This window comes from Vibrio penaeicida, from assembly GCF_002933855.1.
Classification (GTDB): domain Bacteria; phylum Pseudomonadota; class Gammaproteobacteria; order Enterobacterales; family Vibrionaceae; genus Vibrio; species Vibrio penaeicida_A.
In genome coordinates, this window is sequence record NZ_BFAQ01000041.1 from 1 (window position 1) to 57,671 (window position 57,671).

The 57,671-nt window shown below is 44.8% G+C and carries 54 protein-coding genes (1 of these 54 running past the window's edge); 51 read left to right on the forward strand and 3 right to left on the reverse strand.

From position 1 onward, the window contains the following. The 49 genes from VPNCDNU1_RS21505 to VPNCDNU1_RS21745 all read left to right on the forward strand — a co-directional run. The coding region (locus tag VPNCDNU1_RS21505) for a flagellin (protein WP_104402246.1) at positions 1-942 on the forward strand (942 nt) is incomplete at its 5' end. Between the two features lie 1,088 nt (positions 943-2,030). Then, positions 2,031-3,164: a flagellin gene (locus tag VPNCDNU1_RS21510; RefSeq protein WP_104402247.1), complete on the forward strand. Its 1,134-nt coding sequence runs from the start codon at positions 2,031-2,033 to the stop codon at positions 3,162-3,164. A gap of 171 nt (positions 3,165-3,335) precedes the next feature. Continuing rightward, positions 3,336-4,466: a flagellin gene (locus tag VPNCDNU1_RS21515; RefSeq protein ID WP_104402248.1), complete on the forward strand. Its 1,131-nt coding sequence runs from the start codon at positions 3,336-3,338 to the stop codon at positions 4,464-4,466. Positions 4,467-5,044: 578 nt separating this feature from the next. Then, the gene (locus VPNCDNU1_RS21520; RefSeq protein WP_104402249.1) at positions 5,045-6,178 is read left to right on the forward strand and encodes a flagellin; all 1,134 of its coding nucleotides are present in this window, start codon (positions 5,045-5,047) and stop codon (positions 6,176-6,178) included. A gap of 76 nt (positions 6,179-6,254) precedes the next feature. Continuing rightward, positions 6,255-6,659 carry a flagellar protein FlaG gene (locus tag VPNCDNU1_RS21525; RefSeq protein WP_104402250.1) on the forward strand — a complete coding sequence of 135 codons (405 nt, stop codon included), beginning with the start codon at positions 6,255-6,257 and terminating at the stop codon, positions 6,657-6,659. A gap of 19 nt (positions 6,660-6,678) precedes the next feature. After that, entirely contained in the window at positions 6,679-8,553 is a 1,875-nt protein-coding gene (fliD, locus tag VPNCDNU1_RS21530) for a flagellar filament capping protein FliD (protein ID WP_104402251.1), read from the forward strand. A gap of 3 nt (positions 8,554-8,556) precedes the next feature. Next, positions 8,557-8,862, forward strand: a complete 306-nt coding sequence (locus VPNCDNU1_RS21535; RefSeq protein ID WP_104402252.1) for a flagellar protein FliT — start codon at positions 8,557-8,559, stop codon at positions 8,860-8,862. A gap of 12 nt (positions 8,863-8,874) precedes the next feature. Beyond that, the gene (fliS, locus tag VPNCDNU1_RS21540; RefSeq protein ID WP_104402253.1) at positions 8,875-9,285 is read left to right on the forward strand and encodes a flagellar export chaperone FliS; all 411 of its coding nucleotides are present in this window, start codon (positions 8,875-8,877) and stop codon (positions 9,283-9,285) included. Positions 9,286-9,521: 236 nt separating this feature from the next. Continuing rightward, positions 9,522-10,994 (forward strand): sigma-54 dependent transcriptional regulator, encoded by a 1,473-nt coding sequence (locus tag VPNCDNU1_RS21545; RefSeq protein WP_104402254.1) that lies wholly within the window; start codon positions 9,522-9,524, stop codon positions 10,992-10,994. 121 nt (positions 10,995-11,115) lie between these two features. Further along, positions 11,116-12,156, forward strand: coding sequence for a sensor histidine kinase (locus VPNCDNU1_RS21550; RefSeq protein ID WP_104402255.1), 1,041 nt, complete (start codon positions 11,116-11,118; stop codon positions 12,154-12,156). Continuing rightward, positions 12,156-13,571, forward strand: a complete 1,416-nt coding sequence (locus VPNCDNU1_RS21555; protein ID WP_104402256.1) for a sigma-54-dependent transcriptional regulator — start codon at positions 12,156-12,158, stop codon at positions 13,569-13,571. The genes VPNCDNU1_RS21550 and VPNCDNU1_RS21555 overlap by 1 nt, the downstream gene beginning before the upstream one ends. Positions 13,572-13,671: 100 nt before the next feature. Further along, positions 13,672-13,983 carry a flagellar hook-basal body complex protein FliE gene (gene fliE / locus VPNCDNU1_RS21560; RefSeq protein ID WP_101112839.1) on the forward strand — a complete coding sequence of 104 codons (312 nt, stop codon included), beginning with the start codon at positions 13,672-13,674 and terminating at the stop codon, positions 13,981-13,983. 15 nt (positions 13,984-13,998) lie between these two features. Beyond that, the gene (fliF, locus tag VPNCDNU1_RS21565; protein WP_104402257.1) at positions 13,999-15,738 is read left to right on the forward strand and encodes a flagellar basal-body MS-ring/collar protein FliF; all 1,740 of its coding nucleotides are present in this window, start codon (positions 13,999-14,001) and stop codon (positions 15,736-15,738) included. Then, positions 15,731-16,783: a flagellar motor switch protein FliG gene (fliG, locus tag VPNCDNU1_RS21570; protein ID WP_104402258.1), complete on the forward strand. Its 1,053-nt coding sequence runs from the start codon at positions 15,731-15,733 to the stop codon at positions 16,781-16,783. The genes fliF and fliG overlap by 8 nt, the downstream gene beginning before the upstream one ends. Positions 16,784-16,837: 54 nt before the next feature. Then, a complete protein-coding gene (fliH, locus tag VPNCDNU1_RS21575; protein ID WP_104402259.1) occupies positions 16,838-17,638 on the forward strand; it encodes a flagellar assembly protein FliH in 801 nt (266 codons plus the stop codon). After that, a complete protein-coding gene (fliI, locus tag VPNCDNU1_RS21580) occupies positions 17,638-18,960 on the forward strand; it encodes a flagellar protein export ATPase FliI (protein ID WP_104402260.1) in 1,323 nt (440 codons plus the stop codon). Before fliH ends, fliI begins: the two co-directional genes overlap by 1 nt. 11 nt (positions 18,961-18,971) lie before the next feature. After that, positions 18,972-19,415 carry a flagellar export protein FliJ gene (gene fliJ / locus VPNCDNU1_RS21585; RefSeq protein WP_104402261.1) on the forward strand — a complete coding sequence of 148 codons (444 nt, stop codon included), beginning with the start codon at positions 18,972-18,974 and terminating at the stop codon, positions 19,413-19,415. Positions 19,416-19,606: 191 nt separating this feature from the next. Then, positions 19,607-21,742, forward strand: a complete 2,136-nt coding sequence (locus tag VPNCDNU1_RS21590) for a flagellar hook-length control protein FliK (protein ID WP_104402262.1) — start codon at positions 19,607-19,609, stop codon at positions 21,740-21,742. 36 nt (positions 21,743-21,778) lie between these two features. Then, the gene (fliL, locus tag VPNCDNU1_RS21595) at positions 21,779-22,273 is read left to right on the forward strand and encodes a flagellar basal body-associated protein FliL (RefSeq protein WP_104402263.1); all 495 of its coding nucleotides are present in this window, start codon (positions 21,779-21,781) and stop codon (positions 22,271-22,273) included. A gap of 7 nt (positions 22,274-22,280) precedes the next feature. Then, on the forward strand, positions 22,281-23,360 hold the full coding sequence (fliM, locus tag VPNCDNU1_RS21600) for a flagellar motor switch protein FliM (protein ID WP_101112824.1): 1,080 nt from the start codon (positions 22,281-22,283) through the stop codon (positions 23,358-23,360). 10 nt (positions 23,361-23,370) lie between these two features. Further along, a complete protein-coding gene (gene fliN / locus VPNCDNU1_RS21605) occupies positions 23,371-23,778 on the forward strand; it encodes a flagellar motor switch protein FliN (RefSeq protein ID WP_101112822.1) in 408 nt (135 codons plus the stop codon). Between the two features lie 2 nt (positions 23,779-23,780). Beyond that, entirely contained in the window at positions 23,781-24,164 is a 384-nt protein-coding gene (gene fliO / locus VPNCDNU1_RS21610; RefSeq protein WP_104402264.1) for a flagellar biosynthetic protein FliO, read from the forward strand. Further along, on the forward strand, positions 24,151-25,020 hold the full coding sequence (gene fliP, locus VPNCDNU1_RS21615) for a flagellar type III secretion system pore protein FliP (protein WP_104402265.1): 870 nt from the start codon (positions 24,151-24,153) through the stop codon (positions 25,018-25,020). The genes fliO and fliP overlap by 14 nt, the downstream gene beginning before the upstream one ends. A gap of 12 nt (positions 25,021-25,032) precedes the next feature. Further along, entirely contained in the window at positions 25,033-25,302 is a 270-nt protein-coding gene (fliQ, locus tag VPNCDNU1_RS21620) for a flagellar biosynthesis protein FliQ (RefSeq protein ID WP_101112817.1), read from the forward strand. 8 nt (positions 25,303-25,310) lie between these two features. Continuing rightward, the gene (gene fliR / locus VPNCDNU1_RS21625) at positions 25,311-26,093 is read left to right on the forward strand and encodes a flagellar biosynthetic protein FliR (RefSeq protein ID WP_101112815.1); all 783 of its coding nucleotides are present in this window, start codon (positions 25,311-25,313) and stop codon (positions 26,091-26,093) included. Positions 26,094-26,115: 22 nt separating this feature from the next. Further along, positions 26,116-27,246 (forward strand): flagellar biosynthesis protein FlhB, encoded by a 1,131-nt coding sequence (gene flhB, locus VPNCDNU1_RS21630; RefSeq protein ID WP_104402266.1) that lies wholly within the window; start codon positions 26,116-26,118, stop codon positions 27,244-27,246. A 119-nt stretch (positions 27,247-27,365) separates the two neighbouring features. Further along, positions 27,366-29,459: a flagellar biosynthesis protein FlhA gene (gene flhA / locus VPNCDNU1_RS21635; RefSeq protein WP_104402267.1), complete on the forward strand. Its 2,094-nt coding sequence runs from the start codon at positions 27,366-27,368 to the stop codon at positions 29,457-29,459. Between the two features lie 25 nt (positions 29,460-29,484). Next, entirely contained in the window at positions 29,485-30,981 is a 1,497-nt protein-coding gene (gene flhF, locus VPNCDNU1_RS21640) for a flagellar biosynthesis protein FlhF (protein WP_104402268.1), read from the forward strand. Positions 30,982-30,994: 13 nt separating this feature from the next. Beyond that, a complete protein-coding gene (locus tag VPNCDNU1_RS21645; protein ID WP_101112794.1) occupies positions 30,995-31,882 on the forward strand; it encodes a MinD/ParA family protein in 888 nt (295 codons plus the stop codon). Continuing rightward, the gene (locus VPNCDNU1_RS21650) at positions 31,875-32,609 is read left to right on the forward strand and encodes an RNA polymerase sigma factor FliA (RefSeq protein ID WP_104402269.1); all 735 of its coding nucleotides are present in this window, start codon (positions 31,875-31,877) and stop codon (positions 32,607-32,609) included. Before VPNCDNU1_RS21645 ends, VPNCDNU1_RS21650 begins: the two co-directional genes overlap by 8 nt. 44 nt (positions 32,610-32,653) lie before the next feature. After that, positions 32,654-33,022, forward strand: a complete 369-nt coding sequence (cheY, locus tag VPNCDNU1_RS21655) for a chemotaxis response regulator CheY (protein WP_000697871.1) — start codon at positions 32,654-32,656, stop codon at positions 33,020-33,022. 59 nt (positions 33,023-33,081) lie between these two features. Then, positions 33,082-33,804 (forward strand): protein phosphatase CheZ, encoded by a 723-nt coding sequence (locus VPNCDNU1_RS21660; protein ID WP_104402270.1) that lies wholly within the window; start codon positions 33,082-33,084, stop codon positions 33,802-33,804. A 9-nt stretch (positions 33,805-33,813) separates the two neighbouring features. Further along, the gene (locus tag VPNCDNU1_RS21665; RefSeq protein ID WP_104402271.1) at positions 33,814-36,045 is read left to right on the forward strand and encodes a chemotaxis protein CheA; all 2,232 of its coding nucleotides are present in this window, start codon (positions 33,814-33,816) and stop codon (positions 36,043-36,045) included. 13 nt (positions 36,046-36,058) lie between these two features. After that, entirely contained in the window at positions 36,059-37,201 is a 1,143-nt protein-coding gene (locus VPNCDNU1_RS21670) for a protein-glutamate methylesterase/protein-glutamine glutaminase (RefSeq protein ID WP_104402272.1), read from the forward strand. A gap of 9 nt (positions 37,202-37,210) precedes the next feature. After that, entirely contained in the window at positions 37,211-37,987 is a 777-nt protein-coding gene (locus VPNCDNU1_RS21675) for a ParA family protein (RefSeq protein WP_104402273.1), read from the forward strand. Then, a complete protein-coding gene (locus VPNCDNU1_RS21680; RefSeq protein WP_104402274.1) occupies positions 37,980-39,275 on the forward strand; it encodes a chemotaxis protein CheW in 1,296 nt (431 codons plus the stop codon). Before VPNCDNU1_RS21675 ends, VPNCDNU1_RS21680 begins: the two co-directional genes overlap by 8 nt. 39 nt (positions 39,276-39,314) lie before the next feature. Next, the gene (locus VPNCDNU1_RS21685; RefSeq protein WP_101112766.1) at positions 39,315-39,809 is read left to right on the forward strand and encodes a chemotaxis protein CheW; all 495 of its coding nucleotides are present in this window, start codon (positions 39,315-39,317) and stop codon (positions 39,807-39,809) included. Further along, positions 39,809-40,309: a DUF2802 domain-containing protein gene (locus tag VPNCDNU1_RS21690; RefSeq protein ID WP_104402275.1), complete on the forward strand. Its 501-nt coding sequence runs from the start codon at positions 39,809-39,811 to the stop codon at positions 40,307-40,309. The genes VPNCDNU1_RS21685 and VPNCDNU1_RS21690 overlap by 1 nt, the downstream gene beginning before the upstream one ends. 258 nt (positions 40,310-40,567) lie before the next feature. Next, entirely contained in the window at positions 40,568-41,185 is a 618-nt protein-coding gene (ccmA, locus tag VPNCDNU1_RS21695; protein ID WP_104402276.1) for a cytochrome c biogenesis heme-transporting ATPase CcmA, read from the forward strand. Positions 41,186-41,188: 3 nt separating this feature from the next. Beyond that, the gene (gene ccmB / locus VPNCDNU1_RS21700) at positions 41,189-41,857 is read left to right on the forward strand and encodes a heme exporter protein CcmB (RefSeq protein ID WP_104402277.1); all 669 of its coding nucleotides are present in this window, start codon (positions 41,189-41,191) and stop codon (positions 41,855-41,857) included. Between the two features lie 154 nt (positions 41,858-42,011). Then, positions 42,012-42,764 carry a heme ABC transporter permease gene (locus VPNCDNU1_RS21705; RefSeq protein ID WP_104402278.1) on the forward strand — a complete coding sequence of 251 codons (753 nt, stop codon included), beginning with the start codon at positions 42,012-42,014 and terminating at the stop codon, positions 42,762-42,764. A 3-nt stretch (positions 42,765-42,767) separates the two neighbouring features. Further along, positions 42,768-42,974 (forward strand): heme exporter protein CcmD, encoded by a 207-nt coding sequence (ccmD, locus tag VPNCDNU1_RS21710; protein WP_104402279.1) that lies wholly within the window; start codon positions 42,768-42,770, stop codon positions 42,972-42,974. Next, the gene (gene ccmE, locus VPNCDNU1_RS21715; protein WP_104402280.1) at positions 42,971-43,456 is read left to right on the forward strand and encodes a cytochrome c maturation protein CcmE; all 486 of its coding nucleotides are present in this window, start codon (positions 42,971-42,973) and stop codon (positions 43,454-43,456) included. Before ccmD ends, ccmE begins: the two co-directional genes overlap by 4 nt. Next, complete coding sequence (locus VPNCDNU1_RS21720) at positions 43,453-45,429, forward strand: heme lyase CcmF/NrfE family subunit (RefSeq protein ID WP_104402281.1); 1,977 nt, start codon at positions 43,453-43,455, stop codon at positions 45,427-45,429. The genes ccmE and VPNCDNU1_RS21720 overlap by 4 nt, the downstream gene beginning before the upstream one ends. Further along, positions 45,430-45,984, forward strand: a complete 555-nt coding sequence (locus tag VPNCDNU1_RS21725) for a DsbE family thiol:disulfide interchange protein (protein WP_104402282.1) — start codon at positions 45,430-45,432, stop codon at positions 45,982-45,984. After that, positions 45,981-46,475 carry a cytochrome c-type biogenesis protein gene (locus VPNCDNU1_RS21730; RefSeq protein ID WP_104402283.1) on the forward strand — a complete coding sequence of 165 codons (495 nt, stop codon included), beginning with the start codon at positions 45,981-45,983 and terminating at the stop codon, positions 46,473-46,475. The genes VPNCDNU1_RS21725 and VPNCDNU1_RS21730 overlap by 4 nt, the downstream gene beginning before the upstream one ends. Continuing rightward, positions 46,472-47,692 carry a c-type cytochrome biogenesis protein CcmI gene (ccmI, locus tag VPNCDNU1_RS21735; RefSeq protein ID WP_104402284.1) on the forward strand — a complete coding sequence of 407 codons (1,221 nt, stop codon included), beginning with the start codon at positions 46,472-46,474 and terminating at the stop codon, positions 47,690-47,692. The genes VPNCDNU1_RS21730 and ccmI overlap by 4 nt, the downstream gene beginning before the upstream one ends. Before the next feature lie 406 nt (positions 47,693-48,098). Further along, a complete protein-coding gene (locus tag VPNCDNU1_RS21740) occupies positions 48,099-48,857 on the forward strand; it encodes an MlaA family lipoprotein (protein WP_104402285.1) in 759 nt (252 codons plus the stop codon). 235 nt (positions 48,858-49,092) lie between these two features. After that, positions 49,093-50,937, forward strand: a complete 1,845-nt coding sequence (locus tag VPNCDNU1_RS21745) for an ABCB family ABC transporter ATP-binding protein/permease (RefSeq protein ID WP_104402286.1) — start codon at positions 49,093-49,095, stop codon at positions 50,935-50,937. Between the two features lie 84 nt (positions 50,938-51,021). Here VPNCDNU1_RS21745 and VPNCDNU1_RS21750 read toward each other — a convergent pair whose 3' ends face one another. The 3 genes from VPNCDNU1_RS21750 to VPNCDNU1_RS21760 form a co-directional block, all read right to left on the reverse strand. Then, entirely contained in the window at positions 51,022-52,245 is a 1,224-nt protein-coding gene (locus VPNCDNU1_RS21750) for an OmpP1/FadL family transporter (RefSeq protein ID WP_104402287.1), read from the reverse strand. A gap of 308 nt (positions 52,246-52,553) precedes the next feature. Then, complete coding sequence (locus VPNCDNU1_RS21755; protein WP_104402288.1) at positions 52,554-53,270, reverse strand: DUF3379 domain-containing protein; 717 nt, start codon at positions 53,268-53,270, stop codon at positions 52,554-52,556. After that, entirely contained in the window at positions 53,263-53,826 is a 564-nt protein-coding gene (locus VPNCDNU1_RS21760) for a sigma-70 family RNA polymerase sigma factor (protein ID WP_101112731.1), read from the reverse strand. Before VPNCDNU1_RS21760 ends, VPNCDNU1_RS21755 begins: the two co-directional genes overlap by 8 nt. Before the next feature lie 606 nt (positions 53,827-54,432). Between VPNCDNU1_RS21760 and fadI the strand changes: the two genes are divergently transcribed. Together fadI and fadJ are read left to right on the forward strand one after the other, a co-directional pair. After that, complete coding sequence (gene fadI, locus VPNCDNU1_RS21765; protein WP_104402289.1) at positions 54,433-55,740, forward strand: acetyl-CoA C-acyltransferase FadI; 1,308 nt, start codon at positions 54,433-54,435, stop codon at positions 55,738-55,740. Continuing rightward, positions 55,740-57,671: the 5' portion of a fatty acid oxidation complex subunit alpha FadJ gene (fadJ, locus tag VPNCDNU1_RS21770; protein WP_104402290.1), read on the forward strand. Its footprint extends 186 nt past the window's final position; the window shows 1,932 of its 2,118 coding nt (coding positions 1-1,932); it begins with the start codon at positions 55,740-55,742; its stop codon lies beyond the right edge, outside the window. The genes fadI and fadJ overlap by 1 nt, the downstream gene beginning before the upstream one ends.

Genomic DNA, 57,671 nt, shown 5'->3' on the forward strand with positions numbered 1-57,671 from the left:
GTGCGAAATGCCAACGACGGTATTTCCATCGCTCAAACCGCCGAAGGTGCGATGAATGAAACCACCAACATCCTTCAACGTATGCGTGACTTATCCCTGCAATCTGCCAATGGCTCGAACTCAAAATCTGAGCGCGTGGCGATCCAAGAGGAAGTTACCGCATTGAATGATGAGTTGAACCGTATCGCAGAAACCACCTCGTTCGGTGGTAACCGCCTACTTAACGGAACGTACGGCACAGCCGCATTCCAGATAGGTGCCGATAACGGTGAAGCGGTCATGCTTACCCTAAAAGACATGCGAAGCGACAACGCCCTAATGGGGGGTAACAGCTACCAGGCAGCGAATGGCAAAGACAAAGATTGGACGGTGCCAGACGCCGCGACGGATCTGACCATTTCATTGACCGACAGTTTTGGCGACGCTCAGGTGCTGAACATCAATGCCAAAGGTGGCGATGATATTGAAGAGCTGGCGACGTACATCAACGGTCAAACTGACTTAGTGAAAGCGTCGGTGGGTGAAGGTGGAACACTGCAAGTCTTCGCAGGGAACAACAAAGTGGTTGGCGATGTAACCTTCGGCGGTGCCCTAGCAGGGGAGCTGGCGATGGGAGCGGCAAACAGCGTAACAGTCGACACCATAGACGTGACATCGGTAGCGGGCGCACAAGAATCGGTCGCGATAGTGGATGCGGCATTGAAATACGTAGACAGCCACCGAGCAGAGCTGGGTGCCTTCCAGAACCGATTTGGTCATGCAATCAGCAACTTAGACAACATCAATGAGAACGTGAATGCCTCGAAGAGCCGTATCAAAGATACCGACTTCGCTTCAGAAACGACCTCAATGACGAAAGCTCAGATCTTACAACAAGCTTCAACATCGATATTGGCACAAGCGAAACAAGCGCCGAATGCAGCGATGAGCTTGCTGGGTTAATCGACTCTCTCGCGGGGAGGAGCGCCTGCCCATGACGTTCCTTCCCGCCTCTCTCTTTCTAGAGAGGTGGTGAGACAGACCACGAGAAGCATTGAGAAAAAATGGGTAGAAGAGCAACACAATCGGTTCCAAACCAATTGAAAACGACCACCTAAAGGCACATGAGATCCCACGATAGAGATCTCGCGCGGCATAGACCAGTTTGCTGTTCTGATTGAACAGTCGTAACAGCAAAAAGGTTTAAAGCGATATTAAGGTTTTAAACGATATCGCTCTGAAAGTTCAAGCAATTCAATAAGGTGCTTGAAATCATTAACCAGAAACTAAGGAGACAGATACGATTAGCTAAACAATGCTCAGGTTGATTTGCTTTTTAATATAACAGGAAAGTGGGATGGATCTATCTAGACGCGATAAGCGAATCTAGATCGGTGCAATCACGATATCTGGATGATTACACGGCGCTCTATCAACCTAAAACGCAATAACTAGGTCACGAGGGAAAATATTGGCAGAGTGAAATGTACTGAAGAAACCTTATAGTTCATGCATTTATTCAACACTTACCTATATCGAATTCGTTTCATTAGAAGTGATCTATCCAAGAGTTGGGTGGTGATTCAGAATTGTAGAGTACGGGTGCCTCGTCAGTAATTTACTGGACGCTAGAGCATCGATGTATTCTCTGAATTCCTACATTTATTCTCGGTGTTAGTTCTTCTAATTTCTGTTTGTTTAGGCGTATCTAAAACGTTAGTTTTCTGAATAGGTATTATGTAATACCTGTGTATCCCCATATCTTCATACTGCCGTTCTGGTAGGGGTTAATTGTATCTAGGTTAAATGGAATTATAATGTATTTTATAACATTATAACTTGTTGTATTTAAAACAAAATAACTTTTAAATATATTTAAATATGAATTTCAATGACTTAATAATATTAAATTGCCATTAATTAAATTTTTAATCAAAAATAGCTAAAGAAAATAAATAGTAAGTCGATACAGTTTATGACTTTGAGAGAACTAATTGGTTTTCCGAGACGTCGGAAACCGCCCTTAACGGAAAATCAATGGGAGAAACACCATGAGTATGACAGTAAACACTAACGTATCAGCGATGACAGCACAGCGTCACTTAGGCAACGCAGCTAGTGACATTAATACATCAATGGAACGTCTATCATCTGGTTACAAAATCAATAGCGCTAAAGATGATGCAGCGGGTCTGCAAATCTCTAACCGCTTAAACGTTCAAAGCCGCGGTTTGGATGTTGCAGTACGAAATGCCAACGACGGTATCTCTATTGCACAGACAGCCGAAGGTGCGATGAAAGAAACCACTAACATCCTGCAGCGTATGCGTGACCTATCTTTGCAATCTGCCAACGGTTCGAACAGTAAGGACGACCGAGTAGCGATTCAGGAAGAGATCACAGCATTGGACGACGAACTTAACCGTATTGCTGAAACCACATCATTCGGTGGTAACAAGCTTCTAAACGGTACGTTTGGTAACGCTTCGTTCCAAATCGGTGCAGACAGTGGTGAAGCAGTAATGCTGGGTCTTAAGAGCATGCGTTCTGACACAACCAGCATGGGTGGTCAAAGCTACCAAGCAGCAAATGCTAAAGCAGCTGATTGGACAGTAGATGCTACCGCTGCAGACTTAACCATCGCATTTACCGACAAAGATGGTGCGGCTCAGAACCTAACCATTACCGCGAAAACAGGTGATGACATTGAAGAAGTAGCGACGTTCATCAACGGTCAGACTGATGCAGTTAAAGCGTCGGTAGGTGATGACGGTGTGCTTCAAGTCTTTGCAGACAACAACAAAGTAGACGGTGCAGTAACGTTTGGTGGTGCGCTTGGTGGTGAATTAGCCATGGGAGCTGCTCAGGCAACAACGGTTAGCGATATCGACGTAACCACTGTATCTGGTTCTCAGCAATCAGTAGCGGTAGTGGATGCTGCGCTTCAATATGTTGATAGCCACCGAGCTGAACTGGGTGCATTCCAGAACCGATTCGACCATGCAATCAGTAACTTGGACAACATCAACGAGAACGTTAACGCGTCTCAAAGCCGAATCAAAGACACAGACTTTGCGAAAGAAACAACAGCAATGACTAAGTCTCAGATTCTGCAACAAGCATCAACCTCGGTACTCGCTCAAGCAAAGCAATCTCCAAATTCAGCGTTAATGCTGTTGGGCTAGTACTCGAAGTTTAAGGGCGGACTAGGTGGTTGATTGTGTTGCAACCACCTGGCACTCCACAGGGATAACGACGGTTTACCGTTACTGATTTAAATCGTCAATCCCGTGCCCAAGCAAGAACATTGCTTGAAGTGGATATTCTACGGACTCAAAGATTTTCAGGAGCTTTCAGTGGCATTAACGGTTAACACCAACGTATCGGCAATGGCAACCAGACACCAATTAAAAGGTGTTATGAGCGATGCAAATACATCACTGGAACGCTTATCTTCAGGTACGAGAATCAACACAGCAAAAGATGACGCAGCTGGTCTGCAGATCTCAAATAGACTCCATGTACAAACTCGCGGGATAGATGTAGCAATTCGAAATGCAAATGATGGGTTGTCCATTGTTGAAACGGCTGAAGGGTCGTTAGACGAAGCAACCAATATTATGTTGAGAATGCGAGATTTATCCATTCAATCTGCCAACGGAAACTACAGCGATGACGATCGTCAGGCACTGCAATACGAAGTGTCCTCTCTCAATGACGAACTAAATCGAATTGCTGAAACAACCAGCTTTGGTGGTGAGAAACTGATTAACGGTACGTATGGAACCAAATCGTTTCATATAGGACCTAATACTGACGCCATTATGGTATCACTGACGGACATGCGCACAGATAGTGAGCGTATGGGAGGAGACAGCTACGAAGCACAGAATGGAAAAGACAGCGACTGGATAGTTACCGACTCAAGCAATGAATTAAATATCCAGTTTCAGGATGTCGCAAACCAACCCGTTAATTTGCAAATTGTGGCTAAATCCGGTGACAACATCGAAGAGTTAGCGACATACATTAACGGACAAACGAACGAGATCAGTGCTTCAGTGAATGAAAATGGGCAATTGCAACTGTTTGCTCCAAATCATGATGTAAAATCTGATCTTACGTTTAGTGGCAGTCTTGCCTCAGAACTTGCACTATCGAAACAGGGTCAACTTACCGTCGATTCTCTCAACATCAGTACGGTAGGCGGCGCACAGCAAGCAATAGCGGTGCTTGATGCGTCATTGACCTATGTCGATAGCCAGCGTGGCCAGCTGGGAGCAATTCATAATCGATTCGAAAGTGGTATCTCTAACCTAGGAAACATGAGCATTAATGTAAATGATTCCAAGGGGCAACTTAGAGATGCCGATTTCGCAAAAGAAGCTACTAGCCTAACAAAATCGAAAATTTTGCAACAAGCTTCAAACGCGATCATCGCACAAGCCAATCAAATGCCTTCTGCAGCAACAAATCTACTGCATTAATTTTTTAAATTGCTCACCCCATCCAGAGAAATTCTTCTGAGTTTATCCCCTTTAGATTCAATACCTTTCAATATTAGGTAATACCCAATCCAAGCAACCTTAATTTTGGATAACAAAAGCTTTGGATAACAAAAGTTTTGGATAACAAAACGTCTTTCTAGTCGCTGATTTCTACTAATCGTATGGAATTCAAATATACAAGCTCTCTAGGTGCTCTTATTGATGTGAAGTTACTTTAAGTCGGGATTGCATAATAGATTGTGGATTACACGCTCTGACGTGCTCTTCAGGAGCTTTAGAGTAAATAAATAGAACGTTAACACTCGGTACTATAAGCGCTAACTTGTATTCTTTTTGGATCCGTTGAGCTTTTAAAAAAACAACACTCCTATCTAACTTACTGATCGTCATGCGGTTATTCAAAACCCTCGCTTTACCTATTAAAAAATAATAAAAAAAATGCGTTTTTCCCCTAAAGAACTTAATGGTTCGGCCGTTAAAAGGAATGCGAGAAATGAGATGGTTTAGCGAGGTGAGAGACGCGACGCCATCATCCTTAATGTCAAAGGAGATCTAATATGACAATATCAGTAAACACTAATGTGTCTGCTATGACGGCTCAGCGTAACCTGAATAACGCTGCTTCCGACATGAACAGATCAATGGAGCGTTTATCATCGGGATACCGTGTAAATAGCGCGAGAGATGATGCCGCTGGGTTACAAATATCGAATCGATTGGATTCACAAAGTCGCGGTTTAGACGTGGCAGTGCGAAATGCAAACGACGGGATATCGATAGCTCAAACGGCGGAAGGGGCGATGAAGGAAAGTACTAACATCCTTCAACGCATGAGAGACCTTGCACTTCAATCGTCTAACGGTTCTAACAGCCGCTCAGAGCGGATTGCGATTCAGGAAGAAGTGGGTGCTCTAAACGATGAGTTAAATCGTATTGCAGAAACGACTTCATTTGGTGGCAATAAGCTGCTGAACGGTACATATGGTACTCAATCTTTTCAGATAGGTGCCAGTTCCGGTGAAGCTGTATTGTTGAAAATGGGTAACGTCCGTTCCGACCATGAAAGTATGGCTGGAAAAAACTACACAGCTGTGAATGCGAAAGACGGCAACTGGGTAGTGGACAGCGGAGCTACTGACATGACCTTTGCGTTTACGGACACAGAGGGTAACGCGCAAAACATCACTATCAACGCTTTGACCGGCGACGATATTGAAGAAGTTGCAACTTACATCAATGGTCAGCAGGATTACCTAAAAGCTTACGTAGGCGACAATGGTGAGTTGGGTGTGTTTGCCCACAACCAAAAAATAGATGGCGATGTGACGTTCAGCGGCGGGTTAGCTGGAGAACTGAGCATGGGAGCAAGTGCTGATGTTGCGGTTAATGATATTGACGTAACAACGGTTGCTGGTTCTCAACAAGCCGTAGCCGTCATAGACGGTGCATTAACAAGTGTCGACAGTAAGCGCGCAGAGCTTGGTGCATTCCAAAGCCGATTTGACCACGCTATCAGTAACTTGGATAGCATTAACGAAAACGTGAACGCATCGATGAGTCGCATACGCGACACTGATTTTGCTAAAGAGACGACTCAATTGACGAAGTCTCAGATCCTTGAGCAGGCGAGTACATCTATCCTCGCTCAAGCAAAACAGTCACCATCCGCGGCACTGAGTTTGTTGGGTTAAATCTGGTATACTTCTGTGTAAGAAGCGTGCATAAGGGCAACCTTTTGTAAGCTATCAAGGTGGAGGTGAGATCGTTATGGACATATCATCCTACACATCGATTTCCCAGCCTTCTTATGGTAGTGGCACAAAGATTGCTTCTACAGCTGAGGATGTATCCAGTGCTAATGCGCTAAAAAGAGCAGAGAATGAGGATCCTAAAGAAGCGATTCAAAACGATTCCGCACAATCATTCGCTGAAGAGCGTACTAAGATTAATGCAGATGAGTTAGAAAAGCGGATTGATGAAGTCAATGATTTTATCTCTTCACTCAATAAAGGATTGTCGTTCAAATTCGATGACGAGTCTGGGAGACGAGTTGTCACAGTATTCGATGTGGATACTGGCGATATCATCAAACAGATACCGAGCGAAGAAATGCTCGAAATATTAAGGCGCCTAGCCGCCAATTCCTCCGGGTTAATCGTGGAAAAGGTGTAATAGGTTTGAAGGTGAGAGAATGAGTGTAAACCCAATGGGTGGAATGTCTGGTATGGACATCAACTCTATGGTGAGCAAAATTGTGGATTCGGAGCGGCTTCCAAAGCAGCAACGGATCGATAATGAGCGCACCAAAGTTGAGACCAATATCAGCGCCTATGGTCGACTCAGGGAATCACTGGATTCTATGAAAGCACTGATGGCTCAGTTTCGTCAGGATAAGGCTTTCGCCGTACGTTCGGTGGAGTCATCCGATGAAGAAGTAGTTTCAGCTACAGCCACAACGGACGCAATCGCAGGCAAATATGCTGTCGATGTGGTGCAGCTTGCTCAGAACCATAAGTTGGGTTCTAACATTGTGGGTGAGAAAACTCGCTATGGGGCTGGTGAGCTGCAGATCCGTTTAGGAAACAGGGATTTTACTGTTGAAGTAAAGCAAAATGCCAAGCTCATTGATGTTGTTAAAGGCATCAATGCAGCTCCCGGCAATCCTGGTGTTCGCGCTGCCATCATCAACGATGTTGATGGTCAGCGCATTATTTTAGCTTCAGAAAAAACGGGTGTAGAAAACCAAGTCTACGTTTCAGCAAACTCTGCTGACCCAAACAACCCCTTGGAAGCGCTTGAATATAAAACGCTAGAAGACAGGATGAAAGACCTGGAAGAAGCGCAAGCGGCACTCCTCAAATTACAAACTTCGCCAGTTTTAACTGCAGATGGGCAAGATGTTGCCGTTCTGGAGAATAAATATTCACCAAAGGAAATCGAAGAAGCCCTCGAAGGCAAACCGATCAATCCTGACGGTGCACTGCCTGTATACGTTGTCAATTTACCGGGAATTGAAGAGCCCGTCATTATTGATGGCGTAGAGCAAAAGCCGCCTAAACCGGAAGACACCATTCCCGGTTTCTCTGAAGCGGCGTCAGGTACACTACTTAGCTCTTACGAGCCCGGAACCGACGGGCTTGATGACAAAGCACGCGAGAAGTCGTCTGATATTCCTGGTTGGTCGCCAACGGCATCAGGGACACTGACAGATTCTTATGTCACGGTGAAAGAACGTGACGCCATGTTGATGGAAAATGCGAAAGCTCAGCACGATCAAGACATTAAAGATGCGTTAGCAAGAATTGAAGCTGCCCAAAAAGCATTTGATGGTTACGGCGGTATGAATGAATTGCAAGAAGGTCAAGATTCTCTCGTAATCTTGGATGGCATTGCGCAGGTCAGTAGTGATAACAATGTTATTGAGAACGCGATAGATGGCGTCGACTTGACGTTAAAAGGCGTATCAGACTCCAAGAAACAAACTGAAATCGGAATAGACTACGATAGAGAGCGCGTAAGAAATGACATCCTGACATTTGTCGATTCATACAACCAGTTCTATAAGCTCAGCAAGGAACTCTCTGGGGCAGATCCTGCCTCTGGTGTTGCAGGTCCCCTTTCTGGCGACAGTATTGTCCGTGGTGCAGAGTCGCGTTTAAAAACGGTATTTACCACCGCGATCAAAGACGCACCAGAAGATATACGAACGCTGACGGAGTTTGGCATTACGACGACGCGTCAAGGTACACTTGAAGTGAACTATGACATGCTTGACCGCCAACTCAATAAAAACTTCACCAAGCTTGGTGAGTTCTTTGGTGGGAATGATGGATTTGCAAAAAAAGTAGAAGATGCCATACATTCAATGACAGGTGTCACCGGTTCTATTAGTACGCGAGAGAAGAGCCTGTATGAGCAGAACTACCGTTTAAACGATCAGCAGGTTAACTTAGATCGCCGAATGGACAGCCTCGAACAAAGAACACATGATAAGTTTTCTGCTATGCAGGAAGCCACCAGTAAGATGCAAGCGCAACTTTCTGGCATGATGAATGCATTTGGTTAATGTATGTCCAATATATTGACAGACCTAAGCGATCTGGATCAGCAGCTTGTATCTTTTTTGGAAAAAGATGAAATAATTGCTGAAGAAATTGTTGCTGCGGTCGATAAAAGAGAACAGTTGTTGCAAAGTGCTTTGCAAGAGTTTGAAAAATCGCCTGACCTCGTCAATAAAGAAGAGTGGCAACAAGCAGTGGAAAGAACACAGAAAATTGTGTTACTGATGCAGGCGAATACCAATAAAATTGCTGATCACTTGAAAAAGTACCGACACGGAAACAAGTCTGTTCAGCTTTATAAGAAGTTTCTATAAGAGAGGATTACCATGCGAGGTTCTTTACAGGCTTACAAAAAGGTTTCAGTAGACAGTCAACTGTCTGCGGCCTCTCCGCATAAGATTATTCAAATGCTGATGGCTGGTGCAATTGAGCGCCTGATTCAAGGTAAGGCTGCAATGCAGCAGGGAAATATAGCAACAAAAGGTGAGCGTTTAGGTAAAGCGTTAGACATTGTTATCGCACTCAGATCTTGCTTGTCTATGGATGACGGTGGTGATATTGCTAAAAACCTAGATCAGCTATATGAATTTATGATTACGCAAATCACTGTAGCGAATCAAAGTAATGAACCAAAGCCGATCGACGACGTGGTTGATATCATTCGTGAGATCAAATCGGCGTGGGATCAGATTCCAGCAGAGTTTCATAACTTAACCTCTGCAGAAATAGGTCAGTAATCACGGATTTAAGATGTTTTAGAACAAAACTCACATCCGCAAAGTGCTTGGTTGCCTTATTTTTTTTATCGCATAGAATAGAGTCATTATTAGAGCCTACTCTTTTAATGGCTTTTTTGTTTTTGCTGCTCTCTTAATGCCCATGAATTTGCACACTTAATTCGTAAATGAAACAAAGTTGCAGGGCTTAGGTATGTACGATAATGATTAGAATCTAAAGGCAAACACTTATTTCTATGCAAGGCTTGGCACAATTGTTGGTTATTGAAGATGATCAGCAGGTTAAACATAATTTAAGCATAATTCTTGAGTTTATCGGTGAGCACTGTGAAGTCATCAGTACCGATGAAATCGACAGCATTGATTGGACCGCGACATGGGCTGGATGCATTTTAGGCTCCATAAACCATAAATCGCAGACAGCGCCTCTTACTAAGATACTGAAACAATCCAACCATATCCCACTTCTTATATTAAGCACTAACACCATTTCTGTGGACGACTTTCCACATTATGTTGGCGAGCTTGAACAGCCTTTGAATTACCCTCAGCTCAGTGACGCGTTGCGACACTGCCAAGAATTTCTTGGGCGTAAAGGGGGACCACTGCCGTCTGCAAGCCGTAAAAACACGCTTTTCAGAAGTTTGGTAGGTCAAAGTCAAGGCATACGAGATGTTCGCCACTTGATCGAACAAGTATCCGCAACCGAGGCCAATGTACTTATTCTTGGCGAGTCTGGTACGGGTAAAGAAGTGGTGGCGAGAAACATCCACTATCACTCCCCGCGTCGAAATGGTCCATTTGTTCCAATTAACTGTGGCGCAATTCCACCTGAGTTGTTGGAAAGTGAATTGTTTGGCCATGAGAAAGGTGCGTTTACGGGGGCAATTACTGCACGTAAAGGGCGTTTCGAGCTAGCTGAAGGCGGTACACTTTTCCTTGATGAAATTGGCGACATGCCAATGCCAATGCAGGTGAAATTGCTTCGAGTGCTTCAAGAGCGTAATTTTGAGCGTGTTGGTGGCAACAATACAATCAAAGCGGATGTTCGAGTTGTTGCTGCAACGCACCGCAACCTTGAAAAAATGATTGAAGCTGAAAAATTCCGTGAAGACTTATTCTATCGATTGAATGTTTTTCCTATCGATATGCCTGCTCTAAAGGATCGCAAAGAAGACATTCCACTACTGTTAAAAGAATTGCTAACTCGAATGGAAGCGGAAGGTGGCATGCCGATATGCTTCACTCCACGAGCGATCAACTCCATGATGGAACATGATTGGCCCGGTAATGTCCGTGAGCTTGCCAATTTAGTTGAGCGCATGGTTATTCTGTTTCCAAACAGCTTGGTGGATGTCAATCATCTTCCCACCAAATATCGCTACAGTGACATTCCAGAGTTTCAACCGGAGAATCTTGGTTCAAGCCAATCCATTGAAGAACAAGAGCGTGATGCACTTTCTGACATCTTTTCGGAAGATTTCAATTTTGAAGAAAGCGCGCTCGATATGGAAGACAACGCCAACAGTCCTCAGGAATTACCCCCAGAAGGTGTTAACTTGAAAGAGCTTTTGGCAGACGTTGAAGTGAATATGATCAGCCAAGCATTAGAGGCTCAAGGTGGTGTCGTTGCGCGAGCTGCGGATATGCTAGGAATGCGTCGTACGACCCTAGTCGAGAAAATGCGTAAGTATAATCTCAACCGCTGAGCGCATTTTTGTCAATCAATTGACACTAATGCGACGACGTAACATTTTGATTTTTAATGATAAATAGCCTGGCATGCATTGTGCATTACAGGCTATTGTTGTTTTTAGTCGGAAACCTGTCATGACACCATCAGAAATTCAAGAAAGTACCTCAGCGCTAGGAACCTTAGAAGATCAGGTTGCGCGTTACAAACAAGTTTTGGATGTGATGCCAGCTGGGGTGATTTTGCTTGATACTCAAGGCAGTGTTTACGAAGCAAACCCTGAAGCAGAAAAATTGCTTGAAGTCCCTCTAGTGGGTCAGAAGTGGTTTGAAGTTATTCAGGCTGCGTTCGCTCCTCGAGAAGATGATGGGCATGAAATATCGCTTCGAAATGGTCGTAAGGTACGTCTTGCCATTTCAGCGTCTCAAACAGGGCAGCTAATATTGATTACCGACTTAACCGAAACTCGGCTTTTACAAGCGCGTGTTGGTGATTTGCAGCGGTTGTCCTCTTTAGGAAGAATGGTTGCATCTTTAGCACACCAAGTACGCACGCCACTTTCTAGCGCTATGCTTTATGCTTCCAACTTAGGCGCCCCCAATTTACCAGCTCCCACACGAGAACGTTTTCAAACCAAACTGGTTGATCGATTACACGATCTCGAAAAGCAAGTGAACGACATGCTTTTGTTTGCCAAAGGGGGAGACAACAAAGTTGTCAAGCCATTTACCGCTGAAGACTTGCGCACCGAATTTCAACCCATGGTGGAAACCGCAATTAAAACCAGTTCGATTGATTACCATCTCGAATTGGAAAACCCTGATGCGATGTTGATGGGCAACGCCAATGCAGTGGCTTCGGCATTAAGCAACCTTGTAATCAATGCAATACAAATTTCAGGAAAAGGGGCACAAATAGATGTCTATTTCCGCGCAGTAAATAACGAATTAAAAATTTCGATTCAGGATAGCGGCCCTGGTGTCCCACCTGAGTTACAGCAAAAAATTATGGAACCTTTCTTTACCACGCGTTCTCAAGGAACGGGTTTAGGGCTCGCCGTTGTTCAAATGGTATGTCGTGCCCATGAAGGAAGGTTAGAACTGATTTCAGAGCCGGGAGACGGTGCTTGTTTCACTGTCTGTCTGCCCCTTGCAACGACAAACTCTGGAGAAGAATGATGGCTCAAAGCAAAGTATTAATAGTTGAAGATGATGAAGGTCTACGTGAAGCTCTTGTCGACACCCTTGCTTTAGCAGGTTACGAATGGGTTGAGGCGGATTGCGCAGAACAAGCTTTGATCATTCTGAAGTCAGAAGAAGTCGATATCGTTATTTCAGATGTTCAAATGGCTGGAATGGGTGGGCTTGCACTACTGAGGAGCATTAAACAGCATTGGCCGAACCTACCAGTATTGTTGATGACGGCGTACGCCAATATTGAAGATGCAGTTGCTGCCATGAAAGAAGGGGCCATTGACTACATGGCTAAACCATTTGCGCCAGAAGTGTTGCTCAACATGGTAAGCCGTTATGCCCCGGTAAAAAGTGATGATGAAGGTGATGCAGTCGTTGCTGATGAGAAGAGCCTCAAATTGCTTGCTCTTGCGGATAAGGTAGCGAGAACGGATGCTAATGTCATGGTGCTCGGACCAAGTGGTTCTGGCAAAGAAGTCATGTCTCGGTACATACACAATGCATCCCAGCGAAGTGATGGTCCTTTTGTCGCCATCAACTGTGCAGCTATTCCCGATAACATGTTGGAAGCCACACTGTTTGGTTATGAGAAAGGGGCGTTTACTGGCGCTGTTCAGGCTTGCCCTGGGAAATTTGAACAAGCTCAAGGCGGCACCATTCTGCTTGATGAAATCAGCGAAATGGACTTAAACCTACAAGCCAAACTGCTCCGCGTATTACAAGAGCGCGAGGTCGAACGTTTAGGCAGTCGCAAAAGTATTAAACTAGATGTACGTGTGTTAGCAACCAGTAACCGTGATTTGAAACAATACGTTGCTCAAGGCAATTTCCGAGAAGATTTGTATTACCGCTTGAATGTATTCCCAATTGCTTGGCCTCCACTGTGTCAGCGTCAGGGCGACATTGAGCCGCTCGCCAAACATTTGGCGGAGCGCCATTGTAAAAAGCTAGGGCTGCCTGTTCCTAATGTTTCGGCGACTGCTTTGCAAAAGTTAGTTTCATACCCTTGGCCAGGTAACGTTCGTGAGCTCGATAACGTTATCCAGCGAGCGTTAATATTAAGCGAACAAGGTGACATCGGTTCCGACCATATTCTACTTGAAGGTGTTGATTGGGAGGATGCGAATAGCTTACAAGCCGTTGTTGAATCGGGTGATGTGGCCATACCTTCCGTTAAACCTATTGCTGAACCCGATAATGAGATCACAAAAACAATGGGAGCTTCTGCCGATGGTCTAGGTTCTGAGCTAAGAGAGCAGGAATACGCTATTATTTTGGATACTTTGGCAGAATGTAATGGACGAAGAAAAGAGATGGCTGAAAAGCTAGGCATTAGCCCAAGAACCTTGCGCTACAAGTTAGCAAAAATGCGTGATTCGGGTATTGATATCCCTAACTGATAAGCGGCATACTTGCGCTCACTGGTTAGTGGCATACTAATTGCAACGTCAAAGAATAGAACGCAATAACAAGTCAGAATATTGACGACAGAGGTGAGCAATGAAAATTGGTGGAATGAATCAGGAAATGCAAGCGATGATGCTTGAGGCGACAAACTCCACTAAACCCGCTACAGGACAGCAGGTTTCCTCTGATTTTGGTGCGCTATTGGATAACGCCATAAATAACGTCAATGCGTTACAGAAGCAGTCAGGAGAGCTAGCAACTCGTTTTGACCAAGGCGACCCTAACGTATCCTTGTCTGATGTAATGATTGCTCGAAACAAATCTAGTGTGGCTTTTGACGCGACGATTCAAGTAAGAAATAAACTGGTAGAAGCTTATAAAGAGCTGATGAACATGCCAGTATAAAACAGGTAGTGACAAGTGGCTGAAGACAAATCAACAGATCTCGCGGTATCCGATGGCGGTGCAGTAGCAGTAGGAAGTGACCTGGATAACGAGAGTCAAAACCTAGACTTAGATGAGCAAAGCTCCTCGAAGTTTGATATGTCAATGGGTGATCTAGACCTATTGCGTCAGGTGGTTTTGGTTGTTGCTATTTCAATATGTGTAGCGCTTATCGTCATGGTGTTCTTTTGGGTGCGTGAACCTGAGTTACGTCCGCTAGGCACTTATGAGACAGAAGAACTGATCCCCGTTCTTGACTACCTTGATCAACAGAAAATTGACTATAACCTCGAAGGGAATACGATCCGTGTTCCAGTGAGTGAATACAGCAACATTAAACTCAACATGACTCGTGCGGGTTTGAATCAACCCGATCCCGCGGGTGATGATATTCTTCTTCAGGATATGGGGTTTGGTGTTTCCCAGCGCTTAGAGCAAGAGCGTTTAAAACTCAGCCGAGAAAGACAGCTTGGTAAAGCTATCGAACAAATGCGACAAGTTCGCAAGGCACAGGTTTTACTCGCCTTACCTAAACAAAGCGTCTTTGTTCGCCATAATCAAGAAGCGTCAGCTACCGTATTTTTGACGCTTGGTTCTACAAACTCTTTGAAGCAAGAAGAAGTGGATTCCATTGTCGATATGGTGTCCAGTGCCGTGCCCGGTATGAAACCGACACGAGTAACCGTGACGGATCAGCATGGTCGATTGCTTAGTTCGGGGTCGCAAGACCCAATGGCAACAGCTCGCCGAAAAGAACATGAGCTAGAGCGCAAGCAAGAACAAGCTTTACGAGAAAAAATCGATTCGGTTCTTATCCCTATTTTGGGTATTGGGAATTACACCTCTCAAGTAGACATTGAGCTCGACTTTAGTGCAGTGGAGCAAACTCGCAAACGATTTGATCCCAATACCCCCTCTACACGCAGTGAATATACGTTGGAAGATTACAACAACGGAAATGTGGTTGCTGGTGTACCAGGTGCGCTTTCAAACCAACCGCCAGCGGATGCGTCTATCCCTCAAGATGTCAAACAGATGAAAGATGGCTCTCTACTTGGTCAAGGTTCTGTTCACAAAGAAGCTACTCGAAATTTTGAGTTGGATACCACTATTAGCCATGAGCGTAGGCAAACAGGCACCGTAAATCGCCAAACGGTGTCGGTTGCTATTCGTCATAAACCGAGCGTTAATGCGGAAACGGGTGATGTTACATACCAGCCGTTAGCACAAGCTGAGATTGATGCGATTCGAAGTGTACTGATAGGTGCTGTTGGGTTTAACGAAACACGCGGTGATTTACTAAATGTACTGAGTGTTAAGTTTGCAGAACCAGAAGCTGAAATCATGTTGGATGTGCCAATTTGGGAACACCCGAACTTCAACGACTGGATTCGCTGGTTGGCAAGTGCGCTGGTTATCATCGCAATCATCTTGATTTTGGTTCGCCCAGCGATGAAGAAACTTATCAACCCTCACTCGGAAGAGGACGAAGATTCAGAATTCGGGGCCGATGGTCTTCCACTTTCGGCGGATGGCGATACGAGCTTAATTGGTAGCGATATCGATGCTGGCGATGCCTTTGAATTTGGTTCAGGTATTGATTTGCCTAACCTACACAAAGACGAAGATGTATTAAAAGCGGTGCGCGCACTGGTTGCAAACGAACCAGAGCTCGCGGCACAAGTAGTGAAGAATTGGGTGTCAGAAGATGGCTAACGACGTTGCAAAAACAGAAGATGGCGGTGAAAAAGGTTCGGAAATCGATATTGAGTCGATTCCTGGAGAGGAACGTGCCGCGATATTGCTTTTGAGCCTAAATGAATCGGATGCTGCTGGCATTATTCGTCACTTAGAACCTAAGCAAGTTCAAAGAGTGGGTAGTGCCATGGCGAGGGCAGCCGACCTTAACTCCGATAAAGTTAGTGTTGTACACCGTGCGTTTCTGGAAGATATCCAGAAATACACCAACATAGGTATGGGCAGCGAAGACTTTATGCGAAATGCCTTAGTTGCTGCATTAGGTGAAGACAAAGCGAACAACCTTGTTGACCAAATCTTGTTAGGTACCGGCTCGAAAGGCCTGGATTCCCTTAAGTGGATGGATCCTCGCCAAGTTGCGAGCATCATAGTGAACGAGCACCCGCAAATTCAAACTATTGTACTTTCTTATCTGGAAGCCGACCAATCCGCGGAGATACTGTCGCAGTTTGCTGAACGTGATCGCCTCGACTTGGTTATGCGTATCGCCAACTTAGAAGAAGTTCAACCGTCTGCATTGGCAGAACTAAACGAAATCATGGAGAAACAGTTCGCGGGTCAAGCTGGTGCGCAAGCTGCCAAGATTGGTGGTACTAAGGCCGCCGCTGAAATCATGAACTTCATGGATAACAGTGTCGAAGGCATCTTGATGGATCAAATTCGCGAACAAGATGAAGACATGGCTACTCAGATTCAAGATCTGATGTTCGTGTTCGAAAACTTGATGGAAGTGGACGACGCTGGCATTCAAAAATTGCTGCGTGATATTCCACAAGATGTTTTACAACGGGCGCTCAAAGGTGCCGACGATGGTCTTCGCGAGAAAGTATTCAAGAACATGTCGAAGCGTGCTGCAGAGATGATGCGCGACGACATGGAAGCGATGGCTCCGGTAAAAGTTTCCGATGTGGAAGCGGCTCAAAAAGAAATTCTGGCGATTGCCCGACGTCTTGCCGACAATGGCGAGCTCATGCTGGGTGGTGGTGCAGACGAATTCCTATAATCCCATGGGCTCCATTAGCGAGCGCAGCTTGAACAATTAAAAATAGGTAATGTGATGTCATTAGAACGTAAACGCGGCTTTCTACGACCGGATGAAGATGACATAGCTGAAAAAGCGGAAGCGTGGGGGTTGCCTGATTATACAGGTGACGCCAATGCTAACGCTAAAGATACCGCCCTCAAATACGACCCTTCTTGGGTCCCCAATTTTGACACGCCCGAAGCCGAAGAGCCGGTTGAACTGACCGATGAACAAATAGAAGAAATTAAACAAGCTGCCTATCAAAAGGGCATGGCATCAGGACAGGAAAAAGGGTATCAAGACGGCTTTGAAAAAGGTAAGGAAGAAGGGTTTACTGCGGGTCATCAAGAAGGCACAGAGCAAGGTAGGCAAGAAGGTCTTGAAGCTGGTCAAACTTACGTTGAAGAACAAGTAAATCACTTTATGACGCTCGCAAGCCAGTTTGCTCAACCTCTTGAACTAATGAATGCTCAGGTTGAAAAGCAATTGGTGGACATGGTTCTTACCATGGTGAAAGAAGTGGTTCACGTAGAAGTGCAGATGAACCCACAAGTGATATTAGATACTGTCCGCCAAAGTGTTGAGGCTCTGCCAATTGCAGGTCATGCCATTACCATAAAACTTAATCCCGAGGATTTAGCCATCGTTCTTTCGTCTTACGGCGAGGAAGAACTTAATAATCGTAGCTGGACGTTATCCAGTGAACCGTCTCTGAATCGAGGAGATGTGCATATTGAAGCGGGCGAATCGAGTGTGAGCTTTAAAATGGAAGAGCGAATCCGTTCAGTCATTCAATCCTTCTGCGGGTCAAATCGGCATCAGGAGCAAGTGTAATGCTGGCTCTTGAAGAAAGACTTTCCAATTATAAAACCCAAGGTTTAACCACGAAGGCAATTGCATCTGGCAAGTTAGTTCGTGTGGTGGGTTTAACGCTTGAGGCTACAGGTTGTAAAGCTCCCATCGGTAGCCTTTGTAAAGTTGAAACACTCAGCGGAGAAATGGAAGCCGAAGTGGTTGGGTTTTCAGGAGAAAGCCTTTATTTAATGCCGAGTGAACAAATTACAGGTGTTCTACCTGGAGCAAAGGTTACACCAATCACCACTGACAGTGGTTTATCGGTTGGAATGGAGTTACTTGGTCGTGTAATTGATGGTGTGGGTAATCCGCTGGATGGTTTAGGCGATATCTACACAGAGAAAAAAGCTTCATTCAATGGCCAACCTATAAACCCATTGGCACGAAAGCCGATTTCAGAACCGCTGGATGTGGGGTTGAAAGCAGTAAACGGATTGTTGACGGTAGGTAAAGGTCAACGTATTGGTCTCTTTGCTGGTTCTGGTGTCGGTAAATCGGTCACCCTCGGTATGATGACGAGAGGCACAACCGCACAAGTGGTGGTGGTTGGACTGATTGGTGAGCGTGGACGCGAAGTTAAAGAATTCATCGAAGAAATTTTAGGAAAAGAAGGGCGCCAACGCTCGGTCGTTGTTGCTGCTCCTGCCGATTCTTCACCTCTTATGCGTTTGAAAGGTTGTCAGACGGCGTTGACCATTGCGGAGTACTTTCGCGATCAAGGGTTAGATGTTCTTTTGCTCATGGATTCATTAACGCGTTTTGCTCAAGCGCAGCGTGAAATTGCCCTTTCGGTAGGGGAGCCACCAGCGACTAAAGGCTATCCGCCATCGGTGTTCGCTAAGTTACCAGCGCTGGTTGAGCGTGCCGGTAATGGTGATGATAATCAGGGCTCGATTACCGCCTTCTTCACCGTGTTAACGGAAGGGGATGACTTGCAAGACCCTATTGCAGATGCTTCGCGAGCCATTTTGGATGGTCACATCGTGTTGTCACGTGAGCTGGCAGATGCTGGTCACTATCCTGCGATTGACGTAGAGAAATCCGTTAGCCGTGTTATGCCTCAAATCACGACCGATGAACACATGATGATGGCGAGAGCCGTCCGTCAGGTACTTTCAGTTTGTCGAAAAAACCAAGATCTTGTTTCTATTGGTGCATACAAACCAGGAACAGATCCGGCGATTGATACCGCTTTTACTCTCAAACCTAAATTGGATGAGTACGCACAACAAGGTATGGGAGAAGCGGTCCCATATGAAATGTGCGTGAATATGCTTCGCAGTATATTGCAGCCATCTTAAGAGAGGAATAAGTGAATAATGCTCTAGAGTTTTTATTGGAACAGGCGAAAGATAAAGAATCTCAATCTGTGTCGGCTCTTAATAAGTCGAGAGCAGAGCTCGAAGATTACTATCGTCAAGTCGAGCAAATAGAAAAATACAGACTGGATTATTGCAACCAATTGGTAGAGCGTGGAAAAGGTGGACTTACTGCGAGTGAGTATGGACACTTAAACCGATTCTTAACTCAGCTGGATGAAACTTTAGCTAAGCAAAAAGCTGCCGAAGAACACTTTGTTTCACAGGTCAACAATTGTGAAGAACACTGGTTGGAGACTCGAAAAAACCGTCGTTCTTATGAGTGGATGATTGAAAAGAAAGCAAAGGATAAGCGTATTCAACAAGAAAAAGTAGAGCAAAGACAAATGGATGAGTTTTCTACTTTGCAATTTGCTCGTAGAAAAAGTTCTTTTTAGTCTTGTAGCTTGAAAGCCAAGCAATTCTCGCTGAACCTAGCATCTTTAGGTAACTTGAGTATATGAATTCAAATTGGCTCATTTTTTGCAAACTTTCTGACTTATATAAACTGAATTGAATCGCCGAAAGTCGACTGTTAATCGTGACGCAGTTGGTCACTAGAGTGAACCAACGCATAGAGAGTGTGTTTATGAGCCAAAATCCTCTGTCAGTGAACGAATCCGGAAGCAAGTCCTATTTGCTCGGAAAATCCAGCCAATCTACTGATTCTGCACAAGAAAGCGAATCGGGAGGATTTCTTAACGCGCTAAAATCTGTCTTTTCCTCTGAGTCTGAACCCGCAGAATCAAGTAAAAAAATCAAAGCAGATAGTTCAGAAGAATCTAGCAAAACAAAAGGTGAGCTAGGTACTGAGGATGTGGAAGGCAAAGGTTCTGAATCGTCAAAGGTTGCCGCTGCGGCAGCAGGATCGACAGATGAAACCAGTGGTGAAGAATCTGTCGACAAGCTTCTCTCACATTCTGAAGAAAATTCAGACGTATCTAAAGAAGTAAAACACGCTAAAAAACAAAACGTTGACCAGACAATGACGGAAGGTAATGACTTGCTTGGTCGGCTAGACGATTCGAATAAGGCTTTAAAAACAAAAGACATCCCAGCCGATGCTAATCTAACGGAGCAGGTTGACGCCAATGGCAACAAGTTGCCACAAGGTTCTGCGGCTGTGGCAGGAGCGACAGTCCAGCCATTAAAGGAAAAGACCGTTTCTGAACAGGCTATAGCCGATGCCAAATCTAAATATCTACAGCAGCCTAATGTTGACGCTTCTACCGGAGTGGGAGCGGCTACTGTTGGTGCGGCATCAACAGAAACGAGTCAGCTTTCGTCTGCACAAATGACAGATGAAACAAGCAGTGACTTTGTGAAAGGCGCGGCCGCCGTTTCTGGAGGTATGGCTTCTGGAGGTATGGTTGTCGCCAACCAAGGTCAAATTGCACAAACATCAGCTGAAGCGGTGGCAAACTCTTCTGTTGATGGAATTCAAATCGGAACCGAATCACTTCAACAGTCTGGTAAAACCGGAATATCTCAAGAAATCAATGAACTGAGTGATGAAAGTGCTCTGCTTGCAAGTGCAGCAACAGCTACTGGCACAGTAAGTCAAAATGGTTTGAAGCACTCTAACCAAAGCCCTCAAGACGCACAGATTGACTGGACAAAAAATACAGTTACTCATTCACCTATGGATTCTGATACGAAACTTGCAACAACGTTTTCAGATACCTCAAAAGTAGACTTGAAAGGAGCTCAAGCTAGTGCTGTTGGGGCTGGAGTTATCGCAAATCAGGTAGCTACTGAAACATCGTTTGATGGGCAACCCTTGATTGCTTCTGAACAACTTCAAGGTCAGTACACCGAGCCAATGTGGACAACAACATCAGCGGAGATGAGCAAAGCAGAATTGCAAGCAGCTAAAGGCGTTATAGAGTCTTCTAATAATGCCAAAATGGCCGCTAGCGCAGCACTTGCTGCCCATTTAGCAAACCCAACGTCGACTCCGCTTCCTGCCGATAGAATGGCGGCGGCTTCTGCGACGCAAGTTATGCCACAAGAAATCAGTGCCGCAGCGATGAACCAGCAGATGATCGCACAAAGCATGACGGCTGGTGCAGCGACTCAAACCAGTAATGTGGCAGCAGCATCTGTAGCCGGAAGTGCTGCTGTTTTAGGCGCGACTAAACTGGCTAAAGGCAATGAAAACGGTCATGGTGAAAAAGCTGATTTTTCCCAACAACTCGCTGGTGTCGCTTCGCAACAAGGATTAACTGGTGCACAAGCTAAAGCAGAGGGACAAGCCTTAGCGGCTGCTCAGCAATCACCGCTGCAATTATCCCGAGACGGTGCAGCAGCTGGCGATCAGCTCGCTGAACGTGTGCAAATGATGCTGTCTAAAAACCTCAAAAATGTTGATATTCGATTAGACCCACCAGAATTAGGGCGAATGCAAATTCGGATGACAATGAATAACGACATCGCGTCGGTTCAGTTTACGGTTGCGAACCAACAAACCCGAGACATTGTTGAACAAGCAATGCCCAGATTGAGAGAAATGTTGTCTCAACAAGGTTTACAGCTTGCAGATACGTCCGTTCAGCAGCAAAATGCTGGGCAACAGCAACAAAGTCAGTATGTTGCGGGGCAAGGTTCCGGAAAAGGTAAAGACGGCGATGGCATTGACAGCGAATTCGGCTCAGAGGGTGACGAATCGCTCGAAGTTAACGTTGATGTGAAACCAAACCGTGATGGAATCAGTTTTTACGCTTAACATTATAACTTAACCTTCTATTTAACCGAGACGTTTATGGCAGAAGAACAACAAGACGCAGAAGCGCCCAAAGGAAAAAGTAAACTCCTGATCATCATCATAGCGGTAGTCGTTTTACTCGCTGGCGGTGGTGGCGCAGCCTTTTTCTTGATGGGTTCCGATCCTTCAGAAGAAGCTCCGGCAGCAGAAGAGGCGGCAGTACCAACCAATGAGCCCGCTTCTTATGTCAATATCCCGCAGCCGTTTGTGTTCAACGTTACCGGAGATAAAAAAGACCGATTGGTGCAAATCAAAGTCCAAATTATGGTGAGAGGGGGCGATAACGAGGGAACGGCAAAACACCATTCTCCTCTGATTGAAAGTACCCTTCTTTCAACGTTTGGAGTCGCTACTGCTGAGCAACTTCGCACTCCTTTAGGTCGTGGGCAGCTACGTGATCAGGCAACTGACGATATTAAAGCTGCTTTGAGTCAGCTAGTAGGGCAGCCTGTCATTGAGAAAGTGCTGTTCACTGACTTCGTAATGCAATAGGTATCCTGTGACAGACTTATTAAGCCAAGATGAGATTGATGCGTTACTGCATGGTGTAGATGATGTAGATGACGGAGATGATGATGATCTTGATGCCGGTGGTGGGTCCCCCGAGAACACATCCGACTATGATTTTTCGTCTCAAGACAGAATTGTTCGTGGTCGAATGCCGACCTTGGAGCTCATCAATGAGCGCTTTGCTCGGCACTTGCGAATAAGTTTGTTTAACATGCTGCGAAAAACCGCAGAGGTATCGATTAACGGTGTGCAAATGGTGAAGTTTGGTGAATACCAAAACACCCTTTATGTACCAACCAGTTTGAACATGGTGCGTTTTAGACCACTTAAAGGTACAGCGCTTATTACCATGGAAGCGCGATTAGTCTTTATCTTGGTGGAAAACTTCTTTGGTGGCGATGGTCGTTTCCATGCTCGGATCGAAGGGCGAGAGTTTACACCGACGGAACGTCGAATTATCCAACTGCTTCTGAAAATCGTATTTGCAGATTATCAAGAAGCGTGGTCACCTGTTATGGGCGTTGAATTTGAGTATTTGGATTCAGAAGTAAACCCAAGTATGGCGAATATCGTGAGCCCGACGGAGGTGATCGTCGTGAGCAGTTTCCATATTGAAGTGGATGGTGGAGGCGGTGACTTTCATGTTGTGATGCCATACTCCATGGTTGAACCGATCCGTGAGCTTTTAGATGCCGGTGTTCAATCCGATAAGATGGAAACTGACGTACGTTGGAGCTCGGCGCTAAAAGAAGAAATTATGGATGTTCCCGTCAATTTCCGAGTGAACTTGTTAGAGCGGGATATTTCCCTTCGCGACTTGATGGAATTAAGACCTGGCGACATTATCCCAATTGAGATGCCTGAAAATGCGACAATGTTTGTAGAAGAACTGCCTACATACCGAGTTAAAATGGGTCGCTCCGGTGATAAATTGGCTGTTCAGGTATCTGAAAAAATTAAGCGTCCAGATGTGGTTAAGTCCGATTTGGTATTCCTTGGCAATGACATGGAATCAGAACTAGATAGTGGCGATGAGTTTGAAGAAATCTCGCCAGAAACAAATGAGTAGGTGATTGAGTATGGATCCAAACGAAGATCAAAAACTGGCAGATGAATGGGCCGCTGCGTTAGGCGAAGACCCGTTAGCATCTGGTGGCGATGATGATGTTGAAGCGGCTCCCCTTGAAGAATTGTCTAATGAGCCAGCTCCGATTTCTGAAGATGAGCGTCGTAAACTCGACACCATCATGGATATTCCCGTCACAATTTCGATGGAAGTTGGGCGTTCACAAATCAGCATTCGTAACTTATTACAACTGAACCAAGGTTCCGTTGTTGAATTGGATCGAGTTGCTGGTGAATCACTGGATGTACTGGTCAATGGAACTTTGATCGCGCACGGTGAAGTCGTTGTGGTGAACGACAAGTTTGGTATTCGTCTAACCGACGTTATTAGCCAAACTGAACGAATCAAGAAACTTAGGTAGCCATGAAAAAACTCTTTGGCTGGTGGTTGTTTCTGCCTGCTCCTGCATTGGCCTCCAGTGCTGGTCAGTTAGATATGGCTGCAACACTGGGATCTTTGCTCTTTGTTATCGCGATTATTTTCATATTGGCATGGGCATTAAAGCGAATGCGTTTGCCTAGTATGATGGGGCAAGACGGGCTAAAAATAGTCCGCCAGCTGCCTGTTGGAACAAAAGAACGGCTAGTGATAGTGCAGGCTGGAGAAGAGCAGTTTCTCGTAGGCATAACCGCGAACTCTATCAATTTGGTTTCTAAACTGGACAAGCCTGTCGAAGACGCGCAACCCGTGTCGGCACCCTTCGCCCAACAACTTAGTCAGTTATTGAAAAAAGATGAAAAAAAATAATTTTATCGCTGCCTTACTGGCAGCGTTTCTGTTTTTATGCCATTCAACCTCGGTTGTCGCGCAGGAAGAATTGGCGAGTTCAATTCCCACTAATGCGGTGGGTGCGCAAAATATTGCGGTAGCAGAATCGCAGACTGCGACAGGGTCTTCGAGTGCGTTTATCTCTGGTGGTGCCCCTGGAAGTGGTATTCCAGCGATAACCGTTACTACGAATCCTGATGGCACTGAAGATTACTCAATAAACTTGCAAGTCTTGGCCTTGATGACATTGTTGGGCTTCCTGCCCGCAATGGTGATTTTGATGACGTCGTTTACCCGAATTGTCGTGGTGATGTCGATATTGCGTCAGGCGATGGGTTTGCAACAAACGCCGTCTAATCAGGTGATCATTGGTATAGCCATTTTTCTCACCTTTTTCATCATGTCCCCTGTAATAGATCGAGTAAATAATGAAGCCATTCAGCCATATGTAAACGAACAAATAACCGCTCGTGATGCGTTTACCTTTGCGCAAGTGCCTATGAAGGACTTCATGCTTAAGCAGACGCGCGTTAAGGATTTGGAAACATTTGTCAATATTTCAGGTGCTCAAGTAGACAATCCTGAAGACGTACCGATGAGTATTTTGATCCCTGCGTTTATTACGTCGGAGTTGAAGACAGCGTTTCAGATTGGCTTTATGCTCTTTTTGCCATTTTTGGTCATCGACTTAGTGGTTGCCTCTGTATTGATGGCCATGGGTATGATGATGCTTTCTCCTATGATCGTTTCTTTGCCTTTTAAACTCATGCTATTTGTGTTGGTTGATGGTTGGAACCTCATCTTGTCCACTTTAGCTGGCAGTTTTGCGATATAGCGGAGGGAATGTATGACTCCTGAAATGTTCGTTGACCTTTTCCGAGAATCACTTTGGCTGGTTCTGGTTATGGTATGCGCAATCATCATTCCCAGCCTTATTATTGGTTTGGTTGTTGCCATTTTCCAAGCGGCTACGTCCATCAACGAACAAACACTGAGTTTTCTTCCTAGGCTAGTTGTCACGCTCTTGGCTTTGATGTTATTCGGGCATTGGATGACACGTATGCTGATGGAGTTTTTCTTCGAGCTGATTGAACGCATGCCAACTGTTCTGCATTAGAGGCGGATATGGAGTTTTCTGCAGACATCATTCTCGACTGGATAGCAAACTACTTCTGGCCTTATAGCCGGATTTCAGCCATGTTAATGGTCATGACCGTGACGGGTGCAAGATTTGTATCTACCCGAATCCGTTTGTATCTAGGTCTCGCCATTACGTTTGCGGTAATGCCCGCTATTCCAGCCGTTCCTGAAGATATCGAGCTATTGTCGTTCCAAGGTTTTTTAACGACGTTTGAGCAATTGGTGATTGGTATTGCCATGGGAACCGTTACCCAATTTATGCTGCAAACGTTTGTTGTACTGGGTCAAATCTTAGGTATGCAATCCAGTTTGGGTTTTGCATCTATGGTGGATCCAGCAAATGGACAAAACACACCCTTACTTGGTCAGTTGTTTATGTTTTTGGCGACCATGTTTTTCCTATCGACTGATGGTCACCTGCAAATGATCCAGTTGGTTGTTATGAGTTTTACGGCTTTACCTATCGGGCAAGGGGCGTTGAATTCGGTTGATTACCGAGAGCTCGCTTTGTGGTTTGGTACTATGTTTAAAATGGCGCTGAGTATGTCGTTGTCGGGCATTATCGCTCTACTTACCATTAATTTGTCGTTCGGGGTAATGACAAGAGCTGCGCCCCAATTGAACATATTCTCGCTCGGCTTTGCGTTTGCCTTGTTAGTCGGTTTGCTGATTTGTTGGTATATCATCGCTGGGTTGTTTACCCACTACGACTTGATTTGGCTCGAAGGGCGTGGGCAAATATGCCGCCTTATCGATATGAATTGTTAGGTCAAAGCGCTAGGAGGCTTTTTTGGCAGAATCAGACGGTCAGGAACGCACAGAAGACGCCACGCCCAGGCGGCTAAAACAGGCGAGAGAAAAAGGGCAAGTCGCCCGCTCTAAGGAACTTGCTTCCGTGTCTGTTTTAGTTATTGGGTCTGTGGCGCTAATGTGGTTCGGTGAATCTCTCGCAAGAGGGTTGTTCACGGTGATGTCGCGCCTGTTCTCATTGAGTCGAGAGGAAATCTACGACTTTGGCAAGCTTATCGAAATCATCTTCGGAGCCATGGTTTACCTAATTCTTCCTCTTCTTCTGATTTTGATTACTCTGTTTGTTGCAGCCTTAGCAGGTGCTGCTGGCGTAGGGGGGATCAGCTTTTCGGTTGAAGCCGCGATGCCAAAAGCGTCTAAAATGAACCCACTTAGCGGCCTAAAACGAATGGTTGGTATGCAGAGTTGGGTTGAACTGATTAAATCAATCTTGAAAGTACTGCTGGTCGCGGGCGTTGCGTTTTACTTGATACAAGCGTCTCGTAAAGACTTGTTTCAGCTGAGTTTAGACTTGTTTCCAGCCAACATATTCCATGCTTTGGATATTCTGCTTAACTTCACGTTGCTCATTAGCTGCTCATTGCTGGTCGTGGTTGCCATCGATATCCCTTTCCAAATTTGGCAGCACGCGAATCAGTTAAAAATGACTAAGCAGGAAGTGAAAGATGAATTCAAGGAGACGGAAGGTAAGCCAGAGGTGAAAGGGCGCATTAGAATGCTTCAGCGTGAAATGGCGCAGCGTCGGATGATGGCAGATGTTCCACAGGCCGATGTGATTATAACCAACCCTGAGCACTTCTCTGTTGCGCTTCGCTACAATCAAAAAACCGACAAAGCGCCAATTGTGGTCGCTAAAGGTACTGATCATATCGCGTTGAAAATTCGAGAAATCGCTAGAGAGCACGATATTTACGTCGTCCCTGCACCACCTCTTGCACGTGCACTTTATCATTCGACTGAGCTGGAACAACAAATTCCTGACGGTCTATTTACGGCGGTGGCTCAAGTACTTGCGTACGTATTCCAATTGAAGCAGTTCCGAAAACGAGGCGGAGACCGCCCTACACTAAAAGAGCAGAACATGCCGATTCCACCAGACTTAAGACATTGATAATTCAATACTCTCGCTATCTATCGATAAGACAAATTTTTGACTATTCAAATGGACTGGAATTTGCATAATAGCCTTCACCTTGCGTTTTAACTTATAAATCTTCTATTTAGCTTCTTATGAAATTGAACCTGCCATTTGCAGAAAAACTGCCCAATATGAGTAATCGGGCAATGCCCGCAATAGGGGCTCCGGTACTGGTCCTCGCGACACTGGCGATGATTGTGTTGCCTATGCCTCCGTTTCTGTTGGATTTAATGTTCACGTTCAATATTGCACTCGCAATGGTTGTTTTGTTAGTGACGGTATACACACGTCGCCCTCTCGATTTCGCTGCGTTTCCTACTGTATTGCTGGTTGCTACTTTAATGAGGCTTGCGCTCAACGTGGCTTCTACTCGTGTTGTTTTACTTTATGGTCACGAAGGTCCCGGCGCGGCAGGTAACGTAATCGAAGCCTTTGGTAATGTTGTTATCGGTGGTAACTACGCCGTTGGTTTGGTTGTCTTCCTTATCTTAATGATCATTAACTTCATGGTTGTTACCAAAGGTGCTGGGCGAATTTCAGAGGTAAGCGCTCGATTTACTTTGGATGCATTGCCAGGTAAACAAATGGCGATTGATGCCGATTTGAATGCGGGTCTTATCGATCAGGAACAAGCCAGAACTCGTCGCTTTGAAGTCACCAAAGAAGCCGATTTCTATGGTTCGATGGATGGTGCGTCAAAGTTTGTAAAAGGGGATGCCATTGCTGGTATTTTGATCCTGTTCATCAACATCATCGGCGGTCTATCTATCGGTATGATCCAGCATGATGTGAATTTTGGCGATGCGGTTCAAATATACACATTGCTCACCATTGGTGATGGTTTGGTCGCTCAATTGCCGTCACTCTTGCTCTCGATTGGCGCTGCGATCATGGTGACTCGCCAAAATACTGACGAAGATATGGGACAACAAATGGTGTTCCAGATGTTCGATAACCCTAAAGCGCTGATGATCACAGCAGGCATATTAGGGGTTATGGGTATTGTGCCTGGGATGCCTCACTTTGCTTTCCTACTGTTAGCTATGATTGCGGGCGGTGGTGCTTACTACATTAGCAAAAAACAAAAAGAGGAAGCGAACAAGCCGAAAACGCCAGCGAAACAAGAGGCAGAGCCCGTTTCTCAGAAAGAACTATCTTGGGACGATGTTCAGCCAGTTGACGTAATAGGATTAGAGGTCGGTTATCGCTTAATTCCATTGGTCGATAGAGACCAAGGTGGAGAACTGCTTGAGCGTGTGAAAGGTGTCCGTAAAAAGCTATCACAAGATTTTGGTTTCCTCATACCCGCTGTACACATTCGCGATAATCTCGAACTCCCGCCAAACAGTTATCGCATAACGTTAATGGGTGTGGCAGTGGGAGAAGCCGAAATTCGTGCCGATCAAGAGTTGGCGATTAACCCCGGTCAAGTTTATGGCGTAGTAGAGGGTGAAGCGACAATTGACCCTGCATTTGGCTTAGAAGCCGTGTGGGTGAAAGACGATCAGAAGGAAACGGCTCAAGCTCTAGGCTATACCGTTGTCGATTCGTCAACAGTACTTGCGACTCACTTGAGTCAGCTACTCACAAACAATGCTTCCCAGTTAATTGGTCATGAAGAAGTTCAAAATCTATTGGAAATGCTGGGAAGAAATGCACCGAAATTGGTCGAGAATTTTGTACCGGACCAGCTTCAACTTGGTGTGGTTGTTAAAGTACTACAAAACTTGCTCAATGAAGCCATCCCTATTCGAGATATTCGAACCATTGTTCAAACTTTGTCCGAGTATTCATCAAAGAGTCAAGAACCCGACATACTTACTGCTGCAGTTCGAATTTCACTGAAACGATTAATCGTGCAAGAAATCAATGGGATAGAGCCTGAATTGCCAGTAATTACCTTGATTCCTGAGTTGGAACAAATATTGCATCAAACTATGCAGGCGTCAGGTGGAGAGTCGGCAGGAATTGAACCAGGGTTAGCAGAGCGATTGCAGTCCTCTTTAAGCCAAGCCACGCATGACCAAGAGCTCAAGGGTGAGCCAGCAGTATTACTGACATCAGGTGTATTAAGAACAACACTCGCAAAATTTGTGAAGAACACCATCCCGAACCTAAGGGTGCTTTCCTATCAGGAAATACCGGATGAAAAGCAAATTAGAATTGTTCAGGCCGTCGGAAACTAAACATTGTTAGATTTGGAAAGCGATTTTGAAAATTAAACGATTTTTTGCCAAAGATATGCGCGGTGCGCTGCTTCAAGTGAAAGAAGAGCTTGGATCAGATGCCGTGATCATGTCTAACAAGCGAGTGACTGGCGGCGTTGAAATTGTCGCAGCAATCGACGGTGACAGTGCGGCAAAAAATGGAAATAGAGATTCTAGCCCTTCTCGTGCCTCAAACGACTATTCACAAATGTCATCTACATCAACGAGAAGAGAGCTGAAAGATGACAAAGTCAGCTTAGGCGAGGGGAGCGGCTCAATGACTCGCCGTTTTGCCAATATGCTAAAGCAGTACAGCCAAGAAGCTGACTCAGAAAAAAGTACAGAAGCAGATTCATTGGAAGCGCTGTTAAAACGTCAATCTTCGAACAAAGACTCAGAACCTTACGATCGCCGTCGTTCTTCCGCACCTTCAGGTATGGGGGCTTCTGGTCGCTCGCTTGCTGAAGAGTCAGGGTTGTCTCGATTACTCAAAGATGACTCTTCCACAGAAAGGCGTGCGCCTAAGTTAGATCCTACTCGCTACGACAAAGGTGAAAGAGATACGCGTGATAATGGAAATCCAGAAGAACTGGAGAACATGCGAGAAGAGATGACGTCTATACGTCGCCTACTTGAGCATCAAGTGTCCGGATTAATGTGGCAAGAGGTTGAGCGACGTGAGCCTCTAAGAGCGATGTTAATTAAGCGATTGGAGCGAATGGGTGTTTCTCAGGAGCTTGCAGACCAAATGGCATGCTACATCCCAGAAGACACTCCACCAGTACACGCTTGGAAAGCATTGTTAGGCCTGATTTCAGATCAAGTAACCATTCCTCGTGAAGACATTTTAAAACGCGGTGGCGTTGTGGCTTTGCTCGGACCTACAGGTGTGGGTAAGACAACAACAGTCGCAAAACTGGCAGCGCGAGCGGCTATGGAGTATGGCGCAGACAACGTCGCTTTGGTGACAACAGACACCTATCGTATTGGTGCACACGAACAACTGTCTATTTATGGACGAATTATGGGCTGTCCGGTAAGAGTTGCTAAAGATTCTGAGCAACTTGCCGAAGTCATATATCAGCTTAGAAATCGAAGACTTATCTTAATTGACACTGCTGGGATGGGGCAGAGAGATGTACGACTCTCCGAACAGCTAGATACTCTAATGCAGGAAAGCGGTGAAGTTATTAGCAGCTATCTCGTTTTACCTACAACAGCACAGCGAAAAGTGCTGCAAGAAACCATCGACCATTTTAAACGGATTCCTCTTTCTGGTTGTATTTTGACCAAGTTAGATGAATCCCTGAGCTTAGGAGAGGTTATCAGCGTGGTTATTCAAAATGCCATCCCTGTGGCTTACATTGCCAATGGACAGAGGGTGCCAGAGGATATTGTGATAGCTCAACCTAAGTATATGCTTGCAAAAGCAAATGAGTTGCTAGAGAAGTCAGCGGAAGATGAACCTCACTATTGGAATAGTGAATCGGAAGGACTTTAAGCGGCGGACTACTATGAATAAAAATATGATACAAGATCAAGCCAGCGGCCTCCGTCGCTTAACGCAACCAACTCTTACTAAAGTAATTTCGGTTACTGGTGGTAAAGGCGGTGTTGGTAAAACAAATGTCACTCTTGGTTTAGCTCTTTCAATGGCGCGTCAAGGCAAAAAAGTTGTAGTGTTGGATGCCGATCTCGGGTTAGCCAACGTTGACGTAATGCTAGGTATTAGACCAAAAAGAAACCTAGGGCACGTGTTGGCTGGAGAATGCGAGCTAAAAGACGCCATGGTTGAAGGACCCTTTGGCGTTAAAATTATTCCAGCCACTTCAGGCACTCAAAGCATGACAGAGTTGTCACCAGCCCAACATGCTGGTTTAATTCGTGCTTTCGGTTCTCTTGAAGAAGATATGGATGTACTTCTGATTGATACCGCGGCAGGTATTTCAGATATGGTCGTAAGTTTTTCACGTGCAGCTCAAGATGTCTTGATCGTAGTGTGTGATGAGCCTACATCCATTACAGATGCCTATGCATTAATTAAACTATTAAGTCGTGAACATCAGGTTCAACGCTTTAAAATTGTAGCCAATATGGTAAGAAGTTACCGTGAAGGGCGAGAATTGTTTGCAAAGTTGACCTTGGTCACAGAACGATTTCTCAATGTTAGTCTCGAGCTCGTCGCTTGTATCCCTCTTGATGATAAAGTACGTCAAGCGGTGAAAAAGCAGAAGATTGTGGTGGACGCATTTCCGCGTTCTCCGGCTGCATTGGCTATCAGTTCGTTAGCAAACAAAGCATTAACTTGGCCAATTCCTAAAACTCCGAGTGGACATTTAGAGTTTTTTGTTGAACGCTTACTTAATAACAGAGAAGTAGCAGGAGAGCCTTTTGGTGACTAAGGCGCTGACATACGATCAATTTGGTAACCCAGGAAGCCAGTCAGCTTTTTTGGAGCGTTACTCCGATCTTGTAAAGCGAATTGCCCATCATCTCATTGGTCGATTGCCACCTAGTGTTTTGGTGGATGATCTGATTCAAGCAGGAATGATAGGGTTAATTGAAGCTCAGCAAAACTACGATGGAAGTAAAGGCGCAAGCTTTGAAACCTATGCTGGTATTAGGATTCGCGGCGCTATGTTGGACGAAATGCGACGCGGGGACTGGGTACCAAGATCGGTACATAAGAACAATCGAAGCATCAGTCAGGCAATAAATGAGCTAGAATCACAATTAAACCGTGATCCAACTGATGCAGAAGTAGCCAAACACTTAAATATGTCGCTAGAACAGTACCATAATGCGCTAACTGATATAAACTGTTCACGACTGGTAGGAATTGAAGACCTTGGTGTGTCAGAAGATGCAATATCTCCACACGAAGCGTCCGAAGATAACCTACCATTCAAAGGGGTAGCAGACGAATCTTTCCGACATGCCCTTATTGAAGCTATTAAAACTCTTCCTGAAAGGGAAGCCCTAGTTCTCTCGCTTTATTACGATGAAGAGCTAAATTTAAAAGAAATTGGGGAAGTATTAGATGTCAGCGAATCTCGCGTTAGTCAAATACATAGCCAATCTATGCAACGTTTACGAGCTAAGCTTAGTGCGTGGACACTTAACGAGTAATAACACTGACTTCGACCTCAGTGGAGGCAATTTTGAATAAAAACATGAAGATCCTCATTGTTGACGACTTTTCAACAATGCGCCGTATTGTTAAGAACCTACTTCGTGACCTGGGTTTCAATAACACTCAGGAAGCTGATGATGGTCTTACCGCTTTACCGATGCTCAAGAAAGGCGAATTTGACTTCGTCGTAACGGATTGGAACATGCCTGGAATGCAAGGTATTGATCTGCTCAAGAATATCCGAGCTGATGATGAGCTTAAGCACCTTCCTGTTTTGATGATTACTGCTGAAGCCAAGCGCGAGCAAATTATCGAAGCAGCACAGGCAGGGGTTAACGGTTACATCGTCAAACCTTTTACTGCTGCAACGCTGAAAGAAAAACTAGATAAAATCTTCGAGCGTTTGTAAAGCCATTATTACGCTTATAACAAACACACATACAGAGGCGTTGAAAGGGCAAAAGTAGAATGATTTCTTTAGAGCAAGCGAAAGAGTTGGTTAGCTTGTTGGAAAGCGACAAGCAACAAGAAGCTAACGATCTCGTCAAATCCATTTCAAAGACTATCGAGAACCCAGTGATCCATGAAATTGGAACATTGACTCGTGAATTGCACGATTCTTTAACGCAATTCAAAGTCGATCAGCGAATGAATGAAATCGCTACAGATGAAATCCCTGATGCGAGAGATCGTCTAGAGTATGTGATAGAAAAAACGGAAACCGCAGCAAATAAAACTATGGACGCGGTCGAACGTTCTCTTCCAATGGCTGACAATCTGCATGAACATTTAATGCTGGTTCGCCCTCAATGGAACCGACTTATGAACGGGCGTATTGAGTTGGATGAGTTTAAATCTCTTTGCCATCGAATCGATGAACTGATGACCCAGGTAGAAGGGGATAGCTCTGAGTTAAGAAGCCAATTAACGGAAATTCTTATGGCTCAGGACTTTCAAGACCTTACTGGACAAATCATTAGACGTGTCATTACCTTAGTTCGTGAGGTAGAAGACCGACTTGTCGAAATTTTGACGGCCTTTGGTGTTGAGCAACAAACAGACGAGCACGAAGAGGACAAAGCGAAGAATGGTGCCGAAGCAGAAGGCCCAATTATTAACGCTCACGAGCGTGAAGACGCTGTCGCTTCACAAGACGATGTTGATGACTTGCTGTCGAGTCTTGGCTTCTAGGGGTTATATATGAGTTACGAATTAGACGAAGATATTCTACAGGACTTTTTGGTCGAGGCTGGTGAGATCCTGGAGCTGCTTTCAGAGCAGCTAATAGAACTGGAAAACAATCCAGACGATAAAGATCTGTTGAATGCAATATTCCGTGGTTTCCACACCGTAAAAGGTGGTGCTGGGTTTTTGGCTCTTACCGAGCTGGTAGACGTTTGTCACGGTGCGGAGAATATCTTCGACATTTTACGTAATGGCCAGCGCTCTGTAAGTGCTGAGCTAATGGATACCATTCTGCAAGCACTTGATGCAGTGAACGTCATGTTTGAAGCCGTTCAAGAGAGACAGCCGCTCACGCCTGCAGACCCAGTGTTAATCGAAGAACTTCATCGTTTGTGTAAACCTGAAAGTGCTGATGAAGCTGCCCCTGTCGCTGAAGAGCCTGCTCCAGTCGCGGCTCCTGAACCTGTAGTGGAAACGCCAGCAGCACCCGTATCAAATACATCCACCGATGCAGGGTCAATTGATGAAATAACTCAAGATGAGTTTGAAGCCTTGCTTGATGAATTGCATGGTAAAGGTTCACCATCAGCTTCAAGTAGTACACCAGCGCCTGCACCTGCTCCAACTCCAGCTGCTGACATAGCATCTGGTGGTGATGATATTACCGATGATGAGTTTGAAAAGCTTCTCGATGAGCTGCATGGCTCAGGTGGTAGCCCTACAGGTGGCGCATCTGATTCTCCAGCTCCGGCTCCTGTCACACCAGCCGCTCCTGCACCAGCAGCGCCTTCTGCGGGCATCGGCGGAGACTTAATGACAGATGATGAATTTGAGAACTTGCTTGATCAGCTTCATGGCTCTGGTAAAGGTCCATCTCCAGAAGAACTTGAAGCTGCAACGAACCCAGTAGCTCCAGCTGCAGCAGCACCAAAGCCTGAACCAGCGCCAGCACCAAAAGCTGAGCCTAAACCAGCACCTAAACCGGTTGAGAAGCCTGCCGCTGCAAAACCAGCCGCGCCAGCGAAAGCACAAACACCAGCAGCGGCAAAAGAATCGAAGAAACCACAAGCTGATGCGACCGTTCGTGTTGATACATCAACATTAGATGACATCATGAACATGGTTGGTGAACTTGTATTGGTTCGTAACCGATTGGTTAGCCTAGGTTTGAATAGCAACGACGAAGAAATGTCGAAAGCTGTCGCCAACTTAGATGTCGTTACTGCAGACCTCCAAGGTGCAGTAATGAAAACTCGAATGCAGCCTATCAAGAAAGTATTCGGGCGTTTCCCTCGAGTTGTACGTGATATAGCGCGGACCTTGAAGAAAGATATTGTTCTTGAAATGCGTGGTGAAGAGACCGACCTAGACAAAAACTTGGTTGAGGCACTTGCGGATCCATTGATTCACTTAGTCCGTAACTCGGTTGACCATGGCATAGAAATGCCAGATGTCCGTGTTGAAAACGGTAAATCGCGCACAGGTAAAGTGATACTTTCTGCTTCGCAGGAAGGTGATCATATTGAACTAAGTATTGTAGATGATGGTGGCGGCATGAATGCCGACAAACTCAGAAGCATCGCTGTTGATCGCGGTTTGATGGACGCGGATGCGGCAGGTCGATTGTCGCCTAAAGAGTGTTATAACCTCATCTTCATGCCAGGATTTTCTACCAAAACAGAAATCTCGGATATTTCAGGGCGTGGTGTAGGTATGGACGTGGTAAAAACTGCGATCAATACCTTAAACGGGTCTATCGATATTGACTCAGAAATGGGCAAAGGCACCAAGATTACCATCAAGGTACCGTTAACCCTCGCTATCCTACCGACACTTATGGTGGGCGTTTCTGGACAACCATTCGCACTGCCACTTGCAAGTGTAAATGAGATATTCCATCTAGATTTGAGTAAAACTAACACCGTTGATGGTCAACTTACGATCATTGTTAGAGAAAAATCGATCCCACTGTTCTACCTTCAGCATTGGCTTGTTCCAAGTAGTTCTGATGGAAAGAAAAAGTCAAACCATGGACATGTTGTTATTGTTCAATTGGGCAGTCAGCGTGTTGGGTTTGTCGTGGACTCTTTGATAGGTCAAGAAGAAGTGGTTATCAAACCACTCGATGAATTATTGCAAGGTACACCGGGTATGGCTGGTGCGACAATTACCAGTGATGGTCATATTGCATTGATTCTAGATGTACCAAACTTATTGAAGAAATATGCCACTCGCTCGCATATTTAATTGAAGGGATAATATGGCGGTAAGAGTATTAGTAGTTGATGATTCGAGCTTTTTTCGCAGACGCGTAAGTGAAATTATCAACTCAGATCCGCGCCTAGAAGTAGTGGATATGGCCGTCAATGGTAAAGAAGCTGTTGAAAAAGCCATCAAAATAAAGCCAGATGTAATTACAATGGACATCGAGATGCCTGTCATGGACGGCATCACGGCTGTTCGTGAAATCATGAAGGCGCAACCTACACCAATTTTGATGTTTTCTTCGCTTACTCATGATGGTGCCAAAGCTACTCTAGATGCGCTTGATGCCGGGGCTTTGGATTTTCTTCCTAAGAAATTCGAAGATATCGCTCGTAATCGCGATGAGGCTGTCACCTTATTGCAGCAACGCGTACAAGAAATTTCGCGTAAACGTGCATTTATGCGTCGTCCAATTGCTGGTGCATCCGAAAGTGGCATTTCGGCTGGTGCAGCTGCGCGTACAACTACACGTCCGGCGGCTTCTGCATTGCAAAGGTCGGCTCCAGCTCCGGCGCAAGAACGCAGCCGGTCGGTGAGTGCCAAATTTCGAGCGACGGGTAAGAAATATCAAATTACAGCGATTGGTACTTCTACGGGAGGACCTGTTGCGCTACAAAAGATTCTGACCAAATTGCCTGGTCATTATCCGCACCCTATTGTTCTCATTCAACATATGCCCGCTACATTTACTGCTGCATTTGCCGCTCGTTTAAATTCTTTATGTAAGATTCAGGTGAAAGAAGCAGAAGATGGAGACATCTTAAAGGCTGGCTGTGCGTATCTTGCGCCAGGCGGTAAGCAAATGATGATCGATGGTCGCCCTGGATCTGCAAAGCTGCGAATTATTGATGGTGGCGAGCGGATGAACTATAAGCCCTGCGTGGACGTAACGTTCGGCTCGGCTGCAAAAATCTATCAAGATAAAGTGTTGTCTATGGTACTGACTGGTATGGGAGCAGATGGGCGTGAAGGCGCACGGATGCTTAAAACTGCCGGTGCAACCATTTGGGCACAAGATGAAGAGAGCTGTGTTGTATATGGCATGCCACAGGCTGTGGCAAAAGCGGGCTTATCGACAGAAGATTTGCCTCTGGATCGAATTGCAGAGCGTATTCTGGTCGAAGTTGGACTATCCTAAGGAGCCAATGTGGTAGTTTGGAGCGTTGCTAACCAAAAGGGTGGAGTGGGGAAAACCACTACAACGGTTACTCTTGCTGGGCTGTTAAGCAAGCAAGGGCACCGAGTGCTACTAGTCGATACCGATCCGCATGGATCGTTAACAACTTATTTGGGTTACGACTCCGATGAAGTCCCTTCGAGTTTGTTTGATCTTTTTCAGTTAAGACAAGTTGAAAAATCGAGCGTTCAAGCCTTGATATTGGGCTCGGATATCGAAAATATCGATATTATTCCTGCGCATATGTCGTTAGCGACATTAGACCGTGTTATGGGTAATCGAAGCGGCATGGGGCTGATTCTTAAGAAAGCGCTACTATCTGTTCAAGATGAATATGATTATGTGCTTATAGACTGTCCACCTATTCTTGGTGTCATGATGGTTAATGCGCTCGCGGCAAGTGATAGAATATTAATTCCTGTTCAAACCGAATTCCTCGCCATGAAAGGGCTAGAGAGAATGGTTCGAACATTGGCAATTATGCAGAAGTCGCGCCCAGACCCATTCAAAACCACAATCGTTCCTACGATGTATGATAAACGCACTAACGCCTCCTTGCAGACGTTAACGCAGCTAAAGAAAGGTTACCCAAATCAGGTATGGCCTTCAGCTATCCCTATTGATACAAAATTTAGAGATGCGAGTTTAAAACACCTTCCTGCCTCACACTTTGCATCAGGTAGTCGTGGCGTTTTTGCTTATAAGCAGCTATTACTTTATCTCGAGAGGTTAGCTTTCGATGATTAAAGATTCAGTGCTTTCTAGCGAACAGGCTTTAGATGAATATTTTACCTCGCTTCTTGATGAAGAGGGGTTGTTGTTGTCTGCGGAAGCAGAAGCACTTGATGCCAAAAAAAGGGTGACAGAAGATGCCCAAGCAGACTCTGTCGATCCAACAGTGTCTGTAAACGTAGAGAAGCGGGAAATTGATCTTACTGACGATGTAGCGCCAGAGGATGATATACCGCATTCTGAACCTTCAGAGTATTCTGTAGAATCAACGTCTTTAGCTCAATCGCCTGAAGGATTGGAGTCGGAGCAAGAGAGTTTTGACCTCGACCCTCAACCTGAAGTACAACCTGAGCCTATTCCGTCCTATACTGAAACGGTATACAACGAATTTGAAGCGCCGGATTTGGAAGATGTTCAACGTTTGTTGAGCCAACTCGAATCAACCAATATCGCTGATGAACCGGAAATTGATGAATTAATTGGTCAGAACACAGTCGAGATTGCGACACTTAGCGCTGAAGAGCCTGAGATTACAGTTGTCGATAAAACCGCTGTTGAAGACGTTGACGTTGTTACTCAGTTTGAGCCAGACGAAATTCAAGAATGGGCAGTTGACGAACCAGAGGTAGTATTCGCTGAGCCAGATATCGCTAGTGAAGAACCTGAGATCGTCATTTCAGAGCCAGAGATAAATGTCGATGAGCCTGAAATTGCAAAAGTAGATAGTGCGCCTGAAGTACAACAGCCTATTGTTGAAGAGAAGGTTGAAGAGCCTGAAGTTGAAACCAAAGTTGAAGCTCAAACCGAAACTGGTGGCGATTCAGAGGATACTTGGCACACAGTGGCAAGGCATGAAGCGTTTCAAGTACTCTATTTTGATGTAAATAACGTGACTTTTGCGGTGCCACTAGATGAACTAGGCGGAATTCATCGCAAGAACGAAGAATTGAATCACCTGATTGGTCGACCTGATTGGTATTTGGGTTTACAAACAAGCCGCAAAGACCAACTTGATGTTGTCGATACAGCTAGGTGGGTTATGTCGGAAAAACTGGTTGATAATTCTCATCGTGAGAATTATGAATATATTGTAATGCTGGGCGAAAGCCATTGGGGGCTCGCTGCCAATCAATTGATGGGCACCGAGTGGTTAGAGCCGGAAAAGGTTCGTTGGCGTGAAAGCGCAGGTAAGCGACCTTGGTTGGCAGGCATGGTTAAAGAGAAAATGTGTGCTTTAATTCATGTAGAAGAGTTAGTTTCCATGCTCAATGCCGGGCTGGATGTCAAAGCATTAGACAGTTAGTAGTAGAATTGTCGGTAGCGACACAGATGAGGATAAAACATGTCTCAAGCTAATGAAGTAGAAGTAAGAAAAGACCAAGTTAACGACGAGGTTCTGCAATGGGTAACGTTTCAGCTAGAAGATGAGACTTACGGTATCAACGTAATGCAAGTTCGTGAAGTTTTACGCTACACGGAAATTGCTCCTGTTCCAGGAGCCCCAGATTACGTTCTAGGCATTATCAATTTGCGTGGTAATGTTGTCACTGTTATCGACACTCGTTCTCGTTTTGGCTTAATGCAAGGTGAGATTACAGACAACACTCGTATTATTGTTATCGAATCTGAGCGTCAGGTTATCGGTATTCTTGTCGATAGCGTAGCTGAAGTTGTTTACCTACGTTCTTCTGAAATCGACACTACTCCAAGTGTTGGTACTGATGAAAGTGCTAAATTTATCCAGGGCGTGAGCAACCGTGATGGCAAGCTTCTGATCTTGGTTGATTTGAATAAGCTTCTTTCTGATGAAGAATGGGACGAAATGGCTCACCTATAATGACCGACGAGTTGTATTCTGTTTTACCTTTTGTAGTGGGTGGCTCAGTTTTAGTTGCCTCGCTATTGGTATTGTTTTTTCTCAGAATTCGAAAAAGTGGTCGTCAAAAAATAGATCAGCAACGCCAACAAGTTCGAACTTTGGAAAAAGAACTTCAAAAGACGAACAAACAATTGCTTGAAGTGAGATCCGTAATGGTCGGGCTTGGGCAGAAAGTTGCAGAGCAACAGGATATAATTCAGCACCTAAACGAGCGTATTACTGAGATTGAACATACGGACAGTGATGGTCGATTGTATACCCGAGCGAGCAAGATGGTTCAATTGGGTGCAGGTATAAACGAACTTATTGAAGAGTGCGAGTTACCTAAGGCTGAAGCTGAACTAATGATGTCTTTACAAAATAAGATAGCAGGAAAGGAAAAAGTTCCTCCCCTTAGTGGTCGAACAGCTCCGCGCCGAAGACAAGATCAAAGACGTCCTCAAAAAAACGTAAAATGATCAAAAAGATACTTCTACATAATTAAAAGGAGCCGCTGGCTCCTTTTTTTATTGATCTTCCCATATCGCAATCGCTGTTCTCTCGATTGATACGCCTTATCATTCTGAAAATTACATGATCTAGTAAACATATTTATAAAAATATGACGTTTGATTAACGTTTTTTTACGCTCTTTCATCAATCTTGGTGGAGCATCCTGTTTAGTGCATTTAGCATTGTGCTAAGATATACCCTTAATAAAATCAAGACATTTACCCATGTTACACGTATCCAATCTTACTGCTGTCCGCGATGAAAGAGTGCTGTTCGAAGCGCTCTCTTTTGAGGTTAACCCTGGCGATTTAATCCAAGTAGAAGGGCGAAACGGAACCGGAAAAACAACGCTGCTGCGTATCATAGCTGGTCTTGGGGACTTTGAAGAAGGTTCTATTTGTTGGAAAGGTGAAAGCATATTTTCATCAAGGGAAGAGTACCACTCCGACCTTCTTTTTTTAGGGCATCAAACGGGTGTTAAAAAAGAGCTCAGTGCACAAGAAAACCTAGAGTTCTATATGAACGTCCATCAAGGGTTGAAAGACAAAAAAGCATTATGGAAAGCGTTAGCTCAAGTAGGTCTTGCAGGTCGGGAAGATATACCAGTCGGTAAATTGTCAGCTGGTCAACAAAGGCGAGTAGCATTAGCAAGGTTATGGCTTAGCGAACATCCCCTGTGGATATTAGATGAGCCCTTAACCGCAATCGATAAACAGGGTGTTAAAGTACTAGAATCACTGTTTGTCACTCATGCGCAGAAAGGAGGGATGGTGCTCTTAACCACTCACCAAGATATGTTCGCAGACAACCCTCTTCTCAGAAAAATCAAATTGGGCGAGTAGTCAATGATTGGAGCAATGATATCAATAATAAGGCGTGAACTACTCATTGCCTTTCGTCGTCAGGCGGACATTCTTAATCCACTTTGGTTTTTCATTATCGTCGTTACTTTATTTCCTTTAAGTATCGGTCCCGAGCCAAATTTACTTGCAAGGATATCATCCGGCGTCGTTTGGGTTGCAGCGTTATTGTCTGCATTGCTTTCATTAGAAAGACTCTTTCGAGATGATTTTCAAGATGGAGCACTGGAACAGATGATGTTGATGCCTGTTCCTTTACCGTTGGCGGTAATGGCAAAAGTTATCGCGCATTGGATTTTGACCGGAGTACCACTGATACTCATTAGCCCGTTGTTGGCAATCTTATTGTCTCTAGACTTTAATACTTGGAGTGCCGTGGTTTTAACACTTCTAGTGGGTACACCAACATTAAGTTTCATTGGCGCAATAGGTGTAGCTCTTACTGTTGGATTGCAGAAGGGTGGCGTTCTTTTAAGTTTACTCGTATTGCCTCTGTATATCCCGATACTGATTTTTGCGACCTCAGCGATAGATGCAGCAGGTTTGGGGGTCGCGTATAACGGTCAAATTGCCATACTGGGGGCAATGCTGGCTGGTGCAGCAACGCTAACGCCTTTTGCGATAAGTGCATCATTGCGCATAAGCGTCAATTGATATTGAACAAGTTTTTTTAGTTAACATTCCGTTAAAGTGTCAGGAATGTGCTACAGCTTTTTAAGTAACACATATAAATAATTAATATTACAACTTCCAAAGACCTAACCGTCTTAAAAAAGGAAGCCCTAGAAGTAAGAGTGAGACCTTAACCATGTGGAAATGGCTACATCCCTATGCCAAGCCCGAGAAAGCCTACCGGCTAAGCGATAAGCTTCTGCCCTGGTTTTCCATCTTGGCTGCCGTCTTTTTAGTCTCTGGTACCATCTGGGGGTTAGCGTATGCGCCTTCTGATTATCAACAAGGAGACAGTTTCCGGATAATCTATATTCACGTTCCTTCGGCAATTTGGTCGATGGGTGTGTATATGTCGATGGCAATCGCAGCCTTTATTGGTCTTGTTTGGCAATTACGTTTGTCGGACATGGCAGCAGCGGCAATGGCACCTATCGGCGCTGTTTATACTTTTATTGCACTGGTTACTGGTGCGGTATGGGGTAAGCCAATGTGGGGCACATGGTGGGTATGGGATGCACGATTAACTTCCGAATTGATTCTTCTATTTTTATACCTTGGTGTAATCGCACTTTATCACGCATTTGATGACCAAAAGACAGGCGCTAAAGCGGCCGGTATTCTGGCCATTGTGGGGGTGATTAACCTTCCAATCATTCACTTTTCTGTTGAATGGTGGAATACCTTACACCAAGGCGCAACGATAACAAAATTCGCTAAACCGTCGATATCTAACGATATGCTTTGGCCGTTGCTGTTGAATATTTTGGGGTTCGCTTTTTTCTTCGGTGCAGTCACAATGATCCGATTCAAAAACGAAATTATTAGCAAAGAAAGCCATCGTCCTTGGGTACAAGCCTTGGCGTCGTCTCCAGCCAGTACTAAGGAGTAGACAATGCATTTTGAATCTATCAGTGATTTTTTCGCCATGGGTGGCTATGCGTCCTACGTATGGGGGGCATTTGGTATTACGTTTCTTTCCATGTTGATTCTTCTGTTTAGCAGCATCAAACGAGGTAGAAATCTAATGAATGAAGTAAATGCCAAGATCGATCGCCAAGCGCGAATTGATGCCGCTAAGAATTTGGAGAATACCCTATGAATCCAAGACGTAAAAAGAGGCTCGGTCTTGTTCTTGCCCTAGTACTTGGCTTAAGTGCCACCATTGGTTTGATGCTGTATGCATTGAACCAGAATATGGATCTATTCTACACACCAACTGAACTTGTTAATGGTAAGCCAGATGGTTCCAAACCCGAAGTCGGTCAGCGCCTAAGAATTGGTGGGATGGTCGTGAAAGGTTCTGTTTCTCGCGATTCTCAGTCGCTTAGAGTGCAGTTTGATTTAGCTGATGTTGGCCCAAAAGTCACGATTCTGTATGACGGAATTCTTCCGGATCTGTTCCGTGAAGGTCAAGGTATTGTCGCACAAGGTGTCTTAAAAGATGCAACGACGATTGAAGCATTTGAAGTCTTAGCGAAACATGACGAAGAGTACATGCCACCGGAAATTGCAGAAGCGATGAAGAAAGTGCATGAACCTTTGGAATATACAGATGCACAAAAATCGGAGAGCACACAATGATCGCTGAATTTGGGCATTTTGCTCTAATAGTGTCTCTTGGCTTTGCGGTATTGCTAAGCCTACTTCCTCTGGTTGGTGCCACAAAAAACAATATCACGCTTATGAACACCGCAAGACCGCTGTCTTGGGGAATGTTCTTGCTCATTCTCGTCTCATTTTTTGTGCTTCTTTGGGCATTTTATACCAATGACTTCACTCTTACGTATGTTGCAACTAACTCAAATAGTTTACTTCCTTGGTACTATCGCCTAACCGCTGTATGGGGAGCCCATGAAGGTTCACTGCTTCTGTGGGTGTTGATTCAAGCAGCATGGACGGTTGCGGTTGCGACATTTAGCCGCGGAATGCCACAAGAATCGGTTGCACGTGTTTTAGCCGTAATGGGAATGATCACTGTAGGATTCCTACTGTTTATTATCGTTACTTCAAACCCGTTTCTTCGCACGTTGCCATTCTTTCCTGTTGATGGGCGTGATTTAAACCCTCTACTTCAAGATCCAGGTTTAATTATTCACCCGCCAATGCTTTACATGGGGTATGTCGGCTTTTCAGTCGCGTTTTCATTCGCAATTGCTTCTTTGATGACTGGACGGTTAGATACCGCTTGGGCACGTTGGTCGAGACCGTGGACTACCGCAGCTTGGCTGTTTTTAACTTTAGGTATTGCATTGGGTTCTTGGTGGGCTTACTACGAACTTGGCTGGGGTGGCTGGTGGTTCTGGGACCCGGTAGAAAATGCCTCTTTCATGCCTTGGTTAGCGGGTACAGCGTTGATGCATTCTCTGGCTGTAACGGAAAAACGCGGAACATTTAAAGCGTGGACGGTGCTATTAGCGATTTCTGCATTCTCACTGAGTTTACTAGGCACATTCCTTGTACGTTCAGGTATTTTGGTCTCTGTGCATGCATTTGCGTCTGATCCTGCTCGCGGTATGTTCATTTTAGGGTTCTTGGTGTTCATTATCGGTGGTTCGTTATTGCTGTTTGCGCTGAAAGGTTCATCTGTCCGGGTACGTGGCAGTTTCGCTTTGTTTTCCCGTGAGAATGTCCTACTTGCCAATAATGTAATTCTCGTTGCAGCTTTGGTGGTGGTTCTTGTCGGTACTTTGCTTCCCTTGGTCCATAAGCAATTGGGTTTAGGTTCAGTTTCTATCGGTGCACCTTTCTTCAATATGTTGTTCACGTGGTTGATGGTGCCTTTTGCTTTCTTGTTGGGTATCGGGCCACTGGTACGATGGAAGCGTGACGATCTTAGTAGCCTTAAAAAGCCGATGGCAGTGTCAGGTATTATCTCTTTAGTGCTTGGTGCAGCATTTGTATTCCTTCTCGCGGATTCTTTTGAAGCGCTAGCGTATCTAGGTTGGGTGATGGCAATTTGGATCATCGCGATGCATGGTTTTGAACTGCATCAAAGAGCAACCCACCGACACAGCTTTAGCGTGGGTATTAAAAAGCTCCAACGAAGCCATTGGGCGATGATGCTTGGTCATATAGGTATGGCGATTACCGTGATTGGTATTGCTATGGTACAGAACTACAGCATTGAGCGTGATGTGCGTCTAGCGCCAGGAGAAAACTTCCAAATCCAAGGGTATAACTTCTATTTCCAAGGTTTACGCGATAACGATGGACCGAACTACGATGGTTATATCGCAGATTTTGAAATCACGAAAGATGGTCGGTTTGTGAACGTTCTTCATGCAGAAAAGCGTTTCTACAACACGGCAAAATCCATGATGACAGAAGCAGCGATAGATCGTGGCGTCACACGTGATTTGTATATCGCAATGGGTGAAAGGTTGGACGACGGTGATGCATGGGCTGTGCGCATTTATTACAAACCTTTTGTTCGGTGGATTTGGCTTGGCAGTTTATTCATGACCTTTGGTGGCATCGTGGCAATCAGTGATAAGCGATATCGATTCCGAAAGCCTTCTAAAAGAGCAACCGAGCTGAAAGAGAAGGAAGCCTAAATGAATCGAAATATACTTTTTGCTCCACTGGCTTTCTTTTTGATACTGGTCGCCGTGTTTGCTACTCAGTTAAGCCGCAATGCAGGCGGGGATGACCCAACAAAATTAGAGTCAGTATTGATTGGTCAGCCTGTTCCCAAGTTTAAGCTTGAAGACTTAGCCGAGCCAGGTCGATTGTATGAACAAGATATCTTCGTCGGTGAACCATTACTTATTAATGTTTGGGCAACTTGGTGTCCGACATGCTATGCCGAGCATAAATACCTAAATGAGTTAGCGGCTAACGGCGTGAAGATTATTGGTCTTAATTACAAAGACAACCGTGAAAAAGCGGTGCAATGGCTAAATGAATTAGGTAACCCTTACTTGATCAGTTTGTTTGATGGTAACGGTATGCTTGGCTTGGACCTAGGCGTATACGGGGCACCAGAAACCTATATCGTTGATGCAAATGGTGTTATTCAGTATCGACACGTTGGTGATGTAAACGTGAAAAATTGGAAAGAAATATTGCAACCAATTTATCAACGGTTAGTGGAGGAGTCAGCGAAATGATTAAGCAATTACGCAGTGTATTCCTTGCTATCGCTTTGTTCGCCTTACCTACATTGGCGAGCATAGAAATATACGAGTTTGATTCTGTTGAGCAGGAACAGTTATTCAAAGAACTAGGGCACACGTTACGTTGCCCTAAGTGCCAAAACAACTCTATTGGCGATTCTAACGCTGCCTTAGCGCAAGATCTCCGCCTGAAAGTTTACGAGATGTTGAAAGAAGGGAAAACGGAGCAGGAAATCATTGACTACATGATTGCCCGCTACGGGAATTTTGTTACCTATAACCCACCAATTACAGTGGTTACATCCATATTGTGGCTTGGACCCATTGGCGTATTGGTTATTGGGTTTGGGTTTATCGTTTTAAGAAGCCGCCGTAAACCTTCCCGTCAAGATTCCGTGAAATCTGCCGACTGGGATGCAGAAAGAGAAGCGCAGCTACAAGCCTTGCTTAAAGAAGAATCTGAAACGGGAGATGAGCGAAAATGACTTTTTTCTGGATAGCTACAGCGGTCATCATTGCTATCTCTAGCGTGCTTATTGCTTTTCCTTTGGTTCAGAGACGCACTGTCGATGACGACGCGCGGCGTGATGAACTTAACAAAGCTTTCTACAAAGATCGTTTAGGCGAACTAGAAGAAGAAGCAAAAGAAGGGCTAGTTGAGAATCAGGATGATTTAATTGCTGATCTTAAACAAACGTTGTTAGACGATGTTCCTAAAGCAAAGAAAAACGAAGCGACAACTCAGATTTCTACATTAGCCGTAGCGATTCCGTCGGTATTATTTGTAGTGGTGTTGTCTTACGGGGTGTATTACCAGTTTGGTGGGTCTCAGAAAGTACTGGATTGGCATCAAGCCGATAGCAACCTTCCTGCTCTTACCAAGAAGCTGATGTCGCCAGAAGGTCAAGCACTCACAGAAGACGAGATGCAGGATTTGACACTCGCTCTTCGTACTCGCTTACATCATCAACCGGACGACTCAACTGGTTGGATGCTTTTAGGGCGTATTGCATTGGCAAATAGAGATGTGACTACCGCGATAGGCGCCATGAAAAAAGCCTATCGCATTGAACCTAAAGATTCCGATATTCAGCTAGGATATGCGCAAGCGTTGATGCTTTCATCTGATGAAGTGGACCAGAATAAAGCTCGTTCTTTGTTACACCGATTAGTTAAACAAGATCGAGTCGATTTACGAGTTCTTTCACTGCTAGCGTTTGATTCTTTTGAGCGCAGTGATTACGCCGCAGCTATTCGTTATTGGGGAGCAATGCAACAGATGATTGGTCCAGAAGATAACCGGTATGAAATGTTGGGTCGCAGTATTCAAAACGCAAAGCTTAAATTGGGAGAAACCGCTGCGGTTGCAGGTAAATCGGTTCAAGTCAGCATAGCGTTAGCCGATGAAGTGAGCCCTGATCCTAATGCTGTATTGATCGTATCAGTTCACAGAGCCGATGGAAGCCCAATGCCAGTCGCTGCTGCGCGTTATCCACTGGGATCTTTTCCTAGAACAGTCGTGCTTGATGACGGAAATAGCATGATACAAGGCATTAAACTGTCTAGCTTGGATGAGCTTGTCGTGAAAGCTCGAATTGATGCGGATGGTAATGTTGCTAGCCGAGATGGGGATTGGCATGGGCAAAGTGATATTGCTAAATTAGGAGATAATGTTGCTTTAACAATAGATAAACGTTATTAATGGTATTGTTTTGTGTTTGGCGTCGTTATCAATTCAAGTTGATGAATAATATGAAATCATTAGAATAAAGAGAATTACTTGAGTACGCTAAGAATTGATAATATACCCAAGTGACCTCAAGATGCTGAATTCAGAGCCTCATATTCTGTTCCAGTTCAAGGAGAAGAACGTAGTGGAATGACCAGTCCTTTCCAAGTTATTTGACGATGAAATGGGAAAGAATATGGGCTCCCAAGGGCGAGTTTAACTGGCTTTCATACTTCGTTACCGATTTTTGATTTAGAATGACTAGAACTTCAAATCGGTGTCTTGTCTGGAAGCCAGTTAATTCTCGCTGAACCAAGCGCCTTGAGGTGACTTGGGTATTAGACCGGCAGAAGCCGGTCTTTGTTTTTGGTAAAGGACTATGTTGTTGAATAAAGTTAGTTCCTGGCTATTAGTGTTATTAGCCTCTTTTTTAGTCGGTTGTTCTTCTGTACCAGAGGATGAGCATGACGGTCTTTCTCATCCGAATGATCCGTTTGAAAGCTTTAACCGAACAATGTTTGATATCAATTATGATTATCTTGATCCTTATATTGTTCGCCCAGTGTCGGTTGCCTATGTTGAAACGGTGCCCGAGCCAGTTCGTGGCGGGATTGGTAACTTTCTCGCGAATCTTGATGAACCAGCCAGTATGGTCAACAACCTTTTAATGGGCGAGGGTGAACAAGCGCTTACAAACTTCAATCGCTTTTGGATCAACTCGACATTGGGCTTATTGGGGTTCATTGATGTCGCATCCGCTGCTGGTATAACACAACAAGATGACCGTGCATTCAGTGATATGCTGGGTTACCACGGCGTGGGGCATGGTCCATATTTTATGGTGCCCGGGTATGGACCAATAACATTACGGAAAACAACGGATACTGTTGATGGCATGTATGTTCCGTTGTCTTATTTGAATTTTTGGGCAGGTCTTGGGAAGTGGGCTCTAGAAGGCTTGGAAAAACGTTACCTGTTGATTCCACAAGAAGGTACGCTGGAGTCGTCACCGGATCCGTACGCGTTGTCTCGTGACGTATATCTACAACGACGCGATTTCAAAGCGGGAATCACGGAAACAGTAGAAGAAGAGGAAGAAGATTTCTTAGACGACTACTTAGATGAAGAGTTTGATTAGATGAAGAATTTGATGAGTAGCTTGATTAGGCAAAAAGCTTAAGTAAAACCTACAGACTTCACAAATTTGAAAGCCTGACGATAAATCGTCAGGCTTTTTTCGTACCAAACCGTCGTATACCAAGGAATCTCATTGTCGGGTCAAAAATCTCTCTATACTCACCTTAAAAGTAGAATAAATCTCGGGTATAGACCTTTGATCATATTACGGTTAGATAACCCAATGCAGGAAATGTATGTCAGAAACTAGCGATGTCGGAAAACCAGATCAAGTCAGCAAAAATAATCGAGAATTAGAGAATCAAGCGCGTGAAAGTGGCTGGAATACGATTCAGAAAATTTCCCCCTATTTGTGGCCAAAGAACAAACCATGGGTGAAACGCAGAGTTGTCATAGCGATGATTGCTCTTGGTTTATCCAAGTTGGTAGCCGTATTCACTCCGTTTTTGTACAAAGCGGTCGTCGATATAATGGCGACAGAAAATGATTCACCAGAGTGGTTGTTGGCCTTAGGAGCTGCTGGGTTAGTCGTCGCGTATGGAATGAACCAAGTTTTAAAAATCGGTTTTGAAGAAATACGTAATGTCGTTTTCGCAAAAGTAGGGCAACACGCTCTCCGCTCTGTCGCCCTAGAAACTATATCGCACATTCATCGCCTTTCTCTTCGCTACCACCTTACGCGGAAAACGGGTGGCTTAAGCCGAGTAATGGAGCGTGGAGTAAAAGGCATAGAGTTTTTGCTTAGGTTCATGCTCTTTAGCATCGGTCCGCTCATTCTTGAGCTATTGCTCATTTCTCTTATTTTGCTGTTCGCTTTTGATTTCTGGTACTTGCTGGTGGTGAGCTTAACCGTTGTTATTTACATCGTGTTTACTGCAAAGGTTACGGAATGGCGGGTGCGAATTCGTAAAGAAATGAACGACAAAGACAAAGATGCGAACCAAAAAGCGATCGACAGCTTACTTAATTTTGAAACGGTTAAGTATTTTGGTGCGGAGAAGCGAGAGGCAAAACGTTACGACCAATCAATGGAGGGCTTTGAAGCGGCATCGATAAAAACAGTGAATTCGTTAGCCTTACTCAACCTAGGGCAAGCCCTTTTGCTAAATGGCGGTATGATACTCGCCTTGTTGCTTGCCGTTAGAGATGTGAATTCCGGAGTATTGACTGTGGGTGGTTTTGTAATGGTCAACGCTTACATGATGCAAGTCATGATGCCGTTAAACTTCCTTGGGTTCGTGTATCGAGAGATTCGCCAGTCATTGATAGATATGGGGGAGATGTTTGAATTACTTCGTCAAGAACCGGACGTGAAAGACAAAGAAAATGCACCCGATTTGGCGGTTTCAACTGGAGAGTTAAGTTTTAAGAACATCGATTTCTTTTATGAATCACAGCGCCAAATTTTAAATGATGTGAGCGTTGCGGTAAGCGCTGGGAAGACGGTAGCCATAGTAGGTTCTTCTGGATCAGGAAAATCGACCTTAGGAAGGCTTCTGTTTCGATTTTACGACGTAAGTAGCGGTACTATCCTAATAGATGGTCAAGACATACGAGACGTGACTCAAGACAGCTTACATAGCGCGATTGGCGTTGTTCCGCAAGATACCGTACTTTTCAACGATACCATCCAATACAATATTGCTTACGGAAGACCTTCTGCTTCACAAGCTGACATTGTTGAAGCGGCCAAGGCGGCCAAGATACACCATTTCATTGAACAGTTGCCAGATGGTTATCAGACCCAAGTGGGTGAGCGAGGGTTAAAGCTTTCAGGTGGAGAAAAGCAGCGCGTAGGCATTGCAAGAACATTGCTAAAAAACCCGCCTATCTTGCTGCTTGATGAAGCGACCTCTGCCTTAGACACAGAAACAGAAAGAGAAATACAGGAGAGTTTGAAACTGATGTCTAAAGGGAGAACAGTGATCACTATCGCGCATCGTCTTTCGACCATAGTGGACGCTGATACAATCGTTGTGCTGTCACAAGGGAAGGTTTTGGAGCAGGGAACCCATCAAATATTGCTGGATTTAAAGGGGCAATATGCCCAAATGTGGCAAAGCCAACTTAAAGAAGCCTAATTTTAGTTTCAATAAACTCAATACAAACAAAAAAGAGTTGGTGCAATACCAACTCTTTTATTCAACTCGGCTAATTCGTTCTGATTAGAAACTGTAGCTGTATTGAATCCCAGCCAGAATAGCATTTGCATGAGTTGTAGCTGTCATAGCAACTGTATTTGGTGCACTGTACTCGGTAACTTCAACATCTTGACCCATTAGGTAAGTAAAGCCTAGGTCAACCGTATGCCTTTCGGCGAAACTGTAGCTAGCACCAGCAGACAACCAGTGACGGTTAGAATCAGGTACAGAGATAGACGTCAGCTCGTCTTGAGCTGCTGTGTCGTACATGTAACCTGCGCGCAGTGTCCAAGCTTCGTTTAGGAAGTAAGTACCACCAAGAGAGAAATGGTAACCGTCTTTCCATTTGTAATCTTTAGAGAATGTACCTTTGCTTGTTTCGATCTTGTCGAAAGCGTTCCAGCCAATCCATTGAACACTGTAGTGTACAGCGAAATCAGTGTTGTTAAGCTCGTGGTAACCAGAGAATTCAAGCATGCTTGGAAGTGGAAGCAGAAGGTCTTGATTAGAAAGGTCATTCACCGTTTGTAGCTTGATAGTACCGCTTGCTTTTATTTCAGGGCTGTAGTGGTAAGCCAAACCAAATCGGTTTTGAGCATCCAGCTCGTAAACAGCACCCACATTGAAACCATAACCAGTACCAGATACATCTAGGTCAAGAAGTTGACCAGACGTGTCACGTTTCATGACGCCAGAACCCTGAACGATATCCAGACCCGCACCTAGGCTAAGTTGTTCATTCACTCGGTAAGAAGCGGCTAGTGCGTAGTTAACGCTCTTAATCTCAGTGTTACCACCAAAAAGTGCTAGTTGCGGATTTAACTTTTTACCAAAAGAATCGTCAAAGTTGTTTTTAGTACCGAAGTTTGAGTAGATACCAGCACCCAAAGCGATGGAGTCGCTTAAACGGTGGATGTAGTAGATGTTTGGTACTGGAGTTGAAGATGTGTTCTTCGCGGAATCTTGTGTTGCTACAACTCCACCTGCTTTAACATCTGACACTGTAATTTCAGTGTTAATGACATTAATACCGCCAGAAAACTGAGACGATTCAAACAGCGCCATTGCAGCGGCGTTACGTGCCATTACAGAAGCGTTATCTGCAATTACAGCGTCGCCTGCAAACGCTCGGCCAAGACCAGTCGCAGATTGAGCATTAAGCTGGAAACCAGCCGCGATAGCTTGTTGAGAGGCGAGAGCAATAGTGGTAGCGATAACCGTTTTTTTAAACAGACGCGAGTTTTTCATAGGATTTACCTTATTATTTTTCTTCCAAGTCAGTTGCTTGGAACTGTACATACCTACCTTTTATAGGGGTAGGTAACCCTGCTTTTAGTTGAGCATTTACTCAATGGCGGAGATATTAATTCTGAGAACCATTAAATGAAATCCGACCATTGTTTAAAGCGTAGATAACATTCAGGAAATGAGGAAAAAAGCACAATAAATTGTTGTGAAGTGTGTCAATTACCAACGATGAAGATGGTAAGAATAATTGGCGGGATTCAGAAGATAAAAAAATGCCCCATCGAAGTGATGAGGCATTGTTACAGTGCTTAGCTAGCAGGATGAATAATAGGTTTCAGCGTTTCAGCAATTTTCGCTACATCTTCATCCATGCTTCCTACAATCACCATGCTGGCGTCCATCAATGGCATCACAATTCCAGACATTCCATCTTTGACAAACGTCTGAGATTCGGGGGCTGGGATATTAGTAACAAAAAGTGTCACTCGTCCATGCTCTCCTTCAAATACCATATGCATTGCATTTGAAGCCCCAAAACCACAATGGTTTAAGTAATAAACGTGATAAGGAAAGTTTTGCGAGAAGTGATACGCAAATGGCTTCATTTTCACGTTGATCTGGTTAGAAGAGACATTTTCATCAATTGGGTTAATAAATGGTTTCTCAGCTGTAACATGTGCCAAGGCAGTATTTGCCAAGGTTGCATAAGCTGGAGTTACCACAAGTCCACCCCAATTGACTTGCCCCACCAATAGTCCAAAAGCAAATGCTACCGATGCCGCCATGGCGAGTGCTTTTTTAGCAAACTTAGGCTGTTCCGTTTCAGCGCTTTGATTAAACAAAACGCGATCGGCCAACCCATCAGGCACATCCACTTTCATTGCTTTTTCTAGCTGTGCATCTAGGCTCAAAATGTCATCAACAAATTTGGCATTTGCACTGTTTTGAGAAATCGCCAATTCGATTTCGTCGTCTCTGTCCTTTGGATCTGACATAATGCGACGGCGAAATTCTAAATCATCCATTATGCACCCCCATATCCGATTGAGAATCTTCAAGCATCTCTTTGAGCTGGTTTCTGGCTCTGAACAAACGTGTCATCACCGTATTTTTATTTAGCTCCAGAATTTGTCCAATTTCCTCGCCACTGAATCCGCCAACAACTTGGAGGAACAATGGTTCTCGATACTCGACCTCTAATTTCATAATTTGATTTTGAAGCCACTGTTGCTGGTGATGCGGGTCGTCAGAGACTTTCGCATCGTTGCCGTGGTCATCAATATCCACCAATTCTAACTGTTTTCTTTCGAAACGACGTGCGTTTTCACGGCGTAGAATGGTAATTAACCAAGACTTCGCTGCTTTTTCGTCTAGCAGGCTATCTATCGCCCGCCAAGCACGTAAGCAGGTTTCTTGTACCAAGTCTTCCGCAACATGACTGTCTTTACACAACCAATACGCATAGCGATATAAGTCGGTGTGGTAAGCGCGCACGAGCGCTTCGTATCTTTTTTGCTTGTCCATATCAGAATTGACCGGACGCTTCTCTTTTTTCTTTCCAAAAAAATCGATAATCGACACTTGAGCCTCCGTTTGCTCTCGCTGTGTCTATGGTAGGTCAACACCCGAGAGTTCTAACTCACTGAAAGTAAGCGAACTTCTAATTAAGAGGATGGTTTGGCATAAACAGCCGAGCTTAGAAATGTCATTTTGATTCTTTCTTAAGCAATTATCCACTTGGCAGCATTGCATAAACTACAAATAAATTGATCTAATTCAAAATCCATATATGGAATCTGGTTATAGTACGTCTTGTCATCTGGTTAACCACTCGTGGTTAGCACGTTGAGCAAGATGACACTTCCTTTTGAAGGCTGACTTTACTTTCTCCTAATCAGGAAACTGATTTTTTAATTTTGGCGATACGCTATATATCGATTCCTGCCACACTTTACGTGTGGTTTTTTTTATCCAACGTTCCAGATTCACAGTTTTAATGTAACGCAATCTGAATATTTATCACAGTTATTACCCTGCCTTTTCTGCACTACACTTACGATTTCTTACGTGTAACTCTCTACATTTTAGTCCTAGATCACGCTATAAAATAAAAAGCGATTCAAACATGCGTTTTAATCTGATAACATTTTTGTTACATGACAGGTCTGACCTCTTTAAGGAGATATAATGGGCATTCAGGATTTAAGGACGCGTTCCGGAGAAAGGATTGCGGTTGTTGCAGGGCTAAGAACGCCATTTGCAAGACAAAGCACCGAGTTTTCTCAGGTACCCGCCGTTGACTTGGGGAAAATGGTCGTCAGTGAAATGCTGACACGCGCCGATATTGATCCAGCCCTAATCGATCAAGTGGTATTTGGTCAGGTTGTGCAAATGCCAGAAGCGCCAAACATTGCACGTGAAATCGTATTAGGTACTGGTATGAATATTCATACCGATGCCTACAGTGTGACGCGAGCGTGCGCGACGAGTTTTCAGTCTGCGGTGAACGTAGCGGAAAGTATCATTTCTGGTTCGATAGATATTGGTGTTGCTGGTGGGGCTGATTCCTCATCAGTGTTACCTATTGGCGTATCCAAAAAATTGGCTGCCTCTTTACTTGCTTTGAGTAAGGCAAAAAAGACGGGGCAAAAGCTTTCTATCATGCGCAAGCTCTCCTTCAAAGATTTGATGCCAGTACCTCCTGCAGTGGCTGAATATTCCACAGGGTTATCCATGGGGCAAACGGCAGAGCAAATGGCAAAAACGCATGGAATTACTCGCCAAGCCCAAGATGAATTAGCTCATCGCTCTCATACCTTAGCTGCGCAAGCTTGGAAAGAAGGAAAAATTCGAGACGAAGTGATGACCGCTTTTCCCGAACCTTACAAGCAATGGATTGATACCGATAATAATATTCGTCAGGACTCAACCATTGAAGGGTACGCAAAATTGCGCCCTGCGTTTGATAGGCAATATGGCAGCGTAACGGCTGCGAATGCAACACCACTGACAGACGGAGCAGCGTCGCTGCTTATTATGCGTGAAGGTCGAGCAAAAGAGTTAGGGCTCGACATCATGGGCTTCATACGCTCTTATGCATTTTCTGCAATTGATGTAAAAGAAGATATGCTGATGGGACCTTCGCATGCGACGCCCATGGCGCTCGATCGCGCAGGCATTAGTTTATCCGATCTTACACTTATTGATATGCACGAAGCCTTTGCTGCACAAACGTTGGCTAACGTGAAGATGTTCGCCAGCGATAAGTTCGCTAAAGAAATACTAGGTCGAGATAAAGCCATTGGCGAAATCGATATGGATAAATTCAACGTTCTTGGTGGGTCTATTGCTTACGGGCACCCATTTGCTGCAACTGGTGCGCGAATGATTACTCAAACACTGCGTGAGCTTAAACGCCGTGGAGGCGGGTTAGCGTTGAATACTGCGTGTGCCGCGGGTGGTTTAGGTGCGGCGATGATTTTGGAGGTGGAATAATGGCAGGTCAAGGTGCATTTACATTATCAATAGACGATAAAAATCTCGCGTGGCTAGCCATTGATGTTCCTGGCGAGAAAATGAATACGCTTCAAGCAGAATTTTCAGATGAAATGCAGGCGATTTTGCTTGAACTAGAAGCCAAAAAGAACGAACTCACAGGGTTAGTGATTCATTCGCTTAAACCCGATAATTTTGTGGCTGGTGCCGACGTAAGAATGCTAGATGCATGCACCACTGCGGAAGAAGCAGAAGGGTTAGCCAAACAAGGGCAGCAAATGTTCGCGCGTTTGGAAGCCTTACCTTTTCCATCCGTGGCTGCCATTCACGGTCCTTGTTTAGGTGGTGGCTTGGAGTTAGCGCTTGCCTGTGACTATCGAGTGTGTACGGATTCAGATAAAACCCGATTGGGGCTACCAGAAGTACAATTAGGTTTGTTGCCTGGTTCAGGCGGAACTCAGAGACTTCCTCGCTTAATAGGGCTATTAGGTTCTTTGGATCTGATTTTGACAGGCAAACAGCTTCGTGCAAAAAAAGCGAAGAAATTGGGCGTTGTTGACGCCAGTGTCCCCCAATCCATCTTATTGGATGTTGCCAAGACATTTGCGAGTAAAAAGAAAGCTAAGCGCTCGGTGGATACTAAAGAGAAGCTGATGTCGGGCAATCGCCTTGGTCGTAAATTCATCTTTGACCAAGCGATTAAGAAGACATTAGCGAAAACGCGTGGCAATTACCCCGCTGCCGAGGCGATTCTTGAAGTTATTCGTGAAGGCTTAGAAAAAGGGATACAAGCGGGTTTAGCGACAGAAGCCAAAAAGTTTGGTGAACTGTGCATGACTGCCGAGTCAAAAGCGCTTCGTTCCATCTTTTTCGCAACCACTGAAATGAAGAAAGAAAATGGTAGTGAAGCCAAACCAAGAAACATTTCGAAAGTAGGCGTGCTAGGTGGTGGGCTAATGGGAGCGGGGATAAGCCACGTATCGGTTGCGAAAGCGAACGTGCCAGTTCGTGTTAAAGACGTGTCTAACGATGGCATCTTGAATGCGATCAACTACAACCACAAATTGTTTGCTAAGCAGAAGAAACGTCGAATTCTGACCAAAGCAGGTGTGCAATATAATATGTCGCAACTGACGGGAGGAATCGATTACGTCGGATACAGCGATGCTGATATTGTCATTGAAGCCGTATTCGAAGACTTGGCTCTAAAACAATCGATGGTGAAAGAAATAGAGCAACATGCGAAAGACACCACCATATTTGCTACCAATACGTCTTCCCTACCTATTCACCAAATAGCGGCAGAATGTGAGCGCCCTGAAAACGTGGTCGGTCTGCATTACTTCAGCCCCGCCGAAAAAATGCCACTGGTAGAGGTGATTCCTCATGAAGGTACTTCCGACGAGGTGATTTCTACCGCAGTCAGTTTTGCGCGCAAACAAGGTAAAACACCTATTGTCGTTGCCGATAAAGCGGGATTTTTTGTTAACCGAATCCTTGCCCCCTATATGAATGAAGCCGCCCATGTTCTATTGAGTGGTGAGCCTATTGAAACGCTGGACGATGCACTGCTCAACTTCGGATTCCCGGTTGGTCCTATTACCCTACTGGATGAAGTGGGAGTGGATGTGGGGGCTAAGATCATGCCCATCCTAATCGAAGAGTTGGGTGCTCGATTTAAAGCGCCGGATGTGTTTGATACGTTGCTAAACGATGGTCGTAAAGGGCGCAAGAGTGGAAAAGGTTTCTACACGTATAAAGGCAAGAAGAAAGAGGTGGATAAGAGCGTTTATAAGCTGCTCAAGCTTACGCCTGAATCCAAATTACCAGAGAAAGACATCGCGCTTCGTTGTGTCCTACCAATGTTGAATGAAGCAGTAAGATGTTTGGATGAAGGCATCATTCGCAGTGCTCGTGACGGTGACATCGGT

What these genes read in the sequence shown, in the direction of transcription:
- VPNCDNU1_RS21510 (WP_104402247.1), top strand. Translation starts at nt 2,031, where the DNA reads ATGAGTATGACAGTAAACACTAACGTATCAGCGATGACAGCACAGCGT.
- VPNCDNU1_RS21520 (WP_104402249.1), top strand. Translation starts at nt 5,045, where the DNA reads ATGACAATATCAGTAAACACTAATGTGTCTGCTATGACGGCTCAGCGT.
- VPNCDNU1_RS21525 (WP_104402250.1), top strand. Translation starts at nt 6,255, where the DNA reads ATGGACATATCATCCTACACATCGATTTCCCAGCCTTCTTATGGTAGT.
- fliD (WP_104402251.1), top strand. Translation starts at nt 6,679, where the DNA reads ATGAGTGTAAACCCAATGGGTGGAATGTCTGGTATGGACATCAACTCT.
- VPNCDNU1_RS21535 (WP_104402252.1), top strand. Translation starts at nt 8,557, where the DNA reads ATGTCCAATATATTGACAGACCTAAGCGATCTGGATCAGCAGCTTGTA.
- fliS (WP_104402253.1), top strand. Translation starts at nt 8,875, where the DNA reads ATGCGAGGTTCTTTACAGGCTTACAAAAAGGTTTCAGTAGACAGTCAA.
- VPNCDNU1_RS21545 (WP_104402254.1), top strand. Translation starts at nt 9,522, where the DNA reads ATGCAAGGCTTGGCACAATTGTTGGTTATTGAAGATGATCAGCAGGTT.
- VPNCDNU1_RS21550 (WP_104402255.1), top strand. Translation starts at nt 11,116, where the DNA reads ATGACACCATCAGAAATTCAAGAAAGTACCTCAGCGCTAGGAACCTTA.
- VPNCDNU1_RS21555 (WP_104402256.1), top strand. Translation starts at nt 12,156, where the DNA reads ATGGCTCAAAGCAAAGTATTAATAGTTGAAGATGATGAAGGTCTACGT.
- fliE (WP_101112839.1), top strand. Translation starts at nt 13,672, where the DNA reads ATGAAAATTGGTGGAATGAATCAGGAAATGCAAGCGATGATGCTTGAG.
- fliG (WP_104402258.1), top strand. Translation starts at nt 15,731, where the DNA reads ATGGCTAACGACGTTGCAAAAACAGAAGATGGCGGTGAAAAAGGTTCG.
- fliH (WP_104402259.1), top strand. Translation starts at nt 16,838, where the DNA reads ATGTCATTAGAACGTAAACGCGGCTTTCTACGACCGGATGAAGATGAC.
- fliI (WP_104402260.1), top strand. Translation starts at nt 17,638, where the DNA reads ATGCTGGCTCTTGAAGAAAGACTTTCCAATTATAAAACCCAAGGTTTA.
- VPNCDNU1_RS21590 (WP_104402262.1), top strand. Translation starts at nt 19,607, where the DNA reads ATGAGCCAAAATCCTCTGTCAGTGAACGAATCCGGAAGCAAGTCCTAT.
- fliL (WP_104402263.1), top strand. Translation starts at nt 21,779, where the DNA reads ATGGCAGAAGAACAACAAGACGCAGAAGCGCCCAAAGGAAAAAGTAAA.
- fliN (WP_101112822.1), top strand. Translation starts at nt 23,371, where the DNA reads ATGGATCCAAACGAAGATCAAAAACTGGCAGATGAATGGGCCGCTGCG.
- fliO (WP_104402264.1), top strand. Translation starts at nt 23,781, where the DNA reads ATGAAAAAACTCTTTGGCTGGTGGTTGTTTCTGCCTGCTCCTGCATTG.
- fliP (WP_104402265.1), top strand. Translation starts at nt 24,151, where the DNA reads ATGAAAAAAAATAATTTTATCGCTGCCTTACTGGCAGCGTTTCTGTTT.
- fliQ (WP_101112817.1), top strand. Translation starts at nt 25,033, where the DNA reads ATGACTCCTGAAATGTTCGTTGACCTTTTCCGAGAATCACTTTGGCTG.
- fliR (WP_101112815.1), top strand. Translation starts at nt 25,311, where the DNA reads ATGGAGTTTTCTGCAGACATCATTCTCGACTGGATAGCAAACTACTTC.
- flhA (WP_104402267.1), top strand. Translation starts at nt 27,366, where the DNA reads ATGAAATTGAACCTGCCATTTGCAGAAAAACTGCCCAATATGAGTAAT.
- VPNCDNU1_RS21645 (WP_101112794.1), top strand. Translation starts at nt 30,995, where the DNA reads ATGAATAAAAATATGATACAAGATCAAGCCAGCGGCCTCCGTCGCTTA.
- cheY (WP_000697871.1), top strand. Translation starts at nt 32,654, where the DNA reads ATGAAGATCCTCATTGTTGACGACTTTTCAACAATGCGCCGTATTGTT.
- VPNCDNU1_RS21660 (WP_104402270.1), top strand. Translation starts at nt 33,082, where the DNA reads ATGATTTCTTTAGAGCAAGCGAAAGAGTTGGTTAGCTTGTTGGAAAGC.
- VPNCDNU1_RS21665 (WP_104402271.1), top strand. Translation starts at nt 33,814, where the DNA reads ATGAGTTACGAATTAGACGAAGATATTCTACAGGACTTTTTGGTCGAG.
- VPNCDNU1_RS21670 (WP_104402272.1), top strand. Translation starts at nt 36,059, where the DNA reads ATGGCGGTAAGAGTATTAGTAGTTGATGATTCGAGCTTTTTTCGCAGA.
- VPNCDNU1_RS21680 (WP_104402274.1), top strand. Translation starts at nt 37,980, where the DNA reads ATGATTAAAGATTCAGTGCTTTCTAGCGAACAGGCTTTAGATGAATAT.
- VPNCDNU1_RS21685 (WP_101112766.1), top strand. Translation starts at nt 39,315, where the DNA reads ATGTCTCAAGCTAATGAAGTAGAAGTAAGAAAAGACCAAGTTAACGAC.
- VPNCDNU1_RS21690 (WP_104402275.1), top strand. Translation starts at nt 39,809, where the DNA reads ATGACCGACGAGTTGTATTCTGTTTTACCTTTTGTAGTGGGTGGCTCA.
- ccmA (WP_104402276.1), top strand. Translation starts at nt 40,568, where the DNA reads ATGTTACACGTATCCAATCTTACTGCTGTCCGCGATGAAAGAGTGCTG.
- ccmB (WP_104402277.1), top strand. Translation starts at nt 41,189, where the DNA reads ATGATTGGAGCAATGATATCAATAATAAGGCGTGAACTACTCATTGCC.
- VPNCDNU1_RS21705 (WP_104402278.1), top strand. Translation starts at nt 42,012, where the DNA reads ATGTGGAAATGGCTACATCCCTATGCCAAGCCCGAGAAAGCCTACCGG.
- ccmD (WP_104402279.1), top strand. Translation starts at nt 42,768, where the DNA reads ATGCATTTTGAATCTATCAGTGATTTTTTCGCCATGGGTGGCTATGCG.
- ccmE (WP_104402280.1), top strand. Translation starts at nt 42,971, where the DNA reads ATGAATCCAAGACGTAAAAAGAGGCTCGGTCTTGTTCTTGCCCTAGTA.
- VPNCDNU1_RS21720 (WP_104402281.1), top strand. Translation starts at nt 43,453, where the DNA reads ATGATCGCTGAATTTGGGCATTTTGCTCTAATAGTGTCTCTTGGCTTT.
- VPNCDNU1_RS21725 (WP_104402282.1), top strand. Translation starts at nt 45,430, where the DNA reads ATGAATCGAAATATACTTTTTGCTCCACTGGCTTTCTTTTTGATACTG.
- VPNCDNU1_RS21730 (WP_104402283.1), top strand. Translation starts at nt 45,981, where the DNA reads ATGATTAAGCAATTACGCAGTGTATTCCTTGCTATCGCTTTGTTCGCC.
- ccmI (WP_104402284.1), top strand. Translation starts at nt 46,472, where the DNA reads ATGACTTTTTTCTGGATAGCTACAGCGGTCATCATTGCTATCTCTAGC.
- VPNCDNU1_RS21740 (WP_104402285.1), top strand. Translation starts at nt 48,099, where the DNA reads ATGTTGTTGAATAAAGTTAGTTCCTGGCTATTAGTGTTATTAGCCTCT.
- VPNCDNU1_RS21745 (WP_104402286.1), top strand. Translation starts at nt 49,093, where the DNA reads ATGTCAGAAACTAGCGATGTCGGAAAACCAGATCAAGTCAGCAAAAAT.
- VPNCDNU1_RS21750 (WP_104402287.1), bottom strand. Translation starts at nt 52,245, where the DNA reads ATGAAAAACTCGCGTCTGTTTAAAAAAACGGTTATCGCTACCACTATT.
- VPNCDNU1_RS21755 (WP_104402288.1), bottom strand. Translation starts at nt 53,270, where the DNA reads ATGGATGATTTAGAATTTCGCCGTCGCATTATGTCAGATCCAAAGGAC.
- fadI (WP_104402289.1), top strand. Translation starts at nt 54,433, where the DNA reads ATGGGCATTCAGGATTTAAGGACGCGTTCCGGAGAAAGGATTGCGGTT.